The sequence below is a fragment of the Alteromonas nitratireducens genome (genome assembly GCF_040812025.1).
GTDB lineage: Bacteria > Pseudomonadota > Gammaproteobacteria > Enterobacterales > Alteromonadaceae > Alteromonas > Alteromonas nitratireducens.
The window spans coordinates 1-57,671 of sequence record NZ_JBFNPK010000002.1 but is presented as its reverse complement, the minus strand read 5'-3'; the positions used below and the strand labels follow the sequence as shown (position 1 = coordinate 57,671).

Genomic DNA, 57,671 nt, shown 5'->3' with positions numbered 1-57,671 from the left:
AAACCCGGCCCCGGCGGCACCATATTCCTCGGGCATATCGACCAGCAGCATGCCGGCACTGCCCATGGTGTTCCATACCTCACGGGGGGTGTGATGGTCATGTTCCCACTGTTCATAGTGTGGCAGTATTTCCTGCTCAAGGAATCGCAACACCATGTCCCTGAACATTGTCAGTTCTTCGGTATCAGACATCTGGACTGCGCTCATGTCTCCTCCTAATGTAAAGGTTCAACAGGCCATGCCGTGTAGTAAGCCTAAGCTGACCACAACAGTCCAATTATTATCCTTTATTGCTGACTATTGGTTTCCCGAATTTGTCCATTGTGCCCCGAAAGCGCGTCATTTTTCATCGTCCGCCCCGACGACGCCAGCGCGTCACCACCGTAGGTCTGGCTGATGCCCGTTACAGGTTTTCCAACCGGTTAAAGTCAAAGTACCCAAATTTTACCGGCGCTCGTGTCCGGTAGTAGTCATGTAAGGCGTCGCTGTATTCCCAGAATCTGTCTGAGGTACGCCGAACACCAAACCGGTCTGCCAGCGCATCAATATCAGCCTGGTTGGTAAGCCGAGTTATCTGCTGCGCGAAAGCCTCAAACTGCTGCACACTGACATCGAAAAACGCATTGGGGTGCGAGCTGATAAACCCGTAACCGAGTGTCAGGGTGTCTTCATCCGGCAACCGCCGGGCATCTTCCGCAATGATATGGGAAATATTGCTGTACGCATTGTTTCTGAGCAGCGTATAAAAATGCATCTCCCCTGATACGTCATCGGTAACTCTGACAAAACTGGCCTGGGGCAGCAGCGACACCTGTTTCCCCTGCAGTGTATTCAGACTGTGGGCAGCCTCCAGGAACGCAGGTGTTGTAAAGCCGCGTTCAATATCATGAGCATGACTTCGGGCCGCAGAAACATGTGTTGACAGACGGGCGTAGAGTTCATTCAGCGGGTCGTCAGTGGTATAGGAAACCGCCGTATCCCCGCTGAGCAGATTGGCTGACGCGACATATTCCTCAACCGGGCTAACTATGCCCCGATACCATTCATCCCACACGCTGTTACGGGTATTTTTGGGTAATAACGACAGGAAGTTGAACTCGCCCTCCATGCGTAAAAAGTCCATATACATGCGACTGTTCAACTGATGCCCGACGTTTCCGTAAACATCGTATCCGGCCACCAGCAGATAGTGGATCCGCTCGAACAAAGGGTAAGTGATGATCCAGGCGGTTTGCGGTTTGTCCCCCACCAATCCTTTCACCACGGAGGCGGCATCAAAATGACGAAAGACCGTCAGCGCCACATTGTCATTCTGTCCGTCACCATCCCAAACCAGTGACAAGTCGAGGGGTAACGATTTATTCAGGGTGTCATTCAGGTATTTCGTGCGGGCTTTGGCGTAGCGTTTTTCCTGTTCCGCGTACGCAATCCAGTTGGTGGGTAACGCGTTACTTTCAGCCTCCGCCGGCAGCGTAATTTTGTCACGGGCCATACTCATGAACGCCGCTTCATGTTCGAGAATTTCCAGTGACGGCTCAGCAAAAAACACCCAGAAATGATCGTTAATGACATTCAGTGCAATCTGTCCGCGGCATACCGGCCCTTTGATAAACTGCATAATGGTGTATTGCGCTTCGCTTAGCATAAACCGGTAACGGGCACCGATAGGAATGGCCTCGAAGGTAATAAAGGGATTCGACGCGACCTCCGGCTTATAGCCAGGCAGGCTATCAACCTCATACGGTGCGTCGATAAACCACGCCTGATATTGCGCGCGACGCGCGGTATCAAAACGAAATGGCATATGGTTTTTATCCACCAGGGTTTCACGTACCGAAACAAACCGGTAGTACACCCGTTCGACACCAGGGTCGCTAAACGGGCGCCGGCTGGCAATAATATCTACCGGCTCGCCAGGCGGTGTTGCTGACCGGAAAAGCCGGTAAAACGCAGGCTGCTGTCCGTTTGCTTCACCAAAATAAATGTGCGCAATAAAAAAATGTTCATACAGATATCGCGCAGCGAGCTGATGCTTCAGGCCATCCTGATTCAGAAAGGCTTCCCACTCTGCTATGGCTTTCTTATCTGCAACCGGCACAGGTGACTCCGGCGTTGTGGCCGCGCCATGGGCCACCCAGTCGACCAGTGCGGCATGTTCATCAGACGACAGTGCCGGTAACGCATAAGGCATGCCCCATTGCGGGTATGCCGCGAGGTAATCATCGTATTCGTCCAGCGTGGCACACTGCCACTCACGATTAATATCCAAATCAAAGCTGGCGCTGAGTTTTTTGCCCTCATCCAGTGGAAATGCCTGTTTCTGGTTGAGCAGTTTCACCAGCAGACTGTTACTCAGGTTCTGTTCGGGCGTCCTGTCGCCCTCGTTTAACACCGGGAAAAAGTCTTTGTGACGCCATTCACTGACGGAATCGGCGTCAATGAACAAGCGGCTGAGGTTATCTGCAAGCAGCCGGTCGCCCTTGTAAACCGGCTTTTTGGACGCGCCTCTGGCAATCCCTTCAAAAGCCCCGAACTTTAACTGACAGGGTGCGTCATAACAGGCATGGCAAACCACGCAGCGGGAGTCCAGGATGTGTTTTACATCATCATAAACCACCTCAGCGGAAGACAACGGCGTGTCATAAATACTGACTTTGGGTGTGGTACCCGTCGTGTTCAGGTTCATCAGATACACACCGGCGATCACCCCGACAAGCCCTGTTACCGCAATTTTCCATTTCACCGTTCAGCCCCCGCTGACAACGCTTAGTTTGGATCACATTAAATGAGTTAAAAATTATTAACACCCACACTCGTCACATTTAGGGTATTTTTTCCGCCGATTGACTGAAATCCATACAAAAATAACACTTAATCGGGGAAACACATGTTTAAAACGAAAAAACTGTCATACGCAGTGAAATTATCACTGCTCTGTGGCTCACTGGCTTTACCCAGTTATTCGGCACTGGCTCAGGAAGAAGAGCAGGCGCAGGAAGAAAAGGAAGCGTCGATAGAAAAGGTACAGATCACAGGGTCACGCATTTCGCGACCTGAACTGTCCTCTCCTGCACCGGTGCTATCGGTTGACGCTCAGGAGATTGCCCGTTTTGGTAATCCTGATCTTGGCAGTATTCTTGCTGAATTACCGGCGGTTGCTGCCGGTTCAACACTGATTGGTAACAACAACTCTAACGCGAATGCGGGTCTGAGTTCTCCGGATCTTCGTTCACTCGGGGAAAACCGTACGCTGACCCTGGTCAACGGCAAACGCCATGTTGCCGGCTCTCCGTTCAGTAACGCAGTGGATACCGGTTCGATCCCAGCCGCGCTGATTGAGCGGGTCGATGTCATCACCGGGGGGGCATCGGCTATTTACGGTTCGGACGCGGTCTCGGGTGTTATCAACGTTATCCTTCGCGATGACTACGAGGGCGTAGAGTTTCGTGCAACCGGCAGCTCAGACACTGAAAGTATCGGCAACAAGACTTACACCTACAGCGCGCTGGTCGGTGCAACCACCGCTGATGGTCGCGGTAACGTGACGTTCTTCGCCGAACGTAACCAGATTAACGAAGTTCTGACACCGGACCTTCAGCAAGCGGCAAACTACGGTACCATTCTTAACCCGGACGATACCGGTGAGGATGATGGCATTCCGGATCGACTGTTTGTGCCTAACGTAGGTTCTGAGATGATCAACGCGTTCGGTGTACTCAACCCGTTCGGCGGAAATCGTATTACATTCACACCGGACGGCTCTCCTATCAGCCAGGTCAGTCGTATTGGTACCAACAGTTTCGCGTTCGGTAACTTTGACCAGGCCTATGATACGGTCTTTTTCACTGAACAGTACGAGAACTACATTCCTAATCAGGAAACGCTGACACTGGCCAGCACGTTCCGCTATGACATTACTGACAACGTGCGTTTCTATGGCGATGTGAAATACGTCGACAAGTACATTCAGCAGCAGTTCCAGCCGTCATTCCGGTTTGGCAATATTACGATTAATGTTGCAGATAACCCTTATCTGCCTGAGGCGGCGCGACAGTCACTGATTGCCGGTGGTCAGCCAGACACGGTTCCGATGGCACGTTTCTTTGACGATATTGGTAACCGGTCTGCGTCGAACGACCGTAAGCTGTGGCGCATTGTCGCAGGGTTTGAAGGCGCATTTGAACTGAGTGAAACCTACTTCGATTACGACGTATACTACACACGGGGCGAAACATCCAACACCCGTCGGACGCTCAACGATCTTATCCCTGACAACTTCGCGGCTGCCGTTGACGCCATTCGTGATCCGGCAACCGGACAGATTGTCTGTCGGGATCTCACCGCGGGGAGTGTAAACCCGGGTGCCTGTGTACCCTTTAATCCGTTTGGTTTTGGTCAGGCATCACCTGAAGCGGTTGATTATGTGTCTGGTGACGTAGAGCGTAAGGATGAAATTACGCAGACCGTGTATGGCGGTTATGTGTCGTTTGATACCAGCGAATTCCTCAATCTGCCAGGCGGTCCGCTGTCAGTCGCTGTAGGTTATGAATACCGCGAAGAAACGGCAGAAACCATTACCGATGAGTTTACAAAAGCAGGCTTCTTCCTGGGTGCGGCCACGCCCGACTCGTCAGGCGGTTATGACGTAGAAGAATACTTCATCGAATTACGCGCGCCCATTCTGAGTGACATGGCGTTTGCCCATGAGTTGTCCGTGGATGCCGCATTCCGTGGTGCAGATTACTCTCACGCGGGTAATGCCGATGCATGGCAGTTGGGCTTTATGTGGGCACCTTATGACGGTCTGCGTCTGCGCGGTACCATGGGTGAAGCGGTACGTGCGCCTAACGTAAACGAAGCGTTCAGCCCGCTTTCTCCTGGCTTTGCGAATATCAACGACCCGTGTGATGCAGATAACATTGATGACGATCCGGATCGTCGTGCTAACTGTGCGGCACTGGGTATTCCTGATGGATTCCAGGCCAACGATAACGTCAGTATCGACACCCTGTCGGGCGGTAACCCCAATCTGGTTTCAGAAACCAGTGACTCCAAGACACTGGGTATCGTCTGGACACCAACGTTCATTGAAAACTTCTCACTGACGCTGGACTACTACAACATCGAGATTGAGGATGCCATCAATCTGGTCGGTGCACAGGACATTCTGGACAACTGTGTGGATGCGACAGGCGGTCCTGATGTGAACTTCTGTAGTCAGGTCGATCGTGGTGCTGATTTCGACGTTGACCTGGTCCGCTCAGGTTTCGTGAATGCGTCAGCAATCAGAACGTCAGGTTATGAGATGATGGTTCGCTATCGCACCGATCTGGCTGACTTCGATCTGCCGGGTGAGCTGCGCTTTAACATTCAGGGTAACTACGTCGACGAGCTGGATATTTTCGAATTCCAGGACCGTCCTGACGAAATTAATGTTGAAGTTGGTGAGGTCGGCGATCCGGAGTATCAGTTCAGAACCAGCATCGACTATCGCCTGGATGACTGGAACTTCAACTACTCAAGCCGGTTCATTGACCGCAGTGCACTGTTTGATGTATCACCTGGTGCTGATTCACCAGAAGACCAGTCTCCGGCCTTCGTCGGCTCGGTCTGGACGCATGATTTCAGTGTGCAGTACTTTGTTAACGACAACACCGAGGTATTCCTTGGTCTGAGAAATGCGTTTAACAAAGTGCCTCCAGGTTATACGTTTAACCCGCTGTATGACCTTGTTGGCCGACGTATTAACGCTAACGTGGTTGTCCGCTTTAACTAAGTCTGCCTCCCTGTAGACCGCGCGCCTGCCAGGAAACTGGCAGGCGCTTTTTTATGCGTTTGCGTGCTGCTGACGTGAGCCTGACCGTCTCGAACGGCGACGATGCGTCGGTTTAGCGGATTTCTCCGACATCTTACTGTTGTCAGCCTTTATGACTTTCGGCTTTTTAGGCTTCTTCGGCTTTTTAGGTTCACTCAGTGCAAACTCAGGCACGGATAACTGCGGTTCAAACCCTTTCAGGGTTTGGCGTGGCAACAACTGCTGAATCAGCGTTTCGATATCTTTGAGTTGCTGGGCTTCATCGGCACTGACCAGAGACCAGGCCTGTCCGTTTGCACCGGCCCGGCCGGTCCGGCCAATGCGATGCACATAATCAGCGGCAGTATTGGGAAGATCCAGATTAACGACAATCGGCAAATGACTGATATCGATACCACGCGCGGCAATATCGGTAGCAACCAACACTCTGATTTCTCCTGACTTAAAGCCATCCAGCGCTTTGGTGCGTGCGCCCTGGCTCTTGTTGCCGTGAATCGCAGCACTGGCAATACCGGCTTCATCCAGTTTTTTCGCCACCCGGTTTGCACCATGTTTAGTGCGGCAAAACACCAGTGCCTGTTGCCACTGATGCATAGTAATAAGGTTAATTAACGCCGGGATCTTCCGGTTCTTATCGAGCGCAATCATACGCTGATCAATTTTTTCTACTGTCGTATTCGCCGGCGTAACAGACAGCATAGCGGTTTTTTGAGTGATGCTGTTTGCCAGTGCAGTAACGGTGTCAGAGAAGGTCGCCGAAAACAGCAGGGTCTGACGTTGCTGGGGCAGTAGTTTAAGAATACGTTTGATGTCGTGGATAAAGCCCATGTCCAGCATACGATCAGCTTCGTCCAGCACCAGTATCTCGAGCTGATCGAATTTCACGGCATTTTGCTGGTACAGATCAAGCAAGCGCCCGGGGGTCGCAACCAGCACATCGACACCACCTCTTAATCTTTTCATTTGTGGGTTAATGCCCACACCACCAAACACCACCGCGCTGGAAAGGCGAATATCGGCGCTGTATGCTTTGACACTCTCTTCTACCTGCGCTGCCAGTTCGCGTGTTGGCGTTAACACCAGTGCCCGAATGCGGTTTGGTCTGACGGGTTTGCCGTCAAGCAGACGCTGCAACAGCGGTAACGCAAAGCCCGCCGTTTTTCCTGTTCCGGTTTGTGCCGCAGCAATCACATCGCCGCCGGTCAGAATGGCCGGAATAGCCGCTTGTTGAATGGGAGAAGGAGTAACATACCCTTTTTTGGAAACCGCACTAAGCAACGGCGCAGATAAGCCGAGTTCACTGAACGACATCGATACCTCGATTACAGGGGAAAAAGAAAAAATCAGAGAGGGGGAAAAGGTGTACAGCAGATTATGGAAAACCTGCTGTACCACGCAAAAGTGTTAGATAACTTCTACGTCTGCAGCCTGAGGGCCTTTGTTGCCTTGCTCAACAACAAATTTCACGTTCTGACCTTCAGTCAGTGTACGGAAACCGTCAGACTTGATTGCACGGAAATGTACGAATACGTCTTTACCGCCATTTTCCTGAGTAATAAAACCGAAGCCCTTTGCTTCATCGAACCACTTAACGGTACCAGTCATAGTAGACATAGATAACTCCTGATAGATAAATAAATTTGGGTATCAACACCCGTGTTGCACTGAAGGGCTATCCGTTTTTCTTTTGGCTTGTATCGGTAAATGTCAAACTGTGAATCGCGCGAGGGACTTACAAAGGACGAACTGAAGAAGCGTATATCAAAGTAAATAGAACCTTCCAAAGGCGGGTGTATAGTAACAGCCTTTCATTGCGCACGCCAGCTTATTTTTTAACCAATACGATAAAAACTTATTCTTGTGCAGCCGTACGCCGGAAAAATGCCCATATTTCGTGCGGTGCGTTAATCGCTGATACGGTGTTGCCAAGCAGTCTCGGCGCACGATAACCGGGTTGTGGCACCGTATGCCCTCCCCCGCTGACTTCGATCAGGCTGACCCGTGGCACATTGCGGTCTGACCAGACTGTTCGGACACCCACGTCATGATGGTTTACGTTCAGGACCTCCTGCGTTTTAACCAGCGACGTGCCGGCAAAAAGACCGGCAAAATACGCTGCGGTTTGCGATGAAGACATTACCTGGCCGCGGTCGCCGACACCAAACAGTGTCACCTGCCCTCCGTTAAACGGATTAATCGGATCGTCAGTGCCATTAATCAGCATCAGGGGAGTGGCGGTGACGCCGGTCCGGCAGTCTGAATATCCCGGCGCGGGCAGGTTCGCACTGACCGCTGCAACGGCATCAAACACGCCGGGGTGTTCAAACATAAATTTAAAGCCCAGGTGCGCGCCGTTGGAAAAGCCGGCAAGGTACGCCGGCGCGTTTGTCATATCATAATCATTGCGTAGCTTTTCCAGTAATGCAGAAATAAACCCGGTGTCATCAATATTACGTACTTTTGCAGGATACGAGGCTGCCGCCCGACAATCGTTCCAGTTTTTCTCTATGCCTTGCGGGTAAACCACAGCAAAACCGTGTTGTGTGGCAAGATGCTCAAAGCCATAACCAGAAAAACGGCGAATACTGTCTTTGGTTTGCAGCGAACCATGTGCCACCACAAGCAGACCGGCTGCAGGGTTTAGCGTCTCTGGCAGGAAAACCTGATACTCTCGTGTCAATCCATCGTGTTCCAGCGAGCCGGCAGAGAAACGCCCTGTGTCAGGCGGCTCTGCACTAACAGCGGGAGCAAGAAAATACCAGAGCAGCGCCCCCAGTAATCCAACCATGACCAACGCCGTTATTCCCCATTTTCGCATCGCAATCTCCGACTATGACTACCCGATAATGTGCATTCACTACGTTATACAACCCGCTGACTAAATTCGAATCACATCAAAAACAGGATTTCTATCACGTAAATTGATAGATCTGACGGGCATTACCTGTTCATCCGTCTATAGTTGTCTTATCTGTGTCGTCTTTGTGGTATGTAAACGCTTTGAAATGAAACGTGTTGTCCTGCTTTTTATCACCCTGTTTTACTTAATGGTGTGCACTACCGTGCCACACGCAGTTGCAACCCCGGACGATGATCCCTCAGTGTCAGTGATTGCGTTTCCTATTCCGCTGATGGTTGAAAGCACAGACAGCGGATTGTTTATCGAACTGACCAGGCGGATTGCAGCCAGGGAAAAGCTGTCGCTGACCGTCGACATAACCAACACCCCACGCGCTGTTCAGCGCTTTGCAACCGGTCAGTATGACGTCATCGTACCTGGTGTAGAGAATATGTTTAACGATGACGGCGACGTACTTGAAGGCGTCGAAGCCTTTTACTTTAAGCGGGATGTGGTGTTCACGTTAAAGCACACCCCCCTGTATCGTTCAATCGATGCGCTTAACGGCCTGCGTGTCGGACTGACTAAAGGCTACCCCTATGCACTGGCGCTCCTCAATGACCCCGGGATCAATACCGTCTTTGTTGACTCGGATGAGCAAAATGCTCAGTTGCTGATTGCAAATCGTATTGACGCGTTTGTGGCTGAGCAACACAGCGGCGTTCAGGCGTTTAAACATATTGGCCAGTATGACCAGGTACATTATGCCCGGGACGCGTGGATTTCAGAGCTGCGGGTCTTCTATGCCTTCAGGAACACGCCTCGCGGCCAGTGGCTCGAGTCCCGTTTTTCTCATGCCATACAACAGATGCGGGATAGCGGTGAACTGGACAGCCTGTTTGCCGACATGTTTCGGTCACATCAGAACTGATCTTTTTAGGCGCTTTTTCAGTTTATTTTTTAACGTCAACATACTGAGATACCTCCATGTGCGATGAACAGTCAGAACGCGATATCAGCCAGCGTGCCGGAAAAGGGTTTTCTCCCGAGCGCAGAGACTTTAACAAGCTGCTGGCCATTGGTTCGCTGGCCGCTGCATTTCCCCAGTTTACCGTAGCCAGCGATCACGTCGTGTCACACGATGTCAGTATCACCACACCGGACGGAAGCGCAGATGGCTACTTCGTTCACCCGAAGCAAGGCAACCATCCGGCCGTACTGATGTGGCCTGACATCAAGGGCTTACGCCCGGCGTTTAAGCAAATGGCGACACGACTGGCCGCGCAGGGCTATGCCGTGCTGGTAGTTAACCCGTTTTATCGTGATGTGTCTGGCGCTGCACTGCCTGATTCTGTGACGTTCCCGTCCAACGAAGCCTGGGCAATCCTGCGCGAATACCGCAGTAAGCTGACGTCGGAAGCCGTAGTTCGTGACGCACAGGCATTTTTTGCCTTTATGGATGCACAGGACGCCGTTAACACGCAGGCTGGCGGCGGCGCCATGGGCTATTGTATGAGTGGTTCATTTGTTATGCGGGCTGCGGCAGCGATGCCTGAGCGACTTTCAGCCATTGCCAGCTTCCACGGTGGCGGCCTGGCGACAGACGATGACGACAGCCCGCATCTTACGGTTCCTCACTCACGCGCGGCTGTGCTGCATGCTATTGCCGAAAACGACGATGAAAAAGTCCCGCAAATGAAGGTGATGCTGCGGGACGCTTACGCACAGGCTGATCTGCCCGCTACCGTTGAAGTGTACGAGGGCACGCTGCATGGCTGGTGCCCGCCAGACTCGCGGGCTTACAACGAAACGCAGGCAGAAAGAGCCTGGTCTGCCGCATTGTCGTTATTCAAAACACATTTGGTCTGAGGCCGGAGGTCACACTGAACGTTGTTGCTATCGGGGCCGGCCTCACCGGCCTCTACCTTAGCTGGAAACTGTCCCAACACCATATTCCCTTTACTCTGCTTGAGGCACGTGCGAGGCCCGGCGGCAGAATTTGCTCTGAGAACGGATTTGACCTGGGCCCGGCCTGGTTCTGGGGACACCAGCAGCGGTTTATACGGTTGCTTGACGAACTTAATCTTACCGCCTTCGAGCAGGCATCCTCGGGGGTGCACCTGTATCAGTCACCGCATGGGATCCAGACGATGCCCGGTCAGCAGATGCCGGTTTCGTGGCGGGTGCGCGGCGGAATGGAGGCGGTGGTAGACGCTCTGACGGCGCGTCTGGCACCAGACTGCGTACACTATCGTCAGCCGGCAGACCGAATTACTCTGGATGACACGGGTAACACGGTCACGGTCAGGGCTGGCGGAGATACCTGGCAAGCCAGTCATGTCGTGGTTTGCCTGCCGCCCCGGCTCGCTGCCGGGTCACTGTGTTTTTCACCGGCGCTGCCGTCCGAGGCGATAGCCGCGATGCGTAATACGCCAACCTGGATGGCGGGTCACGCTAAAGCGCTTATTCGCTATCCCTCGCCATTTTGGCGCGAGCAGGGCAAAAGCGGCATGGTCATCAGTCATACCGGTCCGCTTGCAGAGATTCACGACGCATCCCTGGATGACGGCACTGCAGCCTTGTTTGGCTTTTTCGGCTGGTCGCCTGAAATGCGGCGAGCGAAGCAGTCACAGATTGAGTCACATATTTGCCAGCAACTGACCACCCTGTTTGGCAATGCTGCGGCCAGGCCTTTGTCCGTCACCCTGTGTGACTGGGCGCAGGATCAGTATACCGCGACGTCGCTTGATCAGGAGCCGCTGACATACCATCCGGTTTATGGTCTTGCCAACACCCGCTTCTGGCAAACACGTCTTCAGTTCGCCGCCACCGAAACCGACCGTGAGTCAGGGGGATATATGGAGGGCGCACTGGCCGCTGCAGAGCACGCATTTAGCGGGCTCCTCCACGGACAGGAGCGCTAGTTATAGATACTTAGCTCGGCACTGTAAACCCGATACTGCCCGTCGTGCTTCTCCATCAACAATTCGAGCAGGTAATTGTCCTTTTCAATAGTGAGCACGTGATCAAATAAAAAGCCGTCATCACCTGCCGCACGCACTGCCGCTTGCTCTGACTGGCCATACGCAAATGCGCCCAGTGTCCATGGCTGAGGCGACGAGACAAACCGGAAAAAATTCGGATTCATGTATACCCGGGTAACATTATCCCCCGCGGCTTTTACCAGTGTACTGGCATCATACAGATAATAACGCGAGCCGCCGTCCAGTGAAGAAACGCCACGCGGTTTTCCGGGCAGCGTATCCAGCGTCACGCCGCCAACGTCATCACTCGCCGCAAGATAATGCCCCAAATAGTCTCCCGTCGCGGGACGCATCATGTGCTGTAATGCCTTTTGCCAGTCAATCCCGGGGGCCTCCCGCTGCGCCAGCGTAAAACCCACCACCTGCTCTTCACTGACATCATAGCCTGACGACAAATAGCTTTCGGTGAGTAGCGTTAAGCTAACCTCTCCCGTGTTTTCTGGTGTCGCAACATCGGCGCCCTGCGTCAGGATCTGACCTTTTTGATAGCCGCCGGCAAGCTGCCATTGCCGGTCGTCAAAACGTGGATCGAATGGCAAATGGTTGGTCAGTTCGGCAGTAAAAGGGCTATCTCCAACGGTCACCGCTGCTAACTTATCTTCGTGAAACATCAGGATATGATCACGTCCGTACGCTACGAGCAGCGCGCCGGCATAAGGAACCAGCCGGAACACAGGCGTTCCAAATCGAGCCTCGACCTCCTGCACCCCGGTACCAAGCGGCAAGCCATACATACCCGAACGGGGGGAAATGTCGGTGTCGTCGCCAATATCAGGACGGTCCTCCTCCAGCGCAATATCCAGTTGCACGGAAAACTGCATGGTCGAGGTGTTGCTGCCAGCCTCAAATTGCTGCTGTCCCATGGCGTTGTATGGGGTCAGCGGGCCGAGCGTACCGCTGGCATCATGGCAGTCTGTAATAAGCTGTGCGGACAGCGACAATGTTGAGTGCCCGCTTCGGAACGGGGCAATTGACTTAGCTGAGATTGCAATACTGTCAGCGCCTTTGTCTTCACCGATTTTTCTCAGACGCTCAATCAGTCCGGCCAGGTGGCGGGCCAGTTGGTCACTGTTGCCGTAATCCCTTTCGTATTGTAGCGCCTGGCTGGCGGTAACCGTATCAATTACCGTGTAGTCACAATTTGGATAATGGCTTACTACGTCAGGCAGTGCGTGGGCTGCGCCCGTCACTACGAATAATGTCGACGCCAGCAGTGTTGTTTTTGAACTTGTCATGAATCCTCCCTGATTGATGATGTTGTTTTAACAGGGAGTTTCCTATCGGGTCAATGGACTCGCCCTGCTTTCTCAGGACTACCTGTCCTGAGGTGTATTCATAAAATCAAAAGTTGCAAAAAACAGAACGTTCTTTTTATTTTTAACTATTTTTATTCACAATAAAAAACGCGCAGACTAGGCGCGTTTTTTCATTACAGAGCGTTACCATGTCTCGTCTTTCACATCTTCGTCAACTGGAAGCAGAAAGCATTCATATCATTCGCGAAGTCGCTGCCAGCTTCGATAATCCCTGCATGTTCTATTCTATTGGCAAGGATTCCACTGTGATGCTGCACCTCGCGAGAAAAGCCATGGCACCGGGCCGCCTGCCCTTTACGCTTTTGCATATTGATACCACGTGGGAATTCCAGGCAATGGCGCGTTTTCGCGACGAGCTGGTCGCACGTCACGGACTGTCGTTGCAGGTCCATACCAATACTGAGGCGCTGTCGCAGGGTGTTCATCCTGTGACATCGGGTTCGGTGATCTACAATGACCAGATGAAAACGGTGGCATTGAAACAAGCGCTCGATCTGCATCGTTTTGATGCCGCACTCGGTGGCGCACGTCGGGACGAAGAAAAGTCACGCGCGAAAGAGCGGGTATTTTCTGTGCGCACAGCGGATCATCGCTGGGATCCCAAACATCAGCGTCCTGAAATGTGGCAACTCTACAACCATCAGATTAATCAGGGAGAGTCGGTACGGGTATTCCCGTTGTCAAACTGGACTGAACTGGATATCTGGCTGTATATCCTGCTGGAAAATATCGATATTGTGCCGCTGTATTTTGCCGCGCCCCGCATGAGCTGGGTTGATGAGTCCAGCGGTCAGATTCTGGCACTGGATGATGAACGTATGCTGCCGCACTTGTCAGCGGCCGAGAAAGCGTCGCTCAAAGCACGCTGGATACGCTTTCGTACACTGGGGTGCTATCCTCAGACGGGCGCCGTGGAAAGCCGGGCTCAGGACGTTGCCAGCATTGTTCAGGAAATGCTGGTGACCAATCAGAGCGAGCGACAGGGACGATTGCTCGATAAAGACCAGGCCGGCTCAATGGAAAAGAAAAAGCAGGAAGGCTACTTTTAATGACAGACATTGTGCTGCTGACCCAGCATAACAAAGCCACACAGATTGCACCGGTGCTCGCGCCGCTCGGCTACCATGTGCATGAATACCATGACTTTGATACTGACACGCTGGGAACATTCAGCGGTGAAATTCCACGCCGGCACTCGCCGCGGGATGCCGCGCTGATCAAAGCACGCACAGCCTCGGAGCTGTCCGGCTGTGACTACGGGCTTGGCAGCGAAGGCACGTTCGGCGGCGGGCCGCTCCCCGGGCTGGCAAACTGGAATGAAGAAATATTGTGTCTGTTTCATGCGCCAAGCGGGCATACCGTGTTTGCCAGTGCAGCGCAGCCGGTTTCGATAGGAACACTGGTTGCAGACTCGGTAAGTGCGCTTCGCGAAAAACTCGCCGAAGCCGGTGAGCAGCGCTGGATGGTCAGTCTCGATGGCAGTCTGAAGAAGGCGCTCACGGCATCAGAAGTGCTGGCGCTGAACGACACACAGACTATTGCATGGCCACTGACACTGACGCCGGATTTTCGCGCGCTGTACTGCCCGCAACGTCAGCAGACGCTGGCAGCGTGTGCCGAAGATCTTGCCCGGCGGCTGCAGGCACGGTGCCCACAGTGCGGGCACGCCAATTTCGTGATTAAAGCGCAGCATCCGGGCCTGCCCTGTGAGCAGTGTCATTTGCCGACACCGCAAATTAAGCGTACGGTCACGCGGTGTGATAATTGTGAGTATGAGGTTGCCACCACCCATGATGCATTTGCGGGCGCATTTTACTGCCCGCACTGTAACCCGTAAGACTTTTGCCTGAATACACTGACACGGTGTCAGTGTTGACTAACCAAGAGGTAGACAAGGCCAATGGCCCGGATTAATTATCATCATCTGTATTATTTTTGGCGCGTTGCCACGGTGGAGAACCTGACCAAGGTCGCCAATGAAATTCATCTCAGCCAGTCAGCCATTTCTGCCCAGCTAAAACAGTTTCAGCACAATCTGGGAGTGGAGCTATTCACACGACGGGGAAGAAAGCTGGTCCTGACCAGTGAGGGCCGGCGCGTAATGGAATATGCCAACGATATTTTCTCGCGCGGTGAAGAGCTTGAACAACTTATCGCCAAGGGGTTTTCTTCGTCACGTCAGCACGTATCGATTGGCGTACTCAATAACCTGTCACGTAACTTCGTAGAAAACTTTACGCTGCCGCTGCTCAACAGTGAAAACACCACGTTCGCACTGCATACCCGCAGCATGCCAAATCTGTTGGATGGGCTGTCTAATTTTACCTTTGACGTGATCCTGACCAATCACAACGTTGAAGTGGGTAACCAGAAGCCACTCTGGCGCAGCGAGCTGCTGTCACGCCAGGCGATTGAAATTGTCGGCCCCAAAAAGCCAGGGCGTCGCCGGGTATTTCCCGACAGCTATCAGGATGCAACCTGGGTTGTTCCTTCGCGTAACAGTGAAATTCGTTCAGCATTTACTGTACTTTGCGCCAAGCACCAGTATGAACCGAATATCAAAGCAGAAACCGATGATATGGCAATGCTGCGACTGCTGGCCAGAGACAGTGGCGCGTTCGCGGTACTGCCCGAAGTTGTGGTACGCGATGAAATAGCCAACAGCCAGTTATATGTTCAGCAGAATCTGCCGGGGGCCTTTGAACATTTTTATGCCGTTACCCTGGCAAAGAAAACCATTCCTGATCACATCCAGGCCCTGATCGATCACGTCCGGGCCTCATCGGTATAACGCATACTCCGGCTAGCGGGCCACACAACGGCGCAGCCGGTCATTCACGGCCACCCAGGTGTCATCCTGTGGTGGCATTTCGATAACAATACGGTTGCTACCACTCATGTCGAGGGCATGCAAAGCATCATAAAGACGGCTGGCGTAGTCAGCCGGCGTGGCCGGCAGATGCTGATGCCACCCTCTTGACAGAGGCAATGAGGCCAGCACGGCTGAATAACTCAGCACGGCAATATCTTCATCACCAGCAACCGCAGCGGCAATCTGGTCTGCACTGGCAAGCGTGGCAGGCGTCACGGGCTGATAGTGGCGTTTAACGCTACCGGGCACAACCGGTACAGATGTGTTATCAGCCAATATCGGCAGACCGGTTATCGCCTGTATCTGAGTGACCGACACAGGCCCGGGGCGCAATAACCTTATTCCGTGTTCAGTTACCTGTGCAATGGTTGACTCAATCCCGGCGCGTGCAGGACCGCCATCAACAACCGCCGCAATTCTGCCGTCAAGCGAGCGCAGCACATGCTGTGCGGTGGTCGGGCTGAGAAACTGATAACGGTTGGCAGAGGGCGCCGCAAGACCAAGGCCGGTTTCCCGCAACAGGGTCTGAAAGACCGGGTGCGCAGGCGCACGCAGCACAATGGTATTATGACCACCGGTTACCTCATCAGGCACATCGGGGTGTTTGTCAAACAACAGCGACAGCGGACCAGGCCAGCATGTGCGAGCCAGCGCACGGGCCTGGTCACACACGTTTACCGCCCAGTGATCAATGGCGTCAGCATCCGGCACATGGACAATGAGCGGATGGTTGGCAGGGCGGCCTTTGGCAGCAAAAATCTTGCAGATCGCATCGGGGCGGCTGGCATCTGCGGCCAGCCCGTAAACCGTTTCAGTAGGCAACGCCACGCACTCGCCCTGTTCGAGTAGTGTTACCGCACGTTTAAGGTCGTCAGGTAAACGTAAAATGTCGCTGGAATAGGTCATAATATCGGCATACTTTTTATCAGGCTGGCATTATCGCGGGACGCATAAAAAAGTTAATTGCAACTTTTATCTTCAAACATTAAATAAAACAGAACATTTATAAGCCACCGCTTCCGAAAAACGCTTATCCTATTGTTTTATATAGACTTTACATTTTAACAACTTATAAACTTAATTTTTTATTAAGTCAGACCACTAAATATTACATTTTTTATAAGTTGAGACTGGTGATTTACTTGCGCCCGGTTTATTAGAGGGGAGCAACATGTCGTCACTGTCTGTGTCACTATCATTGTTTTCACTGCCGCTGTTTTGGGTCGTCCTGTCCTGGGTTGCCCGAAACGACGTAGTGAATCGTCATCCGTCGGTACTGCAAAAATCAGCGATTGCGGGCACCTTGTTACTGTTCTTACTGCTACCGTTACTGTCTGTGGTATACCAACCGGAGGCGGCGGGCCAGCTATTGCTGAAGCTCACACCAGTTAGCGCCGTGATTATATCGCTTGTTGTCTTCATCGGCATCACACTCATCCGGTTCTCGCGTAATTATATGGCGGGAGAGCGCTGTTACCCGGTATTTTTCCGCTGGATGAAGCTGGTCCTGGCTGCCGTTGTGATGACGCTGATGGCGAATCATCTGTTTATTTTCTGGCTTGGCTGGGTTGCCATCAGTCTGAGTCTCCACCGTTTACTGTTGCTCTACCCGGAACGCCCTCGCGCCGTGCTCGCAGCTCACAAGAAATTCATTCTTGCGCGCTGCTCGGAAGTGCTGATGCTCGTCGCGTTTACCCTGCTCTACGAGATCTACGACACCGCTTACATCGACGCGCTGATGCAGTCAGTCAGCACGGTCTCACTGAGCCAGCAGCAAGACGCCCTGGCCGGAGTGGCGGCGGTACTGATTGCCATCGCCGCCTTGCTCAAATGCGCTCAGTTGCCGTTTCACGGCTGGCTGATTAATGTGGTTGAGTCGCCGACACCGGTAAGTGCGCTGTTACATGCCGGTATCATTAATCTTGGTGGCTATCTGTTACTGGTGTTTTCACCGCTCTTGGCCGTGCACGCCACAGCACAGTGGGTGGTACTGATTGGTGCAGGCATGAGCGTGCTTTGTGCTGGACTCATCATGACTACCCGGGTCAGCATCAAAGTCAGGCTGGCCTGGTCTACCTCATCCCAGATGGGGCTAATGCTGATTGAGTGCGCCCTGGGGCTCTACTCACTGGCCATGTTGCACCTTGTCACCCACTCCCTGTATAAGGCCCACGCCTTTCTCAATAGCGGCGATACGGTTTACGCCTATCTGGGCAGCCAGATTGCCGGACGACATCAGCACCCTGCGGCCGTTCACTGGCTTGGTGCACTACTGGTCAGTAGCCTGATTGTTGCTACCTGTGTGTGGCTGGCTGCCCCGTCGACACTGGCCGCGCCCTGGGTGCTGCTGTGGCTGGCACTGACGTCACTGCTGGTGCTGCGCAGTCCTGGCGGTGCCCTCTCCCATTATGCCCTGTTTGTGGCCCTCGCTCTCGTACTCACAGGCAGTTATGCGCTGGGTAAGGACATGTTTTCGCTGCTGCTATATCAGGCTATTCCCGGACAGGTCTTGCCATTCTCCGCCATGGATATCTGGATCAGCAGTGTCTTTTTCACGCTGTTTATCGTGAGCTGGATACTGCACCTGTATGCCGGAGCGCCTGCGATACGACGTGTACGCCAGGCGCTGTTTGCCGGGCTCTATCTGGATGAATGGTTTACACGTGCCACACTTCGTCTCTGGCCTGTCACGCTCAGACGGCCGTCGTCAGCCGCCCCTAACGCAACGGTTACCAACTTAAGGAGTCACTAATGTCTGCTGTCACACTCGAAAACGCTACGTTTCTGTCCCATAAAGTCAGGCAGGCAGTGTCCCGCGCCTGCGATACGGTGGCACCAAACTGGCCACTGGACAAAATGATTGCCGTGAATCCTTATTGGAAAGTGAAAGAGCAGCCGTTTATTGATGTGTCAGCGCACCTCGCTGCCATCGCTGGCATACGTTCGGTAATGGCGCATGATCACTGGTTGTCACTGTACCAGCACGGACAAATTAGCGACGATGCACTGAACCGCTCGCTGACCCTGCATAACTCTCCACTGTCATTGAATCAGTTACTGGAGACCTTGTCAGCACCGCCGCCACGCCCTGACAGCTGGAAAATGCCGACTGCCTTATACGATCAGCACCGCGATGAAACACAGATGCAGTGGCATGAAGAAACCCTGTATCAGGCCAGCCAGTTTTGTGCGGCGTATTTTCACGAAGACGCGCCAGTGGATGTGGTAAACCACACATCGCCGGGCAATCGGTTATATTTAAGCTGGAAAAAAGCGCTGGCCAGCGATACCGGGGTCAGCATTCTGATGGGGATCCCATCGCTTAGCGCAATCATCGCATCACTGCCAGACTCCACGCAGGCATTATTTGAGGCCTCAACGGAGGTGCTGGAACTGGAAATCAAATCACTCGACAGCTACTTTCAGGCGCTACTGTTCAGCATTAACGGCTGGGCGGCTTATATTGCGTACCGCAACTGGCACGAACACAGCGATGAAATGGAAGGGCTGCTTGCCATTGCGCTGGCGTGGGAGTGGATCATTCATGAATACCACAAACGCTACCGCGCCGACGTGGCTAAACAGGTTTCTTTGCGCTGGCACTTCGAACAGCTAAATCTGACCCGCAAAATACAACAGCACAAAGACTACGAAAACGTGCTGTGGGTCTGTATGAGCGCGTTTGAGCAGCAACAACAACAAAAGCTACAGCAGCGTCTGACTGACGCGGCCTCCTCACGCCAGCCTCAGCCCGCCGAGGTCCAGGCGTTATTCTGTATTGATGTGCGCTCTGAGGTCATGCGACGCGCACTGGAAGCGCAGAGCGATACCATTCAGACCGCAGGCTTCGCCGGCTTCTTCGGGATGCCGGTTGACTACCAGCCGGCGCATACCGGCGTTCGTCGTCCACAGTTGCCGGGACTGATTCAGGCACCACTGACCGTCACGGAAATTCAGGCCGATACGACGCGGACAATGCCTTTTAGCCGCAAAGCCAGATGGCATGACTGGGCACATACACCGGTTGGCGGGTTTTCAATGGTGGAGTCTGCTGGCTGGTGGTACGCCTTCTCGCTGTTAAGAAAGATGTGGTTTCCGGGCGCGTCTGAAAACCCAGTCAATGCGTTAAGTCACCACGGTCAGTGGACGCTTACGAAAGACGGTGAAACACTTGATGCTGACGCGTGCGCTGCGCTGGCGGCGGGTATTATCCGTCTGATGGGGATCACACGATTTGCGCCAACGGTCCTGCTGATCGGACACGCCAGCCATTCAGCCAACAACCTGCATGCTGCCGGTCTGGACTGCGGTGCCTGTGGCGGACAGTCCGGAGAGGTCAATGTACGTGTGCTGGCGATGTTGCTGAATGACAAAGCGGTGCGTCAGGCACTCACACATCACGGCATTGAGTTACCTGCAAACACACGTTTTATTGCCGGATTGCATAACACGACGACAGACAACATCACCTGCTTTGATGACAACGTTCCCGCCCGCTTGCAGCAATGGCTGATACGGGCAAGGACGACGGCTCAGGCAGAGCGATCAGTACAGTTTCAGGGGTCAATACAGTTTGAGTCTGACAGGAAACGTCACCGTCTGTTTTCTTTGCGCTCAAGAGACTGGTCTCAGGTACAGCCCGAGTGGGGCCTGGCGGGTAACCAGGCATTCATTATGGCACCACGCAGCTGGACACGACATGTCACGCTGGACGGACAGTGTTTTCTGCATGATTACCTGTGGCAGCAGGACACGGACAGCGCGCTGCTGGAGCAACTGATGACCGCCCCGATGGTGGTGACGAACTGGATCAACATGCAGTATAACGCCTCGGTAACCGACAATGACAAGTTTGGCAGTGGCAATAAAGTGCTGCATAACGCAGTTGGCGAGCATATCGGTGTGTTCGAGGGCAACAGCGGCGACCTGCGTATCGGTCTTTCCAGACAGTCTCTGCATAACGGCGAACGCTGGATGCACCTGCCGCAGCGGCTCAGCGTCTACATTGCCGCGCCCAATGACAAAATTGCAGAGGTCATTGCCCGTCACCCGATGCTGCAGTCGCTTATCAACAACGACTGGCTGTATCTGTTCAGCTGGGACAGAAAACGAGGCATTGAGCGCTGGTATCAGGGCGTTTGGTACCACTCTGCCGGACTGCAGATGTAATTGCACGGGAGCAGGGCATCATGCGTTTGATGCCCGTTGTCTTTTGGTGCGTGCTGCAATGATGCAACAAGTTGAATAAAAAAAAATTTATGGCCTATGCTTAGAAACGACAAACTCTAAAGTTTCTGCCGCACTGGTGTCTTGTGACCCGTTAACGGCCACTGAAGTTGAGGCTAACGCCAATGAATTATTATCCCTGGGTGGATGCAGCAAACCGACTGTTTGCTGCTATCTTAGGTTTGCAGTGTCTGGTGGCACTGATTCTGGGCTTTCAGCAGGACCAACTGCTGTTTATCATAATGATCTGCGCGCTGATTGTCGCACTTCCCTATGCCTGCCATTATTTCGCCCCTTACCGGTCACTGACGAGCCATGCCTATGTGGTGGCTGCCCAGATGCTGTCAGCGCTACACATTCAGCAGGGCATGGGACTCACCGAAGTTCATTTTCAGATATTCTCTCTGCTGGCGTTTGTCAGCTTTTATAAACTGCCCGCATTATTTATCTCCTCTGTTGGCTTTGTGGCTGTTCATCACCTGAGCTTTTTCATCATGCAAATGAACGGCCTGCCGGTTTTTGTCCTTGAGCCCGACGACCTGTACTGGAAAATCTGGATCCTGCACGCGTTCTTCGCCGTCGCTGAGGGTGGCATTCTGTATTACATGACACTGAGTATGAGAAAAGACAGCATTCAGGAGCTGGAGATCCAGAAAAGTGTCAGGCGTCTGATCAGCGACCCTAACAGTATGCCGATGGAAGAAGAGCAATTGCACTGGGCGCAGAGTCATGCCCCGTTTGGTCAGCTACTGACTGCGCTTTGCCCTATTATTAAAGAGTCACAGCGGGTCACCGTAGAGGTATCTGACGCATTAAAAACGATGCTTGCCAGCTCTGATGTGACGGAACGAACGCAAAAAAATGCGGAGTTGGGCAACACGGTGCGAAGCGCGACCCGGTCACTGAATTTCTCGTTCGAGGAGCTTGTCAGACAGGCAGAATTTGTCAAACAGTCATCAGTAACCTCGGCCAATGAGCTGTCAGAAATGGGCAAGGACGTACAGTATCTGACCAAGTATATCCAGCAGCTTGAGTCAGAGCTGACCAGCGCCAGACAGGAAGTGTCTCAGCTAAAGCATGAATGTGACCGCATATCCGGCGTGATTGGTAATATCAAAGACATCGCAGAGCAGACCAACCTGCTGGCCCTGAACGCCTCTGTCGAGGCGGCGCAGGCCGGCGACCGGGGTAAGGGCTTTGCCGTTGTGGCAGACGAGGTAAGACGGCTCTCCATGGTCACGCATGAGCGCGTGGCCGAAGTCTCAGATGCCAGTGAGAAGCTCGATAGCCTGTCCAATAACGTGGTCGCCCGGGTCTCCGCCTGCGACAGCCTGAGCAATACCGCCTTCGACCAGGTCGTGAGTGTCAAAGACAAAATGAAGAGCCTGATAGAGTCAAATACCCAGGCCGCCGAATACGTGGTTGACATTGCCACTGCGATGAACCGGCAACGGGAGGCCATCAGTGATATCAGTGAGAGTACTTCTGATATGGCTGGTGCTGCGATTGAGAACCAGGCTGGCATTGAACAAATTGAGGAAAAACTGGCGTCATTGTCAGCCTCGACCCAGTCGTTAAAGCACAGCCTCAAGCGGTTTAAGGTCTGATATGACGCTGCGTGCCATTTTGCTGAGTGTATGGTTGTGTGCCGTGGTGTTACTGCTGTGGCTCCAGCAACAATCGGTTGTCATGGCCTTTGATCCGGCGAATACCCTGACTGAGCAGGTAGATGCAGTGCACGATGCGCTTCGGCCACTGGCGGGTGATGAGACCATCACGGCCATACACATTAGTTCCTCAGACTGCCCGTGTGATGACGTGTCGAAACGGCATCGTCGCAGCGTAATGCAGACCGTGACACGACGTCACGGCAGTAATGTGCTGATTAACGATAGTACACCAGAATTTTCGCAGATCGCCCGTTTACTGCCCGCCTTGCCCGCCATCGCCATATTTCATGGCGACAACCTGACCTACCTGGGTCCCTATGCCACGGGAGCCAACTGTTTGCCAGGCAAGGGACTGGCAGAGCCATGGTTGCGAAGTCGCAATGACCTGATATCAGATTACGGCACCCTGCCTACCGTGATCCCGTCAGATGCAATGGGATGCTATTGCACTACACCAGAAGTATGACTAGCCGATATTGATGCGTTTGATAAACTCCGCCAGTTCCCCGATATCCTCCACAGTCGCTCTGACCAGTTCCCCAATCGCTTCTGAAGAGCGCCGTGTGTTCGCGGCGAGATCACGGACTTCATCGGCAACCACCGCGAATCCGCGCCCGCTATCGCCGGCCCTCGCCGCCTCAATAGCAGCGTTGAGCGACAGCAAGCTGGTTTGTTCAGAGATTTGCGAAATAGTCTCGATAAATCCGGAAATTTTCTGACTGTTGGCCACCAGACGCTCCATCGCGACCTGGGTCTGATTAATGATTTCCCGTCGCTCGGTAATATTCAGTCCAAACAGCACAAACAGGTACACTTCATTCTGAAAATTGCGCAACCCACAGATACGACAGTCTATTGCGACAAAAAAATCATCCCGGTTGATCTCGAAAGTTTTCGAGACAAAGTTACCCGCTCGCAGTTTTGCCATCTCCTCATCTGAGAGCTGATCAAAAATTTCAAACGTGAAGTCACTGAGATCGATATGCTCCCCCAGCGTTTGCTCCAGCAATGCGTTAGATGTCACTGGCTGGGCATTCATATCGGTTTCAAGGATAAGCAGTGCGCCGCTTATTGCCTCCAGTTTTCGGGTGTAGTTCAGTGCTTCCTGTTTTACATCGGTGATATCAGCCTGTACCGCGATGAAATGTTTCAGCATCCCGTTTTCGGTGACCGGGTTAATTGACAGCGACGTCCAGTAGGGTTCGCCCTTCGCTGAGTAATTCAGAATTTCTCCATAAAACGGTTTTTGCTCATCGAGGTGCTCGCGAATGGAACGGCGGGTGGCATCCGATGTATCCGGTCCCTGCAGAAAACTGCCCGGCTTTTTCCCACGAATGTCGTTAAGGAGGTATCCCGTCAGACGCTCAAACCCTTTGTTCACATATTTAATCAGACCATCCGGCCCGGTGATAATCACCGCGTTCTGAGTTTTATTCGCCACCAGCGAGAGCATCTCTCGCTCTTCTTTCTGGTTTACCTCATCAGTGACATCCCGCAAAAACGCGGTGTACAAAATGCGGTTTTCCAGATCGACTTTCGACAGCGACAGGTTAGCCCAGAGTTTTTGTCCGTCAGGACGCTCGATGCTGACCACACGCGAGGTCCCTACAATCTTGTCGATGCCGGTTTTACGGTTGGCATTGACCATGTCATCATGTGACGCACGGATGGCTTCCGGTACCAATGCCTTTACATTTTTTCCCAGCACGTTTTCCCGCTCAATCCCCCAGAGCTTTTCAGCCGAGCGATTAAACAGGGTGACGTTGTTGTGCTCGTCAATACAGACCACCGCATCAATTGCCTGCTCGAGGGTTTTCTCGATAATCTGGCGGGCTTCCCGTTCCGATGTGATGTCCTGGAGTGTTGCGTTGTAATACGTTTTACCATTAACACGTGTTTTAGCGACGGAAAGTTTCACCCAGATAGTCTGGCCATTACTTCTTACCAGTTCGACTTCCCGAAAACTGCCAACAATCTTATCCTGTCCTGTCTCCCGGTGGTGATTCACATAATCGTCGTGATGTTCACGGATGCGGGCAGGCACCAGCAGTTTCACATTTTTTCCCATTACCTCCTCTTTTTTAATCCCCCATAACTGCTCTGCGGCCTGATTAAACAGCACCACATTGTTGTTCTCATCGATGGTGACAGCAGCAATAAGCTGGTGTTGCAGTGATTTGGCTGCGGCGTCTGAGTGATTAAAAAATACCGTCATAGTCAAAACCGGATAGAAAGCCTATTCAAAAGATAATGAATAATTCAAAAAACGCGAATAAATCCTGTGATTTAGCGCATACCACCAGCATGTCGTGGAGCTACCGGTTATACTCAATAACAGTCAGCGTTATGCCTGCAGGCCGGGTAAATGGTAATAACACGTCGCCACCTTTTCTGTTTGCTCTTTATGTTCTGGGGCCATGCTGTCATGGCCGCTGCACTGACGAGCGCACACAAGCAGCAGGCGCTAGCCGATCTGGCGGCGCTTTCCGCCACGACGCTGGCCGGCCGTGAAACCGGAACGGCTGGCAGCATACGTGCCGCAGCAATAATCGCTGAACGTTTCGGCGCCTTAGGGCTCGCCATGCTGGGCAACGATTACCGGCAGCCCTTTGTCTACCAAAGCAAAGGCAACCAGCATGCAGGTGTCAATGTGGCCGGGATGATAAAGGGGGTATCTCAACCGGCGCGGGTGATTGTCATTTCTGCACACTATGATCATCTCGGGATTCAGGGGGGACGAATTTACCCCGGCGCAGATGATAATGCGTCGGGCGTTGCAGCACTGCTTCTGCTTGCAGAGTACTTCAGTCAGTATCCGCCGGCACATACGTTAATGTTTGTTGCCTTCGACGCAGAAGAGCCGGGCCTGCACGGCTCAGCAGCGTGGCTGGCCGCCCGGCAAACAAAGGGATACGATATCCGCCTGAACATCAATCTGGATATGCTGGCAAACGGTGGACGGCGCAATGCGTTGTTTGTTTTCTTTAGTGATGAGGCTGAGTTCCTTAAACCCGCCGTGCGCGACAGCATAGCGAAACGCGACCTTCCCAACCTGTTAACCCGCATTGGTCGTGGCCGCTACCCGCGCGATGTCCGCGGTGCACAGGGCCGCATAAACTGGCGGCAGGCAAGCGATCATGCCAGTTTCATGGCACAGAATATTGCCGCCGTGTTTATTGGCAGCCATACGCATCAGCACTATCACCAGCCTTCAGATACCTTCGAAAATGTCGTTCAGGCCTTTTTTAACAGTGCGCTTGAGGTTGCCCTTGATGTGGCATTAATCGCAGATGGTCAGCTGTCGCCGGGCCGATTGTCCCGACCAGAGTCGGAACGGTGATGCAGTAACCCAACCAGAAAGGTTGCGAGAATAATTTGCGTTGCCACAATCTGAATGCACAGTATGACGCTGTGGCGAAGCATCGGTTCAAGTCCCCCGGCACCAACAACCGGAATGATAAAGCTCAGCAGGATAAGGCCCAGTACACCAAACGACAGCAAGGTGGTATTAAACCCTTTTTTACGAGGGGCCACACCCGTTGTTACAAACAGTGCGGTCAGGTAAACAAACGCGCTGTGAATATACAGGTTAACGCTGCGCAGAATAAGTTTATCCGGGTACCGGTACAGGAAAAATGAGGCAATCGCTGCAACCAGAAAAGGATATAACAGCCACCATGACCGCCAGGGATGGGCTTTATTCTGGAACCGCGACTGAAACGCAAACAACACCGCACACGCCGCCATCATCGCAAACACATTGGTGAGAAACACGGACAACCCGGGGGAATAAAACGTCCGCGACAGGTACGCGATATACCCGCCTATGGCACACAGATAATACACCATGCAGTAACGCAAATACGCACGGTCTGGCTGGGGTGAGCGCGAATAAAAATAATTCAGTAACAGCACCGATATCAGATTATTCAGTCCCAGTGCGATAGCAAGCACAACCAGCACAGAAGAAATGCCGGGCATATCAGGCATGTCCATGACAACGTCCCACCGGAACGCAGGTTGGCATCAAACGACAAAGAAAGGGCTTACAGTACAATACCATCAAGTTTGCCCCCTTAAATTTACTGGCATCGGATCCGGTTTATCGCGGCTTTCCACCCTGCATACGCTGTATCCCGCTGCGCTTTAGTCAGCCGGGGCGTGAAGGTTTTTTCGCTGTGCCAGTTCTGAGCCACACTGTTCAGGTCAGGATAAACGCCGACCTGAAGCCCTGCCAGGTAAGCCGCGCCCAGTGCCGTCGTTTCAGTTACTCTGGGGCGCTCGACATCTGCGCCCAGAATGTCTGATAAAAAGCCCATGACCCAGTCATTATTCGCCATACCACCGTCTACTCTGAGCGTAGTGGGTCGGGCTCCGTCACTTTCCATGGCTTTTTGTAAGTCTTTGGTCTGATAGCACACGGACTGTAACCCCGCAGCGACAATTTCATTGATGCCAGTATCGCGGGTGAGGCCAAGAATGGCGCCGCGCGCATCGGGATCCCAATAAGGTGCACCGAGTCCGGTAAAGGCAGGCACAAGATAAACACCATTATTTTCCCTGGCGCGCTGGGCAAGTTGCTCAGACTCTGCGGCATTATCAATCAGTTTCAGGCCGTCACGCAGCCACTGAACAGTAGCGCCCGCCATGAAAATACTGCCTTCCAGGGCATAGGTAGCCTGTCCGTTAATACGATACGCAATGGTAGAAAGCAGTCTGCTTTCAGACTTAAGTGGCGTATGCCCGGTGTTCAGAATCATGAAACACCCGGTACCGTAGGTGCTTTTCGCCATGCCTTTCTCAAAACAAGCCTGGCCAATCAACGCGGCCTGCTGATCACCCGCTACCCCGCTTATCGGGATCTCACATCCAAGGAAGTCACTGTGCAGTGTGCCAAAACTGTCGGCTGAATCGAGCACCTCGGGCAACATTGCGCGGGGGATGGTAAACGCATCGAGCAGGGTGTCGTCCCAGCACTGGTTATGTATATCAAACAGCATGGTTCTTGATGCGTTGGTCGCATCGGTCACATGTGCAGCACCTTTGGTAAGCCGCCAGATAAGAAAACTGTCGATGGTGCCGAACAAGACATCGCCGGCCTGCGCTTTTTCACGAACGCCCTCAACATTTTCCAGGATCCAGTGGATTTTGGTGGCGGAAAAATAAGGGTCGAGTAACAGGCCGGTTGTGTCGGTGACATGCTCAGTCAGCGCTGCACTCTCGGCAAGGGTGCGGCACAAGGGGGCTGTGCGCCGATCCTGCCAGACAATGGCAGGGTAAACAGGCTTGCCGGTATGACGATCCCACAGGACTGTGGTTTCGCGCTGATTGGTGATCCCAATGGCTGCGATATCCTGAGGCCTGACAGACACATCATCAAACACCCGCTTCAGGGTCTGTTGCACGCTCTGCCAGATGGCCTCCGGATCATGTTCCACCCAGCCGTCGCTGGGAAAATGCTGGGCAAATTCCTGCTGCGCCATGGCAATCGTTTCTCCCTGTGAAGAAAAAATCATGGCTCTTGAACTGGTCGTGCCCTGATCAATGGCAAGCAAATACTGCGTCACAATCCGGCTCCTTTGTGATGAATACTGTCAAACAGAAACAGCTCCACGGGGCTCTTGGTTATTACACTGAGTGTGTCGTATTTAATACAGATAAACAACCCTCCAGATAATCTAAACCTAATGGGTCTGTAATAACCCAGTTAGCGCATTTTGAAATGGTAAACAATACTCATAGTTTTACTTCGCAAATAGAATGATGGTACCTACTATGCGACGAGCTCTTTTCATTGTTGTATTCATAATAACCTTCAATATTTACGCTGCAGTCACGTCAGATAACAAAGTATCTGCAGACGCAGGGCTAACCTCATGGCAGGTGCCATGGGAAAACACCCGCCCGAGAGATCCTATGCTCGACAGCAAAGGCAACGTCTGGTTTTGTGGGCAGCAGGGCAACTACATTGCACGACTCAACCCGACTACCGGTGAGTTCACCCGCTTTACGCTGCCCGACGCAAGCCATCCACATAACCTGATCATCGACACCCGCGACACCGTCTGGTACTCGGGTAACAGAAACGGGCATATTGGTGCACTCAACCCGCACACTGGCGAGATTACGCAATACCCTCTGCCGAAAAGCCAGGCCGGCGATCCGCATACCCTGGTGTTCGACAGTAAAGGAAATATCTGGTTCACGGTGCAGTGGGGCAATATTATTGGCTACCTTGATACGGCCTCGGGCGAGTTCACACTTTACGATGTGCCAATTGAGCGCGCCAGGCCGTATGGTATCAAGGTGGATAAAAATGATACTCTCTGGATTGTTTTACTTGGCACCAATCACCTGGCAACCATAAAAAATAAGACGCTGGCGCTTATCACTATCCCTGATGAAACTGCCCGCCCCCGACGTCTGGAAATCGATAAACAAGGCGACATCTGGTATGCCGACTACGCTGGCGGCAAGCTTGGCTTTTACAGCCCGGCGAGCGGCGAGTTTTCGAGCTGGACGCTGCCGACTGGATCCAAGTCATTTCCTTACGCGACTGCACTGGATGGTGACGGACACATCTGGCTGTCAGACACGTCCGCCATTCCAAATAAGCTGATTATGTTTAATCCGGTATCCCGAGTATTTGAAGCGGTTCTGGACGTGCCGTTTGGCGGACATATCCGGCACACGTATTACGCCCCCGAATCAGGTGAAATCTGGTTTGGAACCGACACGGGATACATTGGAAAACTGTCGGTGAATTAAATGATTAGCCGACAATGGGGGCAAAGAAAATTCTGTCTTAAAGCCGTACTTTTATGAAATTTAGCTATAAGTAAAACGTCACTGGCGTTTCTCGCGGAAGTCTGATAAATTCGCAATATAAGATTTTTCTAATGTAAAAATTATGAAAGCGATAAAATCCGCACTGCTACACTACTGTACTGTCAGGCCCAAACTGATTTATGGGGTCTTACTGATCATCTCGCTTGTCGCCGCAAGCCAGCTTCCGCGTATTCAAATAGACACGGATCCGGAAAACATGCTGCCATCCGACCACCCTGCACGTGTTTTTCATAACCAGGTAAAGTCTGACTTTACGATGTATGACGCCATTGTGGTTGGTGTTGTGAATGAGTCCGGCGAGGGCGTATTCAACAAAGATACACTGAATGCAATTTATCAGGTCACCGATGCAATTCTGACCATGGACAACGTGGTCTCGGCCGATGTGATGTCGGTCTCGACGGTGGACAATATTACGCAATCCGGCCCGGGGACCATCCGTTTTGCCTGGATGATGCCATCTCCGCCGAAAACCGACGCGCAGGCTGAACAAATTGGTGAGGATCTTCGCCGCTTACCGCTGCTGAACGAGACGCTGGCAGCCGGTAATGGCGAGGCCGCGGCAATTTACGTCCCGCTCAACGATAAGAACGAAAGTTATCGTATTGCTGAGCAAATCCGCGCGATCACCGCTCAGTACCAACAGGTCGGTAACTGGTATATCACCGGTCTGCCGGTTGCAGAGGATCAGTTCGGTTACGAGATGTTCGTACAGATGGGCATTTCAGCGCCTTTGGCCGGCCTGACTATTTTCATTCTGCTGTTCGTATTCTTTCGCAATTTCCCGCTGATTACCGCGCCGATGATCGTGGCGATGGCGACCGTGATCATTGTCATGGGCGCACTCATCGGCATGGGCTTTACCGTGCATATCATGTCATCAATGATTGCCATTTTCCTGATGCCAATTGCCGTGGTCGACTCGGTCCATATTCTGTCTGAATTCAGCGACCGCTATAAGCCCGGCAGTGATTTGAAAGAGACCATTGAAGACGTCATCGGGCACCTGTTTACACCGATGCTGTACACCTCGATTACGTCTGCCGTCGGTTTCTATTCACTGATGCTGACCCCGATCCCGCCGGTGAAAATTTTCGGTGCGTTCGTTGGCTCAGGTATTTTGCTGGCGTTTCTTATCACGGTCACCTTCATTCCGGCTTACCTTTCCCGTATGAGTGACGCAGCGCTGTCGCGTCTTCAGGACGCCCTGCACGACGACAACGAGCATCGCTCTGTCATTGCGACGGCGGCGAAGAAAATTGGCGCATTCGCCACGCAGCGCGCACGCCTTATTCTTACGGTATTTATCGCCGTATTCGGTGTCGCAGTATGGGGCATCAGCCAGATCCAGATTAACGATAATCCGGTGCGCTGGTTCAAGGAATCCCATGAAATCCGTATTGCAGATCGGGTGCTGAACAAGCATTTCGCCGGTACCTATGACGCGTATCTGGTGCTGACCGACACCACGACACTGCCAGCCGCTGACAACCTGCTGGCAACGCCACCATCCTCACTGACCGACTGGCGCAACAACGTACTGGAAGAAACCCGGTCACTGCCGTTGGCTGACCAGTTACAACAGGTATTGAACGCCATTGATGACAAGAGCTTTGAGGTCGACAGCGACGACGCGATGAGCTATCTGGACTCGGCACGTCTGCGCCTTGAACAGGCGCTGGAAAAAAGTAAGCGGTTCTCCTCTCCGGCGGTCCTGGCTTATATTGCTGACCTGCAGGATTATCTCGCCGCGTCGGGGTTGGTCGGCAAATCGAACTCACTGGCAGATGTGGTCAGAACCGTGAACCGCGAACTTCGCTCGGGCGAGCAGCAGGATTACGTTCTGCCTGACAGTCAGCGCGGTGTTGCGCAGACGCTGTTGCAGTATCAGTCGTCTCACCGGCCTAATGACCTCTGGCACTTTGTCACGCCGGATTACCGCTCATCACTGATCTGGCTGCAACTCACCAGCGGTGACAACCAGGATATGAGCAGTGTGGTGAAACTGGTCAGTGACTATACTGACACGCATCCGCTTCCAGACGGTGTCGAGGCAAAGTGGGCAGGTAAGGCCTACCTCAATGTGGTATGGCAGGACAACATGGTCTCAGGCATGCTTGAAAGCCTGATCAGTGCCTTCGTGATCGTACTTATTATGATGGTGCTGCTGTTCCGCTCTCTGGCCTTCGGCATTGTGGCCATGCTGCCGCTCACCCTGACCATTGCCTTTATCTATGGCCTGATTGGCATTATTGGTAAGGACTATGACATGCCAATCGCGGTGCTGTCCGCACTAACACTGGGACTCAGCGTTGACTTTGCCATCCACTTTATTGAACGGGCCCGCGCCATTTACAGTGAAACCGGTGACCTGGCCGCAACAATGAAAGCCATGTTTGGTGAACCCGCCACAGCAATCAGCCGCAACGCACTTGTTATCGCACTGGGCTTTACGCCATTGCTGTTTGCCCCGTTAGTCCCTTACATCACCGTAGGGGTGTTCCTTGCCAGCATTATGGCCGTGTCTGCACTGGTCACCCTGCTGATGTTACCTGGCGTAATGATTACTGCGCGTGCGTGGCTGTTTCCTGCCCGCCAAAAAGGAGAAAAATGATGTTAAGACAATTTGCGAACAAGAAAGTATTGCTACAGCTTAGCCTGTTACTTTCCACGGTATCATCTGCTGCCGTTGTCGCAGAGACGGATATTCCGGCGCTGATTAAAACCGCCGAGAAAGCGGCTTATTATGCCGGCGAAGACGGACGCAGCCAGGCACGTATGATGATTGTGGATGCACAGGGCAGAAAGCAGTTTCGCCAGTTCACTATTTTGAGAAAAGATGTCGAGGACAACGGCGACCAGAAAATGCTGGTTTTCTTCAGTCAGCCCTCCGACGTCAGAGATACCGTCTTTCGGGTTGAAAAGCATGCGGATGTCGCTGTCGATGATGACCGCTGGTTATATCTGCCTGCACTTGATTTGGTAAAACGCATCTCAGCGGGCGATAAACGCACTTCGTTTGTTGGTTCCCATTTCTTTTACGAGGACGTATCCGGGCGTGCCACCGAAGAAGATACCTTCTCTCTGATAGAAGAAACGGACACCGCGTACCGTCTTAAAGCGGTACCTAAAAACCCGGACAGCGTTGAGTTTACCTACTACGAGGTAACCATTGATAAAGCCACATCGCTGCCGGTACTGATCAATTTCTTCGATGGCGGTGATAGCCCGTATCGCCGGGTAGAAAGCGTTAAGGTAGAAACCATTCAGGGCTTCCCAACCGTGCTGCGTTCAAAAGTATCCGACCTTAAAAATGGCGGCTACACACTGATGGAGTTTCGCGACCCGCAGTATAACATTGCCCTGCCGGACGATATTTTTTCTGAGCGTAGCCTGCGTAATCCGCCACGGGATTATCTGCAATGATAAAATCTGTACCTGTTGCCGCACTGCTGCTGTGTAGCAGTGTGGCTATTGCTGCTCCGCAGGACGACGACCCCTGGTCTGACTGGGACATGGAAGCGCCTGAAGCCAATCCCATCACCGGTTTTGTGGAAGTGGCCAGTTCGCAGCGTCTGCAAAACGATCCTGCAATCAACAGTGATACCACGCTTGGCGATGTCCGGGCACAGATAAAGTGGGACAAAACGCTGACGCAGGGCGCAGTGAGTTTTACGTCTGATATCTATTATGACGGCGTCCTCAATGACACCGAATTTCAGCTTCGCGAACTTTACTGGCAGGGAAATCTGGGCTTTTTAGGTGAAGCGGGTAAACGTTTTGATCTAAAAGCGGGTCAGCAAATCCTCACCTGGGGTACCGGCGACTACCTGTTCTTAAATGATTTGTTCGCAAAAGATTTTCAGTCATTTTTCTCCGGACGTAACGATGAGTATTTAAAAGCGCCGTCGTTTTCCATCAAGCTGTCAGGCTTCTTTGACATTGCCAATGTTGACCTGGTCGTCACCCCACGCTTTGCGCCGGATACCTACATCAATGGCGACTATTTCTCGTTCTTTAACCCCATGCTGGGCACCAATATCGCGCCAGGATTTACCGTATCGGGCGACAACCGGCCTGACGTTCCGGAATGGGCAATGCGTATTTACAAGAGCGTCGACGGCGTTGATCTGGCGCTGTATGGCTACCGGGGTTTTCACAAGTCCCCGAATAGCTTTGACGAACAGGGGCAGCCCCGCTTTGCCAGACTCAATGTGACCGGTGCCAGCGCGATATGGACGGCGCTGGATGGCCTGATGAAAGCAGAGTACGCATTTTACAATTCGATTGAAGATCCCGATGGCAACAATCCCTTTGTGCCTAACGATCAAAGCCGCTTTCTGGTTGGTTACGAGCGCGAACTGATTGCGAATCTGACCGGCAGTGCGCAGTGGTATCTGGAACACAATCATGATTACGATGCACTGATTGCGGCCTCTCCCTGGCCGGTTTACGAGCCAGAGGAAAACCGCCATGTCATCACCGCGCAGCTCTCATACCGGATGCTGCAGGATACACTGACCCTTAACTGGTTTACTTTTTATTCGCCCACTGACGATGACGCATATAGCCGCTTCCGGGCGACTTATAGCCCGGTTGATGACTGGGCGCTATCGGGTGGTCTTAACCTGTTTACCGGTGACAAACCGTTCACCTTTTTTGGCCAGTTTGAAGATGCAAGCAATGTGTTTGCGTCATTCCGTTACTACTATTAGTTTTTTAGGAGCATTTGTATGTCTGCTGAACGTGCCTTAACCGCTTTTGCGGGTTTTATGGTGTTACTGTCTGTCGCTCTGACAGTATGGGTCCACCCTAATTTTGTCTGGTTTACCGTGTTTATCGGTGCCAACCTGTTTCAACAAAGTTTCACCGGTTTTTGCCCGGCCACTATCGTATTGCGTAAAGTGTTTGGTTTTAAAACCGAGCGTGAACTGGCGCAGCAATAACCTCCTGTAGACACGCGTAAAACGTGCCCTTAACCAGCCCACAATCAGTCACTGGTCACTCTGATGTGATCAGTGACAGATAATGGTTGAGACTGGCCGCCGACAATTCTCCCATATGCTGTTTAATCAGTTTCCCGCGGGCATCAAAAAACAGTGTGGTAGGCAGCCCAGCCGACCCTGTCGTTTTAGCGGCCTGTTGTTGTCTGTCGAACAGCAGATTATTGAGTGTCAGACCCTCGGCATGCAAATATTGCGTTACCGTCTGCGCATTTTCCCCCTGATTAACAAACACGATCTGCACATCGTTTCTGTGGGCCTGGGCATTTGACAGCACCGGCATTTCACGCCGGCACGGCGGACACCACGACGCCCAATAGTTAACCACCAGCGGCTGCCCACGGAAACTAACAAGATTAATCACATCGCCATCAGGTGTCATCACATTCACAGACGGGATCCCGCTGTCGCGATAGGATGCTTCCAGCGCCGCCTGCCCGCCATAAAAAATACTCAGTGACACTAAGGCGCTGACCGCCAGCGACAGGCTCAGCCTGCGATACCGGATAATCATCAGCCCGCCGACAAAGAGGCCGGCCAGAATACCCCACGTTGCGTCGAAACCACCATCGCGGACATTGATCATCTGCCAGAGGTCGCGCTGGTAATCATTCCAGTAATGCGCGACAAAACTCGCTCTGGCGGTCACAAAGGTGACCGCCAGTATCAGTATCCCTACCCTGCCGGCCTGTCTGACATACTCTGGGTGACTGGCAAAGCGGCGCGCAGCTGTGCGCATCAGTACGCTGTAAAACACATAGGCGCTTAACAACACAAGCAGTGCACTCACTGGCAGCGCCAGCGGTCCCAGCGACAAGCTCATTTTGACTCCTTACTCAGGAACATGGCACAGTTGCCGCAAGTTCCTGTTTCTCTGTTATGATTAACGCATTGCTTCGCGTACTTGTCATTCATGAATAAACCAGACCTGACGAACGACGATATTTTTTCGCTGTTTGATATGCTGCCAGATATTGTCATCCTTGTTGATGACAGGAGGCGTATTATCTGGGCAAATCAGCGCATCACGCTGTTGGGTTATTTCCAGGCGTCGCTGACGGATGTCAGTTTGTCAGCACTCATCGCCGATGACGTCCCCTTCAGCAATGGCCATCAGCAGGTTCAGGTTATCCCTGGTAAGGACACGTCAGCGCGGTTTCTGGCGGCACCGTCTGATACATCAGCGCGTACCACCTATCAGTTGACCCGAATTCGCGTAAAAGTCGAGGCCGGCGACAGACTGATGCTGGTATTAAGCGAAGTTAGCAGCCATGCTGATCTGACCGCGCGCCTCAACCATGTCGAAATGCTGCTCTCTGAGTCCCAGTCTATTGCAAAAATGGGAAGCTGGGACTGGAATATTGAGAACGGGTCACTGTCATGGTCCGAACAGATTTATACCATGTTCGGGCTGGCACCCGATGAGTTTGCCGCCAGCTACGACGCCTTCCTGCAAATGATTCACCCGGACGACAGGGCATTGGTTGAAAACGCCGTTGCCAGTGCGCTTGATCATGGCAAAACGTATCAGGTGAACCATCGGATTATTCGTCCTGACGGCGAAATCCGCTATGTCACTGAGCGCGGCAGACTTTACTATAATGCTCAGGGTAATGCGGTCCGTATGATCGGCACCATACTGGATATTACCGATGATTATCACAAGCAGCAGGCGTTAGCGGAAGCAAATGCAAAAATTGAGGCGCATCAGGTACAGTTGCGCCAGCTTGCTTACCACGACGGCTTAACCGGCTTACCCAACCGTAATTTCTTTATCAGTCACGTCGATGAACTGATCGCCACCTCGGTTTCAGTTGCGGCCAGCTTTGCCATTATGTATATCGACCTGGACGGATTTAAGGAAATTAACGATTCACAGGGTCATGCGGCAGGCGATTTGGTGCTCAAGGAAGTGGCGTCGAAACTTCGCCACCTGTTGCCTCAGGATGCCGTTCTTGCCCGTTTAGGCGGTGATGAGTTTGGGGTGCTGCTCGGCGGTTTGACGGACGAGGCACTGCAGGAAAAAGCCGAGCACCTGGTTGCCGGCCTGCCGTTTCATAAAAGCTATGGCGAACTCACCCTCAAAGTCACTGCCAGTATCGGCATCGCCCTGTTCCCGCGGGATGGTAAAACCGTCTCAGAGCTAATCCAAAAAGCCGATATTGCAATGTACCGGTCAAAAGCCAGCGGCAAAAACCGTTATCAGTTTTTTGAACCTTCCATGTCACGCGCCCAGGTAGAGCGTATCAAACTCATTTCTGATCTGGAGCATGCACTGGAGAATGAAGAATTTGATGTGTATTTCCAGCCACAGGTGCCTGTGATTGGCTCTGACAAACTCTATGCGGAAGCCCTGATACGCTGGCATCATCCCACGCGGGGTTACATTTCACCCGCGGACTTCATTCCGCTTGCGGAAGAAACCGGTCTGATCATTGATATTGGTGAACTGGTATTCCGTGACGTCTGCACGCTCATTCATACCTGTAAACATATTCTCAAACAGGACATTTGTGTTGCCGTGAATTTGTCGGTCGTTCAGCTTTACTATGACCAGTTGCTGACCAAATTTAACGACATTATGGAAGCCCACGAAGTTCGCCCTCAGGATATCGAATTTGAGGTCACCGAAAGTGCACTGATGAAAGACGTAGATGCCGCCAGACAGGTATTGCGGTCTTTCCAGGAAAACGGCTCAAGCGTCGCACTGGATGATTTTGGCACCGGGTACTCCTCGCTCAGTTATCTGGCTAATCTGCCCATTGATACCATTAAAGTGGATCGTGAGTTTGTCAAAGTTATCACCGCTGACAATCCGCACTCTCCCATCTGTAAAGCGGTTATCTCGCTGGCTCACAGTCTGCACAAAAAAGTGATTGCAGAGGGTGTTGAAACCACTGAGCAAATGACATTCCTTTCCGATAACCGCTGCGACATGCTGCAGGGTTTTTTGTTGTCACGCCCGTTACCGGCCGTGGCGTTGTTCGACTTAATTGAGAGTCAAACCTGGCCGACAACGGCATCCACACACGCCAGTGTCTTTGAGGCGTCGGACGGCGCGCCCTGACATCGCAGACCGGGGTCATCGGCTTGGCAGTTTCATCCACGCTGACTATAGTGTAACTGCGCGCCAAGCAATTATTTTCCGTCTGAAAACCGGGCCAGTTGTGGCTGCCAGTATTGCGTTGGATACGGTTTCTGACCCCACGCTTACAAGGAGGCAGCATGCTCACCATGAATGACGGTTTTCCAAATCAGCGGCCCGGCAGCCGCTCAGAAGTCAAACACCTTCAAAGACTGCTAAACCATACCGGCTTTACCCTGACCGCCGACGGTTACTTTGGCCAGGCAACCAAAGATGCCGTCATGCGTTTCCAGCAAGCCGAATCCTATCCGGCTACCGGAGACGTGGATGATGCGACCTGGCAGGCGCTGGAAAAACGACTGGCAGCCAGACTGACCGATGCAGCTACTGCCCCGACAGCGTTACCTGACACTGAACTGGAAGGGTTTCGCGGCGACAGTCACTGGATCCACCAGCGAGAGGGACACGCAGGAAAGGCCTATTGGCCCGGTGGCGCTTCAGGGGTAACACTGGATCCGGGATTTGATTTGGGCCATCAGGAAACGGACGCCATCAGACAGCACTTTTCTGCTTTCCTGTCCCCCGAGCAACTGGATGCCTGTATTCAGTGTATTGGTATCACCGGCGAAGAAGCGCGTTCGCGTCTTGATGAATCAGCGGTACTGGGCAGTATCAGAGTCAGCCGTGAGCAGGCCGAGCAGGTTTTCCCTGCGGTGCTGGCACCGTACTGGGAGGCGATATCACGTCGTTTTCCGGTCCTTACGAGCGCATCCACGCCGCCAGCCGTGCAAACCGCGTTATTATCACTGGCCTTCAATCGCGGCGCCTATAACCGGGACCTGGCGTCACTGTCGGAGCCACTGGCGGAGCATGACTGGATGCGGGTGGGTACACGTATCGGGCAGATGCAGCAGAATCATTCGCTGGCAGGTATTCGTAAACGACGAAAAATGGAGGGTGACCTTATCCTTGATGCAGCGGAATAAGCAAGATAGCGGCTAGCCCGAACATAAAAAATAATCGTAAGCATGGAATAAAAAGGCTTTACGCCATGGATGTAAGGCGATACAAAGCCCACTCATGCCCATACAGGAAGGGCACCTTAACAACAGAGCAGGATTATGAGTATAGAAAAAATCACTGAACAGCTTGTCGGGTTTACCCAGCGCGCTATTGATGCCGTGCTAAGTGCAGAATTCATTATGCAGTTGTCCATCATTGGCGGCATCTACCTGATGAGTTTCCTGCTTGCCAGCCGGGTTAAAAAGCATTTCACGTATACTCGTCAGGCCCCTGAGGAAGGGACAAACTCGTTCCATCTGTTGCTTTACCGGCTGGGTGGCGCTATTTTTCCGGTTCTGACCATTTGCTTCCTGAAGTTCTCCACGATGCTTGGTCAGCAATATCAGTTTGACGCCTGGCTGCTCGATATTGCCCTGATCATTGCGGTACTGATTTTTCTTAATTCGTTTATCAGTGGGTTTGTCACCAATACGGTGGCCGCTGCCTTCATGCGCTGGATTGGTCTGCCCATTGTCTTTTTACATCTGACCGGGGTGTTACCCGGCATTATCGATGCCCTGTCCTCATTGTCACTGTCTGTGGGCAACGTCTCGGTATCAGTCTATGGCATTCTGCGGGTGCTGATATTTGGGGCCCTGCTGTTCTGGCTCGGTCGCGCTTCCAACGTTGTCGGTCAGGACATCATTCGTAACCATAAGAAACTCGACATCACGACCAAGGAAGTGTTTGCCAAGCTCTTTGAAGTGGCTCTGTTCTGTATTGGTTTTTTACTGCTGCTCAATATCATGGGCATTAACCTCACTGCACTGGCCGTATTCGGTGGTGCGGTGGGTGTCGGTTTAGGTCTGGGACTACAGTCTATCGCATCAAACTTTATCTCCGGCATTATCATATTGCTGGATCGTTCGCTTACTGTCGGTGACTACGTGGAGCTGGAGGATGGCAGTAAAGGGTTTGTGCGTGAGTTTAAAATGCGCTACGCCGTGCTGGAGACCTACGACGGCAAAGACATTCTGGTTCCCAACGAGAAGTTCATTAACTCCCTGTTGATCAACTGGACACATAAAGATCCAAAGCAACGCTATCGCATCGATTTTTCGGTTGCCTACAAAACTGACATTCGTGCCATGGTTGAGATTGTTAAGGAGGCGGTGGCTGAACACCCGCAGGTGATAAGCGGTGACCACATTCCCATTGAGGAGCGCCCGGACTGTGAAATAGACAGCTTTGGCGACTCCGGGGTAAATATGTTTGTTGAATTCTGGATGGAAGGGATAGACGATGGCAAAAACCGGGTTGGTGGTGACCTGCTGCTGATTGTGTTTGAGACACTGCGCAAACACAACATTGAAATTCCGTTCCCGCAACGCGAAGTCCGGGTATTGAATGACCATGCCGCCGGAATAACCAACACAACACCGTAATACCCTATCGTGGCCAGCCTTGGCGGGCCACGTCACTCACCGGCCGCCTCTGTCAGGACAGTTTTTCCCACTCCAGGTTTTCTCCGCTCAGGCCAAGTGCGTTAGCAAATTGTGAATAGTCGTCCCGCCCCATCGCAAGTGCAGCGGCTTTGAGCTGAGACTTTGCCCGCACCGCTTTAACCTGCAGCAGGTCAAGTCGTCTGTCAGCCTGTTCGTCAAATTCAGCATCAATAATGGCGTGGGCTTTTTGATCGGCTTCCCAGAACACCAGGACATTCGATGCCATCTTAAGATGCACCCCAACCATTTGCTTTTTAGCCAGCAGGGCATGCAGGCCCGCTTGTTTTACCAGCACACCGAACTGGTTTTCCGTAACATGATCAAGTTCATCAAGGATTTGCTGAAGCCCCCGGCAATACTGTTCAACAAGACGGACATGCGCCGGCGATGCATAGTCTTTCGCGCTGAGCGTGGCAATATCGTCTTTCACAATATCCAGATTGACAAGGTGACGCTGTAACGCAGACATGATGCCGGTTCCGGTGGAAAAACATCTATTCTAGCACCCTATTGCGCAGTTTTTTACTCTAAACGACGCCTGTATGCCCGTTTCCAGTCGGTAATTTATGGGTAACAGGCAATAAAAAAGCCAGCGTTCGCTGGCTTTTTCGGTTAGTTCATCACCTTAGAGCGGTGTGTCATGATGCAGGTCGAAACGATCCAGCATCATTACTTTGTGCCATGCATTGACAAAGTCATGCACAAACTTCTCTTTCGAGCCGTCGAAGGCATAGACTTCTGCAACTGCACGCAGTTCAGTGTTTGAACCAAATACCAGGTCTACCGGTGTTGCGGTGAACATGGCTTCGCCCGTCTTACGGTCAACACCTTCATAGATGCCGTCCATATCGGTTTTCTGCCACTTGATCCCCATATCCAGCAGGTTCACAAAGAAGTCATTCGACAGTACGCCTGGCTTGTCGGTAAACACACCGTGCTTGGTATTGTCGGTATTCGCGCCCAGTGCGCGCATACCGCCTACCAGTACAGTCATTTCAGGTACCGTCAGATTCAGCTGATCGGCTTTGTCTACCAGACTATCCGCAGGGCCTTCGTAGCTGGTTTCTGCATTGAAGTAGTTGCGGAAACCATCTGCTTTAGGCTCCAGGTTGCTGAACGACGCCACGTCCGTCATTGCCTGCGTCGCGTCACCACGACCTGGTGTAAACGGCACAGTGACTTTCACGCCCGCATCCGCAGCCGCTTTTTCGATAGCGGCAGCACCGGCGAGTACGACCATGTCAGCCATCGAAATTTTCTTATTGCCAGATGCCTTCTTGTTGAAATCTTTTTGAATAGATTCCAGTTTTGCCAGCACCATTTTCAGCTCTTCAGGGTCATTTGCATCCCAACTGACTTGTGGCTCCAGACGGATACGCGCACCGTTAGCACCACCGCGCATATCTGACGCACGGAAGCTGGATCCTGCCGCCCACGCGGTTTTCACCAACTGAGACACACTCAGACCAGAATCCATGACCGCCGCTTTCAGCTTGGCTACGTCTTTATCATTAACCAGTGCATGATCAACTGCCGGAACAGGGTCCTGCCAGATGAAATCTTCCTGCGGAATGTCGTTACCCAGATAACGTGCTTTAGGTCCCATATCACGGTGTGTCAGCTTGAACCACGCTTTCGCGAAGGCCTTCTGATACTCTTCCGGGTTAGCCAGGAAGCGCTCTGCAATCTTGCGGTATTCCGGATCATATTTCAGTGCCAAATCGGCAGTGGTCATGACCGGCGGGTTTTTCTTACCCTCAATGTGCGCATCTGGCACTGTGGTGTGCATTTTCTTATCTTTTGGTACCCAGATAATTGCACCACCCGGACTGCGGGTCTGCTCCCACTCATTGTTCAGCAGGTTTGACAGATACAGTGTCGTCCAGCGCGTAGGCGCCTGCGTCCACGCACCTTCCAGACCACTGGTTACCGTGTCTTCAGAGTGACCTTTACCACATTTGTTTTTCCAGCCCAGCGCCTGATCTTCCAGCGGTGCTGCACCTGGTTCAGGGCCAAGGCAATCTGCGGCTTTGTGGGCACCATGCATTTTACCGAAGGTGTGACCACCCGCTACCAGCGCAACAGTCTCTTCATCATTCATTGCCATACGGCCGAATGCCACGCGGATGTTCTTCGCTGATCCCATTGGATCCGGCTTACCTTTAGGACCTTCAGGGTTAACATAAATCAGACCCATGTGCGTTGCGCCAAGAGGACGCTGCAGGTGTCCGCCTTTATCTTCACGGTCACTGGCCAGCATTTCTACTTCCGGCCCCCAGTAAACCAGATCCGGTTCCCAGTCATCCGAACGACCACCTGCGAAACCATAGGTATCAAAACCCATGTTTTCCATACCCACGGTGCCAGCCAGGATCATCAGGTCGCCCCATGACAGCGCTTCACCGTACTTCTGCTTGATTGGCCACAGCAGACGACGGGCTTTATCAAGGTTACCGTTATCCGGCCAGCTGTTAAGCGGGTCAAAACGCATCTGACCACCGTCACCGCCACCACGGCCATCCAGCGTACGATACGTACCTGCACTGTGCCATGCCAGACGGATAAAGAACGGGCCATAGTTGCCCCAGTCAGCTGGCCACCAGTCCTGCGACGTTGTCAGCAGTTCATTGACGTCTTTTTTGACCTGGTCAAGGTCCAGCTTGCTGAACGCTTCAGCATAATTGAAGTCTTCGCCCAGTGGGTTAGAACGCGGGTCGTGACTTCTCAGTGGCGTTAAATCAAGCTGCTCCGGCCACCAGAAGTTGTTGGACTTGGGCGTAAAGGCTTTTGACATGCCCGAGCCTTTCGCGCCTTCCGGCTTGCTCATCTGTTTGTGGTTATCTGCAACCGCGCAACCTGAACCAAGCGCAAGTGCGACAAGACCAGACAATACAGTTTTCTTGAAACTTCTCATTGCCATCTTTTTCACCTTGTTTATGTTGTGATTGTGAATGAATAGGATTGGCTAACAACGACGCTCAATTGTTAACCAAAAGTTAATCTTTGATACAGTACGTTTAAAGTAGTCAAGAAAGCTCATTCCGTACAACTGATAAAATCAATGTTGCTGATTGAAAAATATGATTAATCTTGTCACCACCACCGCTTTGGTCTCATTCGGCATGAGATATGCCAAATGAAAATTTGGCAGTGAACATGACGTTACGTATCACTTTTGATACATGCCACCTTAAATCGATACGCTAGTCCGCATCGTAGTCACCCGACAGGTTGATATACTCGGGTCATCAATAGCCAGGGATACGGCTGCTTTTGACAGATGACGTGGAGTAAAAACGTCCTATGATGCTTCCAGTCGGGATCACTGTGGCCTTCGTCATTAACCTGACCATTGCCATCTACTTCGGCTACCTGTGGAAACAGGCTGAAGAAAAACAAGCGGCTTTTCGCTACTGGGCCATTGCCTGTGGCGTGTTTTGTGCTGGCATCGTTTTACACGTCGCTGCCACATGGTTCCCCTCAGTCCCCGTTTTCAGCGTCATTGCCAGTCTAAGTGTGTTTGGTTCTGCCTACATGCTGTTTACCGGGATCCGGTTTTATCCGCTTGCTCAGGTGCACGCCAAGCTGGCAAGCCAGGCGCGTTTCCTCTTCTTATCCGGCAGTCTGGTTATCAGCATTGCAGGTCTTATCGCCCAGGCGTCAGGTGCTGTAGCCTCGGTACTGATGGCCGTTATGCTGCTTTTCTGTGAAGGCGGCTTTTACCAGCGCCGTTCGCCACACTATGGTCATCTTATGACGGCATTCAGAGTCACGCTATCGCTGCACGCGTTTGTGCTGTTTTTCCAGGGCGGTGTGATTTTACTGAAACTGGCCAGCACCCACAGCAGTGACATACAGCGTCTGTTTGAATTGTCTTTGCTGTCGCACTTGTTGCTGGCAGTGGCAACCGCGGCACTGCTGCCGTTTTTATACATGTCAGTAAAAAAACAACACTGGGAAAAGGTGGCGAACGAAGATGAAATGACCGGTCTGCTTAGCCGCAGGGCGTTTATCAGTCAGTCGCTTCAGATCCTTGAAAGCAGCGCCGGAGGCTCGTCATCACTACTTATTGTGGATATTGATTATTTTAAACAAATCAATGATGAGTATGGCCACCCGGCGGGAGACGAAGTGCTTAAACGCGTTGCACAGTCGCTCAAAAGTGGCATTCGGGGTACCGACATTATTGGCCGCCTGGGTGGCGAGGAATTTGCTATCATGATGCCTGGCCTGGCTGCTGAACACGCCCATATGGTGGCTGACCGTCTGCTTAAACGCGTTGCTGACCTGTCTATCACAGTAGAGGGTCATGCTATTCATACCACTGTCAGTATCGGAATTGCGGCATCATCCGGCATTTTATACACCTGGAATGAGCTGTTCAGTCAGGCTGACAGCGCCCTCTACTCTGCGAAACAGCAGGGACGGAATCTGGTCTTCACCTATAACGGTGCCTGCTAGTACAGGCAGGCGCTTAGTCAGCAACAATATCTGACGGCACGTCCTGCTGATTGTCTGCTATCTCCCGTCGTACGGTTTTATAACGGTCAGGCCCTTGTGTTGAGCGGATCCGGGTCATTTTCTCTTCCTCCACCAGATAATTTAGGTGAGACTGACACTCGGCAACCGCAAAGCCAAGGTTATGCGGGTTCAGGGTACGCGAAAACATTACCGGCAAACATTCTTTCAGCGTCTTTGGTGATGTGCAGGCTTCGAGCAAATCCGCTAAATGGCGGGCATGGTGGTCCTTAAGCGCATGCACGCGCTGATGCAACCCGGTAAACGGGCGATTATGCGCCGGCAGTACCAGTGTTTGTTGCGGGAGATGCAAAAAAGGTGTCAGGGTAGACAGATAGTCTGCCAGGCTACCGGCATCTGGCTCAGTGCTGTATGCGCCAATGTTGGGCGAGATCTCAGGCAGGATATGGTCACCCGCAATCAGGATGTGACGCTCCTGACAGTAAAGGCAGACATGCTCGGGAGAATGTCCCCGTCCAATCATCACCTGCCATTGCTGCTGGTTAATTGTCAGCGTCTGGCCCTCTTTGAGCCGTCGATAACTTACCGGCACAGGCGACACAACGTGTCCGAAGCCTTTGCCTGATCCCATCAGTGACCGGCACTCGTCTTCATTCATGCCCGCCCGGACAAAATGCAATTCGTCCTGCCAGCGTGATGCGCCTGCAGCACCATTCAGCAACGCTCTTGCTGCAAAGTACTCGGTTTGTGACATATAGAGTGGCACCCTGTGCTCATCGCACAACCAGCCGGCCAGCCCAATATGATCCGGGTGCATGTGGGTCACGATTACCCCCACAATCGGTTTGTTCAGACTCGCGGTAATGGCTTCCCAGTGCGCCCTAGCAGTATCGGTTCCCAGTCCGCAGTCAACAATCCACCAACCATGCCTATCCTCCAGCAGATACAGGTTAATGTGATTGAGGTCAAAGGGAAGTGGCATTCGCAGCCACAGTACTCCCTCAGCAACCTGGGTAACCTGACCGCCCTCGGGAACAGAAAAATCGGGATAGTGCATACATGGCCTCGGCATCACTGGATAATATGGTTTTACTGAATGGCTAAGTTGAATACAAACTGTAATGGCTGATACTTTGCTATTTGATACACTTATAAATACGCGGGCAGCAGACGATACCTGCACTGTCCTGGCCAGGAATTTGTGGAGCACACGCCATTTTTTTTATCACTCAACGCACGGTCACCTTTTGTTCTCTGGTTTTAGCGGGCATGCTGCTGTGTGCCTCACTGCCTGTCCTGGCGACGCCCGCCCCCGGCGTTCCGGCCCAGGCCACCCCGCAACAAACCGGGCTGCGTGACTGGCCGGTATCCCATCTGCATGTGTTACCGCTGGTGAGAAACCGCCCCCAGTTGGCGGTTGACACCCTGCAAAACCTGCTGACTGACGAAGATGATCCGATCTTACGTGCCGCTTACTACGCGCTGTTAAGCCGGGCTTATTCAGCCCTTACGCTGCCCCGCAAAGCGCTCGACGTGGCCGACAAAGGGCGTGAACTGGTAAGGTTACAGGACCAGCCCTGGCTTTATTATCAGTTGGCACTGTCCCGGGCCGAAGCACTCGACAGCGACGGGCGCCCCTCTGAAGGAAAGACACTCACCGGTCCTGCGCTACGCTGGGCTGAGGCTCATCAGGCCTGGGATTTGCTGGCCTACGGATTGAGCATTGATGGCTACCTTAGCCTGACACTCAGCGCAACGGATGATGCGCTGGCCAGTTTTCAGCAAGGGTACTCGCTGGCACAACAACGTGGCACCCGCATTAAACCGGAAGATTTCGCCAGTATGATTGCGCTGGTCTATGAGTATCGTCAGGAACCTGAACTGGCCCTTCCCTTTCTGCAAGAGGCCGAAGCCTATTACCGGGAAAACGACATTCAGCTTGAACTTGCCAACACCCTTTTTGGTATGGGCAAGGCAAATATTGACCTGGGCAACCGGGAATCCGGGCTGAGACAGCTTCGGGATTCAGCGCAAATCGCGCTGAATATTGGCGATCTGCAGGGTGCGGCCTACAGTTATCACCTTATGGCCAGGCAGCTCATCAATCAGGAAAAGTATGCGCAGGCTGAAGACTTTCTTAACGAAGCCCTGACAATTTTTGAGGATGCCAATAATCGCTTCATGCAAATTAATGTGCTGCTGACCCTGCATGATATCGCCCTGCACGATGCGCGTTTTGAATCAGCGCTGCAGCAGCTTCAGCGCGCCGAGTCACTTGCCCGTGGCGATGCGTTTCTGCCATCCAGAATTACCATTAATGACAGAAAAGCGGCGTTACTGGCCAGACAAGGCAAGTATTTACAGGCCTACCAGCATCTCAAAGACAACGTGGCACTGCAGGAACAATTGAACAAAGAGCAAAATTCACAGCGCCTGTTTGAGCTTCGTACACGTTTTGAAGTGGAGCAGCAACACATCCAGAATGCCCTGCTTAAAGAGCAAAACCTGCGCCAACAGGCGCAGTTACAAAGTGAACAGACACTTCAGCGGTATATCTTTGTGGTGGTATTTTTGTTGCTGGTCATTTGTCTGCTGCTGGCATCGCTGTATATCAATGGCAAACATCAGCGGCAACGACTGGAAAAACTCGCCAACGAAGATGAGCTCACCGGCCTGATGAGCCGTCGGAAAATGCTGGAACAACTGGATCACCACCTGCTGCTTGCGCAGCGTCATAAGTTGCCGCTGACGGTGGCGGTGATTGACCTTGATCACTTCAAACGCATCAATGATCAGTTTGGTCACCTGACGGGAGATGCGGTCCTCAGGGAGTTTGGTGCGCTGGCCAGACAAAGTTTCCGCACAACCGACCTGCTGGGACGAATTGGCGGTGAAGAGTTTATGTTCTGTTTCATGCACACCGACACAGACGAGGCTCAGGCGATGCTGACCCGCTTCGCGACGCGGGTGAAGGACATTCCTTTCGCACTGAATGTACCCGGGCTCAAAGTCTCGGTATCGGCTGGCGTTGCAGCCGGTAAAGCGTACAGCGTGAGTACAATCATTGCCCATGCAGACGACGCACTTTATCAGGCAAAACACGCGGGGCGTGACCGCATTGTCATTTATCCACAATGATTGCGCGTTTGCTATGACAACGACAAACACTGCATCAACCCAAAGGCTGGTATCCGGTTTTATTCTGAGCCGGCGGGTACTGCAGCAGGCCAATGGCGCTGTCATCGAGTTGTGGGTAAAAACAGAAAACGGGCCTCGTTGTCTGCACTCACCGCCACAGCAATACAGTTGTTTTGTACCCACTGATCAGTTATCCGCGCTGAAAGCAGAAGCCAGCGCACAGCGCATTGCGTTTCAGATAGCATCGGCGCCATTTCATACGCTGGACAACCGGTCAGCAACACTGATTAAGGTTTCGTCTGACAAAGCACATCAGCAACTACGACGACTGGCCAGAGCCGCCGGTATCGTGCTTCACGAAGCAGATATTAAACTGACAGAGCGTTTTTTAATGGAACGCTTTATTTATGGCTCACTGGCCTTTGCGGATACCGGGCATTCACAGCAAGCGCCGGTTACCGATGCCAGAGTCAAAGCCGCAGACTACCGCCCGACCCTGACATCACTGTCGCTGGATATCGAATGCGATGAGCACGAGCAATTGTTCAGTGTCGGTCTGGCCTCTGATAACTGCAATAAGGTTATTATGGTTGCGCCACCGGGTATCACTCACGTGCAAGTTGAAAATGCGGCGTTTACCCTGGATCTGGTCGACTCAGAGTCGGCGCTGCTGGATGCACTAACAACAGCGGTTTGTGAGGCCGATCCTGATGTACTGATAGGCTGGAACTGCAAGCAATTTGACTTCGCTGTGCTGGCACGTAAAGCCAAGGCCCTCAAACATCCGCTAAAACTGGGCAGACATGGCCAGGCTGTTAGCGTAACTGAATGGGAGAACGGCCAAACCGTGGTTGATATTCCCGGGCGTTGCGTCGTCGATGGTATCGAAGGGCTAAAGACCATGACATACCATTTCGACAGTTTCTCACTGGATAATGTGGCAGAAACCCTGCTTGGAGAACGCAAGCTGATCCAGGCGGGCGACAAGCTCGCGGCAATAAAGCAGCAGTATTATGAGGATCCGGCAGGTCTCGCCCGCTACAACTATCAGGATTGCGTACTGGTTAATGCCATTGCAGAAAGAACCCGGCTGATCGATTTTTTAATATTGCGCAGCACGCTGACAGGGCTCGAGCCCGGACGTCCCGGAGGTTCTGTTGCCGCATTTTTAAACCTGTATTTACCACACCTGCACCGTGAGGGCTACATCAGCGGTGTACGTCCGAAAGATGGCGGGCTCGCCAGTCCCGGCGGATACGTCATGCGTTCCAAACCCGGGCTTTACGACCATGTCCTGGTCCTGGACTTCAAAAGCCTGTACCCCTCTATCATACGCACATTTTGCATTGACCCAATGGGCCTGACTGAGGGGCTTAAATCTCCCCACGACGCGATTGAAGGTTATAAGGGGGCCCGCTTTTCACGCACTAAGCATTTTCTTCCCGGCATTATTGCGCGGTTGTGGTCTCAACGCGATGAAGCCAAACGTGAAAAAGACAGCGCGCGATCCCAGGCCATCAAAATTCTGATGAACTCGTTTTATGGTGTTCTCGGCAGCGGTGGCTGCCCTTTTTATGACCCACGCCTGGCAAGCTCCATTACGCTGCGCGGCCACGACATCATGCAAACCACTGCGCAGTGGATCAAAGAAGATGGCTTTGATGTTATTTACGGTGATACCGACTCTACCTTTGTGCATGTGGCCGGTGTTACGCACCGGGACGAGGCGCTGGCCATCGGCAAAGATCTCCAGAATAAGATCAACCAGCGCTGGCAGACGGTACTAAAAGCGCAGTATGACCTGCCCTGTTACCTCGAAATTGAATTTGAAACGCATTTTGACCGCTTTTTTATGCCAACAATTCGAGGCTCCCAGGAAGGCAGTAAAAAACGCTATGCCGGTATCACCTTTAAGCATGGCAAACCGGAGATGGTCTTCAAGGGACTCGAAACGGTGCGCTCGGACTGGACTGAACTGGCAAAGCAATTTCAGCAAACACTTTATCAGTATGTCTTTGAAGATAAGCCAGTTAACGCCTTTATACGCGCCCAGGTGGCAGCGCTCAGAGCAGGCGAATGTGACAGCCAGCTTGTCTACTCGAAGCGGTTACGTAAGCCACTTGACGCCTACACACGTACCCGTCCACCGCATGTTAAAGCCGCCAGCCTGGCGCAAACCTGGTACGAAGAGCAGGGCAAAAAACCCGATTTCCTGCAAAGTGGCCGGGTACGCTATGTCATGACCACCGCAGGCCCTCAGCCTGTTGAATGGGTCACGGCTCCCCTTGACTATGAGCATTATCTGGAAAAGCAAATTCAGCCAATTGCAGACAGCATTCTGCCGCTGCTCGGGCTGACCTACAACGATATCATCGATGAACAGCTCGCCTTGTTTTAATGCTGTTTTTGGCCATGGCCTGCACGCTGCTGCTTTCACTTTTTACGCCGTTCTGGCATGGTTGAAGAAGGTTTCCTCTTCACCGACATCTTATGAAAAAAGTACTGCTTGCGATTTTTTGTTTACTGGTTCCGCTTGCCCAGGCGGGTACGGTCTATCTCACACGTCATTACGAAAAGGCGAAGGGTGACGACCCGTCATTAACTGCAGACGGTGCTGCGCGTGCCAGTCAGCTGGCCGCCTACTTTGCAACAACACCGCTGCAGCACATTTACTCTACGTCCTATCGGCGAACGCAGGAGACCGTAGCGCCGCTGGCTCAACAGCAAGGACTGACCGTCGAGGATTATGATCCCTCCGATCTTTCTGCCTTCGCTGATTTGCTGCGGCAACAGACAGGGCTTGTACTGGTCAGCGGTCACAGCAATACAACGCCTGTCCTGATTCAGTTGCTGGGTGGCCCTGACGTCAGTATCGGGGAGGACGATTACGGCACCCTGTATATCCTGAAGACAGACGATCAGGGAACCGTGATGCAGACCATTGAGCTCTTTCCCTGACTACTGACATCAGGGGTATTTGGCGGTCAGCAGCGTGTCAGTGTCCTCAAACCGGACTTTCTGACCATGCTGCAGGCGCTCTGCGCCTCTCACAACCACGGGTTTATCTGACATCAGTTCACCGAAGACCTCAATACGTTCGCCCATGCCTACACCGGTCGTAACCAGAACCTGTGTTGCCTCGTTATTGTCATCAACCTGATACACAAAGGCGCCCGACTTTCTAAGCACCAGCGCGTCCCGGGGTACTGTCGTGCCATGATGACTTTCACTGTTCGGCAACGCGACCCTGACCGCACTCCCAATAGCAAACGTGCCTGGCCTTAGCCCGATACGGATTTCCATCATTCGTGACAGCGCATTACCGACCGGCACAATCGCTCTCACATTTTCTCGTTCAGCATGGCGCGGATCGGCCACCGTGACTTCCATACCATTTTCAATAAATGGCACCACACTCAACGGCGCTCTTGCCATCACATCGACCTGCGTTGGATCGACAATTTGCAGTAACGCCTGACCAGGCTGTATGTATTCACCGATGGTTTTAACGCGAGAGACAACCAGCGCGGAAAACGGTGCGCGAACCTGGCTCATCGATATCTGGTACTCTGTCAGGGCCTGCTGCGCCTTTGCCTGTTTTAATGATTGCCGGGCAATCTCCAGATCAGTTTCTATCTGGTCTACCTCATTCTGTGACAGATTGTTTTGGGTCGCCATGGATGCAAACCGGCTCAGCCGCTTCTCCAGCAGCCCTACACTGGCTTCCCATCGCTGTACTTCTGCCTTTTCCTGACTGAGCGCCAGTGCCAGACGCGTATCATCAAGTGAGGCCAGCAGTGCGCCTTTTTCCACCACCGTACCCACTTCTGCAATCCAGGTAATACGGCCTTCTACTTCCGCTGCTATCTGTGCGTCAGTTCGGCTGATTACGGTTCCGGGAACCCAAATCTGCTCGGTGATCAACTCCTCTTTGACCTGATCAATTTTTACCAGTGCCGGCGGCGGGCCTTCGGCTTCCTGCGCCATAGCCTGATGGGGAAGGTACAGGCAAACCGACGTAAATAACGCGGATGACCATAAAGATAAACGTTTCATGACAGTCCTCACATTTTGTCATTGTGGCGGGAATGTTTAGCCTGAACAGCAACAGAGCCAGGCGACACCCGCGAGCGATGTGTACTACGTGATAGCGTGGGTAATGAAACCTGCAGGAGCGCCGGCAGCAATACCAGTGTAAAAATCGTACTGAGCGACATGCCACCAACAATGACTGCCGCCAGTCCACGGTAAATCACACTGCCCGCACCGGGCAGCAAAAGCAGCGGAAGCATGCCAAAGATAGACGTCAGCGTGCTCATAAAGATAGGACGCAAGCGCAGCAGAACCGCCTGATGCACGGCATCGCGGCGCGACAATCCCTCTCGCTCGCCGTTACGGGTCTGATGAACCAGCAGAATCGCATTGTTCACCACCAGTCCCAGCAGAATGATAAAGCCAATCATGGTGAGCAGATCCATAGGCTGGAACGTCACCAGATTCAGCAAACGGATTGCCATGACCCCACCCACGGTGGCAAGCGGCAGTGCCAACACCACCATCAGGCTGTCTTTAAACGAACGGAACAACCCGGCCATGAGAATGAGCAGCAGCAGCATCGCCATCAGGAAGTTCTGGCTCATCGTGGCAATGGCCTTTTTCAGCGAGTCGGCACTGCCGCCGTACTGAATACTGCCATCAACCGGCATAACGGCCATCAGTTCAGGCTCAATATCACGCTTAAGGATGGTCATCGCCTCTTCAAGGGTCATGCCTTCCGGCGGATTGAAATTGAGTGTCAGCGTGCGTTTCCCCTCTACCCGCTGTATCTGAGTGGGCCCCACTGCGCGTTCGATATCGACAAGCTCACTGAGCCTGACCATTTCGCCATTAGGCGCAATGACCGGGGTGCTTGCGAGTTGTTCAGGATCAGACCAGGGAGTGGCACGGAAAATAATATTCAGACGTTTTACACCATCAAAATACTCGCCGACGTAGGCGCCATCGCCAAGCGACCTAATCAGGCTGGCTACCTGTGAACGCTGGTAGCCTAACTCCATAATGCGCCCGTCCCTCGGATAAAACTGCAGCTCGGGCTCTGCCTGCTCGAGACTGGGGTTTGCCCTCGCGTTGGCCCCCGGGAAACGCGCGCGAATTAACTCCAGCCCTCTTGCTGCGGCTGCCGCCAGTCCGTCTTCGTCAGTTGACTGAAGGTTTACATCAATAGAGCGACCATTCCCGAAACCACCAAACAGGTTGCCCTGCATTGCAAACGTCTGTGTATCAGGCAAATCTTTAAGGATCTCGTCGCGAACCAGCGCTTCCAGCGTTTTCACTTCGGTCTGCTCTTTCGCTCTCACACCAAGCGTGCCGCCGTTTGGCCAGGTAATGATGTAATAATTTTTGAGTGCCGGCGCTTTTTCGCCTTTCATGTAAGGTTCCAGTCGCTCGACAACCCGCTCCATCACGTCATTCTGAATAAATGCCTCACTGGAGCCTGCGGGAAAATTAAAGAACGCATCCACCGCGTCACGTTTTACCGGCGGTAAATAGTCGAGTTTGGGCATCATCAGCAACGTACCAGTAACCGGGAGGGCCATCAGAATGGCTATCACTACCATACGCCTCCTGGCTGTGGCGCTGAGCGCCATAATGAACGCAGAGAGTCGTTGCCACAGCGTTTCAAAACGGTCTTTTTGCGTGCCATCTGCCAGTCCGCGCGCCGCAATAACCGGCAAGACTGTTACGGCAACGATCATCGAGATGGTCACTGCAATGGCAATCGTGAGCGCCAGATCCGCAAACAGCTGCCCCTCGACATCGTCGAGAAACATGACCGGGATAAAGATCGCCACAGTGGTCGCCGTAGAAGCGAGCAGTGCACCAAGTACCTCTTTGGTGGCGAGATAACTGGCGTCATCCGCATTGCCGTTTTGACGCCGGTGACGAACAATATTCTCAAGCACTACGATAGCCGCATCCAGCACCATGCCAACCGCAAAGGCAAGGCCCGCCAGTGAAATGATATTCAGCGTTCGTCCGGTTATCTTCAGTACAATAAAGGTACTGAGCAGCGATATCGGTATCGCCATTGCCACAATCAACGTAGCCCGAACCTGCCGCATAAACAGCCATAAAATAGCGATAGCCAGCAGAACACCTAAAAACAGGTTACTGGTAACCAGGTTGACTGCACGGTAGATGAATACCGAGGCATCAAATGACTGCACCATCGTCAGTTGCTGATCGTTCAGCAGTTCCGTATTGAGCTGGGTGACCTTGGCTTTAACCGCTTCGAGGGTGGCGAGCACATTGGCACTGTTTTCCCGGTCAATGCGAATAGAAATAGCAGGATTTCCATTCTGAATACTGTAATTGTTGCCGTCGGCACGCTGAATGCGGATCTCCGCAATATCAGATAAGTACACCGGACTGCCGTTTCGCCACTCCAGTATCATGTCGCCCATTTTCTGCGGCGCATATTTTCCTTCAAAGCGCAGTGTGTACCGTCGACGGCCAACATCGACAAACCCGCCTGAGACGTCGTTCGCACTCCCCAGTGCACTGGCGATATTGGTTACATTGATACCCAGTTCAGCCGCCTTGTAAGGGTCGAAAATAATCTGAAACTCTTCAGCCCCGCCAACGCCACTTTCCATTCGTGCTCTGGCGACACCCGGGATCGCTTCTATTTCCGGCTGAATAACATCTTCAAAATAGGTTACGTAACTATTGATAGGATTCGGATTGCCCGGCAGACTCTGAAGGAAAAAGTACGTAAGCGCAGGACCGCCACCTCCCCAGCCGCCAAGCATAATATTCGGAGAGGTCGCATCCCGCGGAAGCGGCGGTAAGCGGTTCATGCGGCTAATCACATCAATGATTGATTTCTGCATGTCGGTCTCAAGCCCGAACTCCAGGTTTATCCAAGCATTGCCCTGATTCGCCCAGGCACGCATACTATGCAGCCCCGGGATACCCTGAAGTACTTCCTCCTGCGGTTCCAGTATCTCCGATTCAATTTCCTGCGGTGAGGCGGCTCGCCAGAAAGTCTGAATAGAAATTGTGGGGCGTTCTATATCAGGAAACAGTTGCACTGGTAATGAGAACAGGCTGTAAATACCAAGCGCCATGACGATTGCAATAACGATGGTAACGCCGGAAGCATTTTTAATTGCTGCGCGAGTGAGGTCCATGGTGTCCACCGGACAAGTCAATGATGCAATAAACTATAAGTCGCAAACGCGCAGCAAAAAGTTTAACGCCATTAACACACCGTTTTTGAGGACAAGCGGTAAGCGCTACGATAACCCATCGTTTTTAAGGGATAATTGACCGTACCCAGCCGCCGGTTATCGCATCAGCCCGGCATGCAGATACACACAGGCGATGGCGCGTCAGTGCATTTCCGCTTTATAACCAATGCGAAATCCGCCCCAGTGTTTATTATTCACATAAATAGGCGCGGACAAATCATGCATGACTTCGCCGGTATCACGCTTATACGTCTGCAGCAAAAATGCTTCTGTATTGCTGCCACAACGTGATCCTGTGTAGTCATTGAAAATGCGTTTGGTTCGATTGTTCGCCAGGTCCGTCTGATAATCGCCGGTCAGGGGCTGACTGAATTTTTTATTGTGCGTGGGAAAATAACCGTTTTTATCTACCGCTCCGGCATACACCATATACTGGTAGTGATTCAGCAAAGGTTCCTGAAGTTCAGGCAAAACCCGGTCGGTAAAGTCATCAAATCCTGTTTTATATTTTTTAGGATCGGTTCCCTCAATAGCCTTGTAATTAAAGTCAAATAAATCACGCTCGGAGATTTTCCCGTCAGAGAGCGCCTGTTCAAACAGTCTGCCGATGCGTGATGCGGTAGTTTGGGCAACTTCTCGCACTTGTGCATGGCGGTCTTCGTGGGTAAGACCGGATAACTGCCTGAAGATATCTTCAGTCTGATGGCTCAGACCAAGTACTTTATCCGATACATCTTCAAGGTCTTGCTCAAGTGACTGCGTGACAGTTTGCAGCTCAAGCACATGGGTACTGATTCCACGGCTGTACTCATTATATTCAGCGGCCTTTTCATCAACCGTACTAATAACATCGGTTGCCTTGGCCGACGCTTCGCCAACACTTTGTATCGACGATGACGTGTTACTAATCAGCGATGCCATTTCCTCTCCTGCATCGGCAACGCGATTGATCGCTCTGACAGACGACTCACTGCTCTGATTAATTTCTGAGAGTACTCTATCGATGCCTTCTGTGGCCTCTGTGGTCTTCTTCGCAAGCTCCCTGACCTCGTCAGCCACGACCGCAAATCCGCGTCCCTGATCGCCCGCTCTGGCAGCTTCAATCGCTGCATTTAATGCCAGCATGTTTGTCTGATCGGCAAGCTGATTGATTGTTGAGGTAATACCCGCAATGGAATCTGCGCGCTGTTTAAGATCCTGCAGTTGCTGTACTGAGGTCTGTATTTCATTACTGAGATTACTTTGTTGCTCAAGCAGGCGTGAAAGCTGGGTGAGACTTTCCCGGGTCTTTTCATCCGCATAGTGAATATTGGAACGCGCCTCGGCCGTGATTTCAGATAATGTATCGCTTGCTTGCTCAAGCCTGACAAGGCGATCACCAATTTCTTTGATGTTATCTACCTGTTTGGTGAATGAACGGGCAAGGTTATCGAGGAAATGCGACACCGTTGCACCGCCTATCGCTATCTTACTGGCACCCTGACTAATACTGTGTCCTGTCTTTTCGAGGTGTTGGGTCGTCTCGTCATTAGCAGTATTTGGGGCATCGGCGTTGATATCAGGGAAAAACACCAGAACAGGTGAAAAGAGCAGCGTTATGAGAAGTGCGGTTATCCACCAGGGGAGTTCAAACACACCAATCAGCACAGACAGCAATAATAAAATACCGAGCTGAATAAGGATTTTCTTCACTTACGCCTCGCGAAACAAAACATCTGTAAAGAAAAAATAGCTGAGATCCGGTTATTTACAAATCGGACAATGGTCTTAGAGATTATATAAAGATACAAAAAAGCCCACTCGACTGAGTGGGCTTTCTTTGAATTATGAGCCCCGGCAAGCCGGCAAGGGACAGTTCACTTCGTGACGACCCTTTCAGCGCGAGACATACTCTCACATGGGGCTTGGACCCGCACTCGGGTGAGGCTCCGGTCTTCGTAGAAGATGAAGAGTGACTTAACGTCACTCTTCAAGGAACGAACGCAAGGCATGGATGCCGAGCTGGGCATTGCAACAGGGATGGGTTGTTACACTTTTCTACAGCACGATCACACGAAGGAGGTCCCGGACAAGTGCTTCGCACTTTCCGGGATGACGCCTTTATTTTATTCACATTAATGGGTGTTCAAACAAAAAAAGCCCACTCAACTGAGTGGGCTTTTTTCAGAATGGGAGCCTGGCGGTGTGCTACTCTCACATGGGGAGACCCCACACTACCATCGCCGCTAACGTGTTTCACTTCTGAGTTCGGAATGGATTCAGGTGGTACCACGTCGCTATTGCCGCCAGGCGAAAACTTTTACGTGCAGAATTGTGATGATTGCGTAGCTTTCATCGCAACTTCTGCGCAAGGAGGACTCACAGTACGCTCTGTTGTGCGTCAAGTCAGCCTTGCTAAATTCAACAATAAGGAAAGACTGATATCTAATCGATTGAGTAACACTACTCTACTTTCTTTAGCTCGTCTCATACAAAGCCATTTGGGCGTTGTATGGTTAAGCCTCTCGGGCAATTAGTACAGGTTAGCTTAACGCCTTACAACGCTTCCACACCCTGCCTATCAACGTCATCGTCT

The 57,671-nt window shown here is 52.4% G+C and carries 41 protein-coding genes and 2 rRNA genes (1 of these 43 running past the window's edge); 24 read left to right on the top strand and 19 right to left on the bottom strand.

The genetic code is table 11. The features are described 5' to 3' along the window. Positions 1 to 207 carry the 5' portion of an acyl-CoA dehydrogenase family protein gene (locus AB1N33_RS02855; protein ID WP_411270028.1) on the bottom strand. It extends 948 nt beyond the left edge of the window, so 207 of the gene's 1,155 nt are visible here — the first part of the coding sequence; its start codon is at positions 205 to 207; the stop codon falls past the left edge of the window. Positions 208 to 403: 196 nt separating this feature from the next. Next, positions 404 to 2,743: a fatty acid cis/trans isomerase gene (locus AB1N33_RS02850; RefSeq protein ID WP_411270027.1), complete on the bottom strand. Its 2,340-nt coding sequence runs from the start codon at positions 2,741 to 2,743 to the stop codon at positions 404 to 406. Between the two features lie 144 nt (positions 2,744 to 2,887). Between AB1N33_RS02850 and AB1N33_RS02845 the strand changes: the two genes are divergently transcribed. After that, positions 2,888 to 5,776, top strand: a complete 2,889-nt coding sequence (locus tag AB1N33_RS02845) for a TonB-dependent receptor plug domain-containing protein (protein ID WP_411270026.1) — start codon at positions 2,888 to 2,890, stop codon at positions 5,774 to 5,776. A 51-nt stretch (positions 5,777 to 5,827) separates the two neighbouring features. Here AB1N33_RS02845 and AB1N33_RS02840 read toward each other — a convergent pair whose 3' ends face one another. The 3 genes from AB1N33_RS02840 to AB1N33_RS02830 all read right to left on the bottom strand — a co-directional run bounded on the left by AB1N33_RS02840 (position 5,828) and on the right by AB1N33_RS02830 (position 8,633). After that, positions 5,828 to 7,126, bottom strand: a complete 1,299-nt coding sequence (locus AB1N33_RS02840; RefSeq protein WP_411270025.1) for a DEAD/DEAH box helicase — start codon at positions 7,124 to 7,126, stop codon at positions 5,828 to 5,830. Positions 7,127 to 7,219: 93 nt separating this feature from the next. Continuing rightward, on the bottom strand, positions 7,220 to 7,429 hold the full coding sequence (gene cspE / locus AB1N33_RS02835; protein ID WP_411270024.1) for a transcription antiterminator/RNA stability regulator CspE: 210 nt from the start codon (positions 7,427 to 7,429) through the stop codon (positions 7,220 to 7,222). Between the two features lie 238 nt (positions 7,430 to 7,667). Further along, on the bottom strand, positions 7,668 to 8,633 hold the full coding sequence (locus AB1N33_RS02830) for a CE1 family esterase (RefSeq protein WP_411270023.1): 966 nt from the start codon (positions 8,631 to 8,633) through the stop codon (positions 7,668 to 7,670). 187 nt (positions 8,634 to 8,820) lie between these two features. Between AB1N33_RS02830 and AB1N33_RS02825 the strand changes: the two genes are divergently transcribed. From AB1N33_RS02825 to AB1N33_RS02815, 3 genes are read left to right on the top strand one after another with little or no spacing between them, the layout of a single operon-like run. Next, the gene (locus AB1N33_RS02825) at positions 8,821 to 9,585 is read left to right on the top strand and encodes a substrate-binding periplasmic protein (RefSeq protein ID WP_411270022.1); all 765 of its coding nucleotides are present in this window, start codon (positions 8,821 to 8,823) and stop codon (positions 9,583 to 9,585) included. Positions 9,586 to 9,641: 56 nt separating this feature from the next. Beyond that, entirely contained in the window at positions 9,642 to 10,523 is an 882-nt protein-coding gene (locus AB1N33_RS02820; RefSeq protein ID WP_411270021.1) for a dienelactone hydrolase family protein, read from the top strand. Next, the gene (locus tag AB1N33_RS02815; protein WP_411270020.1) at positions 10,433 to 11,578 is read left to right on the top strand and encodes a flavin monoamine oxidase family protein; all 1,146 of its coding nucleotides are present in this window, start codon (positions 10,433 to 10,435) and stop codon (positions 11,576 to 11,578) included. Before AB1N33_RS02820 ends, AB1N33_RS02815 begins: the two co-directional genes overlap by 91 nt. Here the strand turns inward: AB1N33_RS02815 and AB1N33_RS02810 are convergent. Further along, positions 11,575 to 12,933, bottom strand: coding sequence for a hypothetical protein (locus AB1N33_RS02810; RefSeq protein ID WP_411270019.1), 1,359 nt, complete (start codon positions 12,931 to 12,933; stop codon positions 11,575 to 11,577). The genes AB1N33_RS02815 and AB1N33_RS02810 overlap by 4 nt on opposite strands. Before the next feature lie 209 nt (positions 12,934 to 13,142). Between AB1N33_RS02810 and cysD the strand changes: the two genes are divergently transcribed. From cysD to AB1N33_RS02795, 3 genes are all read left to right on the top strand, one after another. Beyond that, positions 13,143 to 14,063: a sulfate adenylyltransferase subunit CysD gene (gene cysD / locus AB1N33_RS02805; RefSeq protein ID WP_411270018.1), complete on the top strand. Its 921-nt coding sequence runs from the start codon at positions 13,143 to 13,145 to the stop codon at positions 14,061 to 14,063. Further along, a complete protein-coding gene (locus AB1N33_RS02800; protein WP_411270017.1) occupies positions 14,063 to 14,851 on the top strand; it encodes a DUF6671 family protein in 789 nt (262 codons plus the stop codon). The genes cysD and AB1N33_RS02800 overlap by 1 nt, the downstream gene beginning before the upstream one ends. A gap of 63 nt (positions 14,852 to 14,914) precedes the next feature. After that, positions 14,915 to 15,805 (top strand): LysR family transcriptional regulator, encoded by an 891-nt coding sequence (locus AB1N33_RS02795; protein WP_411270016.1) that lies wholly within the window; start codon positions 14,915 to 14,917, stop codon positions 15,803 to 15,805. A 12-nt stretch (positions 15,806 to 15,817) separates the two neighbouring features. On the opposite strand, the gene AB1N33_RS02790 is transcribed toward AB1N33_RS02795, so the two are convergent. Continuing rightward, complete coding sequence (locus AB1N33_RS02790) at positions 15,818 to 16,792, bottom strand: L-threonylcarbamoyladenylate synthase (RefSeq protein WP_411270015.1); 975 nt, start codon at positions 16,790 to 16,792, stop codon at positions 15,818 to 15,820. A gap of 265 nt (positions 16,793 to 17,057) precedes the next feature. On the opposite strand from AB1N33_RS02790, the gene AB1N33_RS02785 reads away from it, so the two are divergent. The 4 genes from AB1N33_RS02785 (at position 17,058) to AB1N33_RS02770 (ending at position 23,248) form a co-directional block, all read left to right on the top strand. After that, positions 17,058 to 18,638, top strand: a complete 1,581-nt coding sequence (locus tag AB1N33_RS02785) for an NADH-quinone oxidoreductase subunit L (RefSeq protein ID WP_411270014.1) — start codon at positions 17,058 to 17,060, stop codon at positions 18,636 to 18,638. Continuing rightward, complete coding sequence (locus tag AB1N33_RS02780; RefSeq protein ID WP_411270013.1) at positions 18,638 to 21,055, top strand: YbcC family protein; 2,418 nt, start codon at positions 18,638 to 18,640, stop codon at positions 21,053 to 21,055. The genes AB1N33_RS02785 and AB1N33_RS02780 overlap by 1 nt, the downstream gene beginning before the upstream one ends. Before the next feature lie 182 nt (positions 21,056 to 21,237). After that, on the top strand, positions 21,238 to 22,719 hold the full coding sequence (locus AB1N33_RS02775) for a methyl-accepting chemotaxis protein (RefSeq protein WP_411270012.1): 1,482 nt from the start codon (positions 21,238 to 21,240) through the stop codon (positions 22,717 to 22,719). A 1-nt stretch (position 22,720) separates the two neighbouring features. Beyond that, positions 22,721 to 23,248: a DUF6436 domain-containing protein gene (locus AB1N33_RS02770; RefSeq protein WP_411270011.1), complete on the top strand. Its 528-nt coding sequence runs from the start codon at positions 22,721 to 22,723 to the stop codon at positions 23,246 to 23,248. On the opposite strand, the gene AB1N33_RS02765 is transcribed toward AB1N33_RS02770, so the two are convergent. Beyond that, a complete protein-coding gene (locus AB1N33_RS02765) occupies positions 23,249 to 24,997 on the bottom strand; it encodes a PAS domain S-box protein (RefSeq protein ID WP_411270010.1) in 1,749 nt (582 codons plus the stop codon). A 150-nt stretch (positions 24,998 to 25,147) separates the two neighbouring features. On the opposite strand from AB1N33_RS02765, the gene AB1N33_RS02760 reads away from it, so the two are divergent. After that, a complete protein-coding gene (locus tag AB1N33_RS02760) occupies positions 25,148 to 26,122 on the top strand; it encodes a M28 family peptidase (protein WP_411270009.1) in 975 nt (324 codons plus the stop codon). On the opposite strand, the gene AB1N33_RS02755 is transcribed toward AB1N33_RS02760, so the two are convergent. Together AB1N33_RS02755 and glpK are read right to left on the bottom strand one after the other, a co-directional pair. Next, positions 26,077 to 26,778 (bottom strand): hypothetical protein, encoded by a 702-nt coding sequence (locus tag AB1N33_RS02755; protein ID WP_411270008.1) that lies wholly within the window; start codon positions 26,776 to 26,778, stop codon positions 26,077 to 26,079. The genes AB1N33_RS02760 and AB1N33_RS02755 overlap by 46 nt on opposite strands. 86 nt (positions 26,779 to 26,864) lie before the next feature. Further along, complete coding sequence (gene glpK, locus AB1N33_RS02750) at positions 26,865 to 28,349, bottom strand: glycerol kinase GlpK (RefSeq protein WP_411270007.1); 1,485 nt, start codon at positions 28,347 to 28,349, stop codon at positions 26,865 to 26,867. Between the two features lie 208 nt (positions 28,350 to 28,557). Here glpK and AB1N33_RS02745 point away from each other — a divergent pair, with 208 nt between their 5' ends. The 5 genes from AB1N33_RS02745 to AB1N33_RS02725 all read left to right on the top strand — a co-directional run bounded on the left by AB1N33_RS02745 (position 28,558) and on the right by AB1N33_RS02725 (position 34,577). After that, a complete protein-coding gene (locus AB1N33_RS02745; protein WP_411270006.1) occupies positions 28,558 to 29,550 on the top strand; it encodes a Vgb family protein in 993 nt (330 codons plus the stop codon). A 142-nt stretch (positions 29,551 to 29,692) separates the two neighbouring features. Next, positions 29,693 to 32,245: an efflux RND transporter permease subunit gene (locus AB1N33_RS02740; RefSeq protein WP_411270005.1), complete on the top strand. Its 2,553-nt coding sequence runs from the start codon at positions 29,693 to 29,695 to the stop codon at positions 32,243 to 32,245. Continuing rightward, a complete protein-coding gene (locus AB1N33_RS02735) occupies positions 32,242 to 33,057 on the top strand; it encodes an outer membrane lipoprotein-sorting protein (protein ID WP_411270004.1) in 816 nt (271 codons plus the stop codon). The genes AB1N33_RS02740 and AB1N33_RS02735 overlap by 4 nt, the downstream gene beginning before the upstream one ends. Then, positions 33,054 to 34,346 (top strand): hypothetical protein, encoded by a 1,293-nt coding sequence (locus AB1N33_RS02730; RefSeq protein WP_411270003.1) that lies wholly within the window; start codon positions 33,054 to 33,056, stop codon positions 34,344 to 34,346. Before AB1N33_RS02735 ends, AB1N33_RS02730 begins: the two co-directional genes overlap by 4 nt. Positions 34,347 to 34,364: 18 nt before the next feature. Further along, positions 34,365 to 34,577, top strand: coding sequence for a YgaP family membrane protein (locus AB1N33_RS02725; protein ID WP_411270002.1), 213 nt, complete (start codon positions 34,365 to 34,367; stop codon positions 34,575 to 34,577). Positions 34,578 to 34,632: 55 nt separating this feature from the next. Here AB1N33_RS02725 and AB1N33_RS02720 read toward each other — a convergent pair whose 3' ends face one another. Further along, complete coding sequence (locus tag AB1N33_RS02720; RefSeq protein ID WP_411270001.1) at positions 34,633 to 35,457, bottom strand: redoxin family protein; 825 nt, start codon at positions 35,455 to 35,457, stop codon at positions 34,633 to 34,635. Positions 35,458 to 35,547: 90 nt separating this feature from the next. On the opposite strand from AB1N33_RS02720, the gene AB1N33_RS02715 reads away from it, so the two are divergent. From AB1N33_RS02715 to AB1N33_RS02705, 3 genes are all read left to right on the top strand, one after another. Next, positions 35,548 to 37,701 (top strand): putative bifunctional diguanylate cyclase/phosphodiesterase, encoded by a 2,154-nt coding sequence (locus AB1N33_RS02715; protein WP_411270000.1) that lies wholly within the window; start codon positions 35,548 to 35,550, stop codon positions 37,699 to 37,701. Between the two features lie 158 nt (positions 37,702 to 37,859). Further along, positions 37,860 to 38,705 (top strand): pesticin C-terminus-like muramidase, encoded by an 846-nt coding sequence (locus tag AB1N33_RS02710; protein ID WP_411269999.1) that lies wholly within the window; start codon positions 37,860 to 37,862, stop codon positions 38,703 to 38,705. 135 nt (positions 38,706 to 38,840) lie between these two features. After that, the gene (locus AB1N33_RS02705) at positions 38,841 to 40,166 is read left to right on the top strand and encodes a mechanosensitive ion channel family protein (protein WP_411269998.1); all 1,326 of its coding nucleotides are present in this window, start codon (positions 38,841 to 38,843) and stop codon (positions 40,164 to 40,166) included. Positions 40,167 to 40,218: 52 nt separating this feature from the next. Here AB1N33_RS02705 and AB1N33_RS02700 read toward each other — a convergent pair whose 3' ends face one another. Both AB1N33_RS02700 and katG read right to left on the bottom strand, forming a co-directional pair. Then, a complete protein-coding gene (locus AB1N33_RS02700; RefSeq protein WP_411269997.1) occupies positions 40,219 to 40,695 on the bottom strand; it encodes a hypothetical protein in 477 nt (158 codons plus the stop codon). Between the two features lie 156 nt (positions 40,696 to 40,851). After that, the gene (katG, locus tag AB1N33_RS02695) at positions 40,852 to 43,146 is read right to left on the bottom strand and encodes a catalase/peroxidase HPI (RefSeq protein ID WP_411269996.1); all 2,295 of its coding nucleotides are present in this window, start codon (positions 43,144 to 43,146) and stop codon (positions 40,852 to 40,854) included. Positions 43,147 to 43,529: 383 nt separating this feature from the next. On the opposite strand from katG, the gene AB1N33_RS02690 reads away from it, so the two are divergent. Further along, positions 43,530 to 44,687, top strand: coding sequence for a GGDEF domain-containing protein (locus AB1N33_RS02690; protein WP_411269995.1), 1,158 nt, complete (start codon positions 43,530 to 43,532; stop codon positions 44,685 to 44,687). Between the two features lie 13 nt (positions 44,688 to 44,700). Here AB1N33_RS02690 and AB1N33_RS02685 read toward each other — a convergent pair whose 3' ends face one another. Continuing rightward, positions 44,701 to 45,762, bottom strand: a complete 1,062-nt coding sequence (locus AB1N33_RS02685) for an MBL fold metallo-hydrolase (protein ID WP_411269994.1) — start codon at positions 45,760 to 45,762, stop codon at positions 44,701 to 44,703. Between the two features lie 212 nt (positions 45,763 to 45,974). Between AB1N33_RS02685 and AB1N33_RS02680 the strand changes: the two genes are divergently transcribed. The 3 genes from AB1N33_RS02680 (at position 45,975) to AB1N33_RS02670 (ending at position 50,801) form a co-directional block, all read left to right on the top strand. Next, on the top strand, positions 45,975 to 47,843 hold the full coding sequence (locus AB1N33_RS02680; protein ID WP_411269993.1) for a sensor domain-containing diguanylate cyclase: 1,869 nt from the start codon (positions 45,975 to 45,977) through the stop codon (positions 47,841 to 47,843). Positions 47,844 to 47,856: 13 nt separating this feature from the next. Further along, positions 47,857 to 50,241, top strand: a complete 2,385-nt coding sequence (locus tag AB1N33_RS02675; RefSeq protein ID WP_411269992.1) for a DNA polymerase II — start codon at positions 47,857 to 47,859, stop codon at positions 50,239 to 50,241. A 92-nt stretch (positions 50,242 to 50,333) separates the two neighbouring features. Continuing rightward, complete coding sequence (locus AB1N33_RS02670; RefSeq protein ID WP_411269991.1) at positions 50,334 to 50,801, top strand: SixA phosphatase family protein; 468 nt, start codon at positions 50,334 to 50,336, stop codon at positions 50,799 to 50,801. Between the two features lie 9 nt (positions 50,802 to 50,810). Here the strand turns inward: AB1N33_RS02670 and AB1N33_RS02665 are convergent, their stop codons facing one another. The 5 genes from AB1N33_RS02665 to AB1N33_RS02645 all read right to left on the bottom strand — a co-directional run. Then, a complete protein-coding gene (locus AB1N33_RS02665; RefSeq protein ID WP_411269990.1) occupies positions 50,811 to 51,899 on the bottom strand; it encodes an efflux RND transporter periplasmic adaptor subunit in 1,089 nt (362 codons plus the stop codon). Between the two features lie 8 nt (positions 51,900 to 51,907). After that, entirely contained in the window at positions 51,908 to 55,036 is a 3,129-nt protein-coding gene (locus AB1N33_RS02660) for an efflux RND transporter permease subunit (RefSeq protein WP_411269989.1), read from the bottom strand. Positions 55,037 to 55,237: 201 nt separating this feature from the next. Further along, positions 55,238 to 56,788 (bottom strand): methyl-accepting chemotaxis protein, encoded by a 1,551-nt coding sequence (locus AB1N33_RS02655; protein ID WP_411269988.1) that lies wholly within the window; start codon positions 56,786 to 56,788, stop codon positions 55,238 to 55,240. Between the two features lie 482 nt (positions 56,789 to 57,270). Continuing rightward, positions 57,271 to 57,386 (bottom strand): 5S ribosomal RNA (gene rrf, locus AB1N33_RS02650). Between the two features lie 201 nt (positions 57,387 to 57,587). Continuing rightward, positions 57,588 to 57,671: ribosomal RNA gene (locus tag AB1N33_RS02645) — 23S ribosomal RNA — on the bottom strand; the annotation flags it as partial.

What these genes read in the sequence shown, in the direction of transcription:
- AB1N33_RS02845 (WP_411270026.1), top strand. Translation starts at nt 2,888, where the DNA reads ATGTTTAAAACGAAAAAACTGTCATACGCAGTGAAATTATCACTGCTC.
- AB1N33_RS02840 (WP_411270025.1), bottom strand. Translation starts at nt 7,126, where the DNA reads ATGTCGTTCAGTGAACTCGGCTTATCTGCGCCGTTGCTTAGTGCGGTT.
- cspE (WP_411270024.1), bottom strand. Translation starts at nt 7,429, where the DNA reads ATGTCTACTATGACTGGTACCGTTAAGTGGTTCGATGAAGCAAAGGGC.
- AB1N33_RS02830 (WP_411270023.1), bottom strand. Translation starts at nt 8,633, where the DNA reads ATGCGAAAATGGGGAATAACGGCGTTGGTCATGGTTGGATTACTGGGG.
- AB1N33_RS02825 (WP_411270022.1), top strand. Translation starts at nt 8,821, where the DNA reads ATGAAACGTGTTGTCCTGCTTTTTATCACCCTGTTTTACTTAATGGTG.
- AB1N33_RS02820 (WP_411270021.1), top strand. Translation starts at nt 9,642, where the DNA reads ATGTGCGATGAACAGTCAGAACGCGATATCAGCCAGCGTGCCGGAAAA.
- AB1N33_RS02810 (WP_411270019.1), bottom strand. Translation starts at nt 12,933, where the DNA reads ATGACAAGTTCAAAAACAACACTGCTGGCGTCGACATTATTCGTAGTG.
- cysD (WP_411270018.1), top strand. Translation starts at nt 13,143, where the DNA reads ATGTCTCGTCTTTCACATCTTCGTCAACTGGAAGCAGAAAGCATTCAT.
- AB1N33_RS02800 (WP_411270017.1), top strand. Translation starts at nt 14,063, where the DNA reads ATGACAGACATTGTGCTGCTGACCCAGCATAACAAAGCCACACAGATT.
- AB1N33_RS02795 (WP_411270016.1), top strand. Translation starts at nt 14,915, where the DNA reads ATGGCCCGGATTAATTATCATCATCTGTATTATTTTTGGCGCGTTGCC.
- AB1N33_RS02790 (WP_411270015.1), bottom strand. Translation starts at nt 16,792, where the DNA reads ATGACCTATTCCAGCGACATTTTACGTTTACCTGACGACCTTAAACGT.
- AB1N33_RS02785 (WP_411270014.1), top strand. Translation starts at nt 17,058, where the DNA reads ATGTCGTCACTGTCTGTGTCACTATCATTGTTTTCACTGCCGCTGTTT.
- AB1N33_RS02780 (WP_411270013.1), top strand. Translation starts at nt 18,638, where the DNA reads ATGTCTGCTGTCACACTCGAAAACGCTACGTTTCTGTCCCATAAAGTC.
- AB1N33_RS02775 (WP_411270012.1), top strand. Translation starts at nt 21,238, where the DNA reads ATGAATTATTATCCCTGGGTGGATGCAGCAAACCGACTGTTTGCTGCT.
- AB1N33_RS02770 (WP_411270011.1), top strand. Translation starts at nt 22,721, where the DNA reads ATGACGCTGCGTGCCATTTTGCTGAGTGTATGGTTGTGTGCCGTGGTG.
- AB1N33_RS02765 (WP_411270010.1), bottom strand. Translation starts at nt 24,997, where the DNA reads ATGACGGTATTTTTTAATCACTCAGACGCCGCAGCCAAATCACTGCAA.
- AB1N33_RS02760 (WP_411270009.1), top strand. Translation starts at nt 25,148, where the DNA reads ATGGTAATAACACGTCGCCACCTTTTCTGTTTGCTCTTTATGTTCTGG.
- AB1N33_RS02755 (WP_411270008.1), bottom strand. Translation starts at nt 26,778, where the DNA reads ATGGACATGCCTGATATGCCCGGCATTTCTTCTGTGCTGGTTGTGCTT.
- AB1N33_RS02745 (WP_411270006.1), top strand. Translation starts at nt 28,558, where the DNA reads ATGCGACGAGCTCTTTTCATTGTTGTATTCATAATAACCTTCAATATT.
- AB1N33_RS02740 (WP_411270005.1), top strand. Translation starts at nt 29,693, where the DNA reads ATGAAAGCGATAAAATCCGCACTGCTACACTACTGTACTGTCAGGCCC.
- AB1N33_RS02735 (WP_411270004.1), top strand. Translation starts at nt 32,242, where the DNA reads ATGATGTTAAGACAATTTGCGAACAAGAAAGTATTGCTACAGCTTAGC.
- AB1N33_RS02730 (WP_411270003.1), top strand. Translation starts at nt 33,054, where the DNA reads ATGATAAAATCTGTACCTGTTGCCGCACTGCTGCTGTGTAGCAGTGTG.
- AB1N33_RS02725 (WP_411270002.1), top strand. Translation starts at nt 34,365, where the DNA reads ATGTCTGCTGAACGTGCCTTAACCGCTTTTGCGGGTTTTATGGTGTTA.
- AB1N33_RS02720 (WP_411270001.1), bottom strand. Translation starts at nt 35,457, where the DNA reads ATGAGCTTGTCGCTGGGACCGCTGGCGCTGCCAGTGAGTGCACTGCTT.
- AB1N33_RS02715 (WP_411270000.1), top strand. Translation starts at nt 35,548, where the DNA reads ATGAATAAACCAGACCTGACGAACGACGATATTTTTTCGCTGTTTGAT.
- AB1N33_RS02710 (WP_411269999.1), top strand. Translation starts at nt 37,860, where the DNA reads ATGCTCACCATGAATGACGGTTTTCCAAATCAGCGGCCCGGCAGCCGC.
- AB1N33_RS02705 (WP_411269998.1), top strand. Translation starts at nt 38,841, where the DNA reads ATGAGTATAGAAAAAATCACTGAACAGCTTGTCGGGTTTACCCAGCGC.
- AB1N33_RS02700 (WP_411269997.1), bottom strand. Translation starts at nt 40,695, where the DNA reads ATGTCTGCGTTACAGCGTCACCTTGTCAATCTGGATATTGTGAAAGAC.
- katG (WP_411269996.1), bottom strand. Translation starts at nt 43,146, where the DNA reads ATGGCAATGAGAAGTTTCAAGAAAACTGTATTGTCTGGTCTTGTCGCA.
- AB1N33_RS02690 (WP_411269995.1), top strand. Translation starts at nt 43,530, where the DNA reads ATGATGCTTCCAGTCGGGATCACTGTGGCCTTCGTCATTAACCTGACC.
- AB1N33_RS02685 (WP_411269994.1), bottom strand. Translation starts at nt 45,762, where the DNA reads ATGCACTATCCCGATTTTTCTGTTCCCGAGGGCGGTCAGGTTACCCAG.
- AB1N33_RS02680 (WP_411269993.1), top strand. Translation starts at nt 45,975, where the DNA reads ATGCTGCTGTGTGCCTCACTGCCTGTCCTGGCGACGCCCGCCCCCGGC.
- AB1N33_RS02675 (WP_411269992.1), top strand. Translation starts at nt 47,857, where the DNA reads ATGACAACGACAAACACTGCATCAACCCAAAGGCTGGTATCCGGTTTT.
- AB1N33_RS02670 (WP_411269991.1), top strand. Translation starts at nt 50,334, where the DNA reads ATGAAAAAAGTACTGCTTGCGATTTTTTGTTTACTGGTTCCGCTTGCC.
- AB1N33_RS02665 (WP_411269990.1), bottom strand. Translation starts at nt 51,899, where the DNA reads ATGAAACGTTTATCTTTATGGTCATCCGCGTTATTTACGTCGGTTTGC.
- AB1N33_RS02660 (WP_411269989.1), bottom strand. Translation starts at nt 55,036, where the DNA reads ATGGACCTCACTCGCGCAGCAATTAAAAATGCTTCCGGCGTTACCATC.